At 44.2% G+C, this 57,671-nt stretch carries 57 protein-coding genes and 1 riboswitch (2 of these 58 running past the window's edge); of the genes, 26 read left to right on the top strand and 31 right to left on the bottom strand.

All coding sequences use genetic code 11. The features are described from left to right. The 4 genes in view from E0H88_RS02300 to E0H88_RS02315 are tightly spaced (at most 50 nt apart) and all read right to left on the bottom strand, a layout consistent with a single transcriptional unit that may run on beyond the window. On the bottom strand, window positions 1-907 hold the 5' portion of the coding sequence (locus tag E0H88_RS02300) for an LpoB-related protein (protein WP_131273009.1). The gene continues 77 nt to the left of window position 1, outside the view; 907 of the gene's 984 nt are visible here — the first part of the coding sequence; it begins with the start codon at window positions 905-907; the stop codon falls past the left edge of the window. 50 nt (window positions 908-957) lie between these two features. Then, on the bottom strand, window positions 958-1,557 hold the full coding sequence (gene lpoB / locus E0H88_RS02305) for a penicillin-binding protein activator LpoB (RefSeq protein WP_086174116.1): 600 nt from the start codon (window positions 1,555-1,557) through the stop codon (window positions 958-960). 13 nt (window positions 1,558-1,570) lie between these two features. Continuing rightward, a complete protein-coding gene (locus E0H88_RS02310; RefSeq protein WP_228143249.1) occupies window positions 1,571-1,978 on the bottom strand; it encodes a DUF1425 domain-containing protein in 408 nt (135 codons plus the stop codon). Window positions 1,979-1,993: 15 nt separating this feature from the next. Further along, window positions 1,994-3,349, bottom strand: coding sequence for a COG3014 family protein (locus tag E0H88_RS02315; protein ID WP_131272965.1), 1,356 nt, complete (start codon window positions 3,347-3,349; stop codon window positions 1,994-1,996). 383 nt (window positions 3,350-3,732) lie between these two features. On the opposite strand from E0H88_RS02315, the gene E0H88_RS02320 reads away from it, so the two are divergent. The 3 genes from E0H88_RS02320 to E0H88_RS02330 all read left to right on the top strand — a co-directional run bounded on the left by E0H88_RS02320 (window position 3,733) and on the right by E0H88_RS02330 (window position 5,635). Next, entirely contained in the window at window positions 3,733-4,287 is a 555-nt protein-coding gene (locus E0H88_RS02320; protein ID WP_131272966.1) for a YqgE/AlgH family protein, read from the top strand. Continuing rightward, window positions 4,280-4,723 carry a Holliday junction resolvase RuvX gene (gene ruvX / locus E0H88_RS02325; protein WP_092819185.1) on the top strand — a complete coding sequence of 148 codons (444 nt, stop codon included), beginning with the start codon at window positions 4,280-4,282 and terminating at the stop codon, window positions 4,721-4,723. The genes E0H88_RS02320 and ruvX overlap by 8 nt, the downstream gene beginning before the upstream one ends. Window positions 4,724-4,858: 135 nt before the next feature. Further along, window positions 4,859-5,635: an IclR family transcriptional regulator gene (locus tag E0H88_RS02330; protein WP_131272967.1), complete on the top strand. Its 777-nt coding sequence runs from the start codon at window positions 4,859-4,861 to the stop codon at window positions 5,633-5,635. 183 nt (window positions 5,636-5,818) lie between these two features. On the opposite strand, the gene E0H88_RS02335 is transcribed toward E0H88_RS02330, so the two are convergent. Next, the gene (locus E0H88_RS02335; protein WP_131273010.1) at window positions 5,819-6,451 is read right to left on the bottom strand and encodes an alpha-ketoglutarate-dependent dioxygenase AlkB family protein; all 633 of its coding nucleotides are present in this window, start codon (window positions 6,449-6,451) and stop codon (window positions 5,819-5,821) included. Between the two features lie 147 nt (window positions 6,452-6,598). On the opposite strand from E0H88_RS02335, the gene E0H88_RS02340 reads away from it, so the two are divergent. Then, window positions 6,599-8,401 carry an ABC transporter ATP-binding protein gene (locus E0H88_RS02340; RefSeq protein WP_131272968.1) on the top strand — a complete coding sequence of 601 codons (1,803 nt, stop codon included), beginning with the start codon at window positions 6,599-6,601 and terminating at the stop codon, window positions 8,399-8,401. Window positions 8,402-8,530: 129 nt separating this feature from the next. On the opposite strand, the gene E0H88_RS02345 is transcribed toward E0H88_RS02340, so the two are convergent. The 4 genes from E0H88_RS02345 to abuO form a co-directional block, all read right to left on the bottom strand. Further along, the gene (locus tag E0H88_RS02345) at window positions 8,531-9,487 is read right to left on the bottom strand and encodes a hypothetical protein (RefSeq protein ID WP_171458656.1); all 957 of its coding nucleotides are present in this window, start codon (window positions 9,485-9,487) and stop codon (window positions 8,531-8,533) included. Next, on the bottom strand, window positions 9,484-10,821 hold the full coding sequence (locus tag E0H88_RS02350) for a glycosyltransferase family 2 protein (RefSeq protein ID WP_165493263.1): 1,338 nt from the start codon (window positions 10,819-10,821) through the stop codon (window positions 9,484-9,486). Before E0H88_RS02350 ends, E0H88_RS02345 begins: the two co-directional genes overlap by 4 nt. 388 nt (window positions 10,822-11,209) lie before the next feature. Beyond that, entirely contained in the window at window positions 11,210-11,926 is a 717-nt protein-coding gene (phoU, locus tag E0H88_RS02355) for a phosphate signaling complex protein PhoU (RefSeq protein WP_092819188.1), read from the bottom strand. Window positions 11,927-12,020: 94 nt separating this feature from the next. Beyond that, window positions 12,021-13,373: a multidrug efflux outer membrane protein AbuO gene (gene abuO / locus E0H88_RS02360; RefSeq protein ID WP_131272970.1), complete on the bottom strand. Its 1,353-nt coding sequence runs from the start codon at window positions 13,371-13,373 to the stop codon at window positions 12,021-12,023. Between the two features lie 271 nt (window positions 13,374-13,644). Between abuO and E0H88_RS02365 the strand changes: the two genes are divergently transcribed. From E0H88_RS02365 to E0H88_RS02395, 7 genes are all read left to right on the top strand, one after another. Continuing rightward, window positions 13,645-14,712, top strand: a complete 1,068-nt coding sequence (locus tag E0H88_RS02365) for a hypothetical protein (RefSeq protein WP_213074924.1) — start codon at window positions 13,645-13,647, stop codon at window positions 14,710-14,712. A gap of 88 nt (window positions 14,713-14,800) precedes the next feature. Continuing rightward, window positions 14,801-14,933, top strand: a riboswitch (TPP riboswitch). Between the two features lie 110 nt (window positions 14,934-15,043). After that, window positions 15,044-16,939 carry a phosphomethylpyrimidine synthase ThiC gene (gene thiC / locus E0H88_RS02370; RefSeq protein WP_131272972.1) on the top strand — a complete coding sequence of 632 codons (1,896 nt, stop codon included), beginning with the start codon at window positions 15,044-15,046 and terminating at the stop codon, window positions 16,937-16,939. Window positions 16,940-17,016: 77 nt separating this feature from the next. Then, on the top strand, window positions 17,017-17,637 hold the full coding sequence (locus E0H88_RS02375) for an NUDIX domain-containing protein (protein WP_131272973.1): 621 nt from the start codon (window positions 17,017-17,019) through the stop codon (window positions 17,635-17,637). A 10-nt stretch (window positions 17,638-17,647) separates the two neighbouring features. Continuing rightward, complete coding sequence (gene cpdA, locus E0H88_RS02380) at window positions 17,648-18,457, top strand: 3',5'-cyclic-AMP phosphodiesterase (protein ID WP_131272974.1); 810 nt, start codon at window positions 17,648-17,650, stop codon at window positions 18,455-18,457. 209 nt (window positions 18,458-18,666) lie between these two features. Continuing rightward, window positions 18,667-19,194: an RNA polymerase-binding protein DksA gene (gene dksA / locus E0H88_RS02385; RefSeq protein ID WP_092819193.1), complete on the top strand. Its 528-nt coding sequence runs from the start codon at window positions 18,667-18,669 to the stop codon at window positions 19,192-19,194. Between the two features lie 4 nt (window positions 19,195-19,198). Further along, a complete protein-coding gene (gene gluQRS / locus E0H88_RS02390) occupies window positions 19,199-20,116 on the top strand; it encodes a tRNA glutamyl-Q(34) synthetase GluQRS (RefSeq protein ID WP_131272975.1) in 918 nt (305 codons plus the stop codon). 55 nt (window positions 20,117-20,171) lie between these two features. Continuing rightward, window positions 20,172-20,405, top strand: coding sequence for a zinc-ribbon domain-containing protein (locus tag E0H88_RS02395; RefSeq protein WP_131272976.1), 234 nt, complete (start codon window positions 20,172-20,174; stop codon window positions 20,403-20,405). Between the two features lie 15 nt (window positions 20,406-20,420). Here the strand turns inward: E0H88_RS02395 and ftsW are convergent, their stop codons facing one another. From ftsW to E0H88_RS02420, 5 genes are all read right to left on the bottom strand, one after another. Then, complete coding sequence (gene ftsW, locus E0H88_RS02400) at window positions 20,421-21,617, bottom strand: putative lipid II flippase FtsW (protein WP_131272977.1); 1,197 nt, start codon at window positions 21,615-21,617, stop codon at window positions 20,421-20,423. A 21-nt stretch (window positions 21,618-21,638) separates the two neighbouring features. After that, window positions 21,639-22,985, bottom strand: coding sequence for a UDP-N-acetylmuramoyl-L-alanine--D-glutamate ligase (gene murD, locus E0H88_RS02405; protein WP_131272978.1), 1,347 nt, complete (start codon window positions 22,983-22,985; stop codon window positions 21,639-21,641). Between the two features lie 177 nt (window positions 22,986-23,162). Next, on the bottom strand, window positions 23,163-23,414 hold the full coding sequence (locus E0H88_RS02410; protein ID WP_131272979.1) for a DUF6587 family protein: 252 nt from the start codon (window positions 23,412-23,414) through the stop codon (window positions 23,163-23,165). A 30-nt stretch (window positions 23,415-23,444) separates the two neighbouring features. Continuing rightward, the gene (feoB, locus tag E0H88_RS02415; protein ID WP_131272980.1) at window positions 23,445-25,307 is read right to left on the bottom strand and encodes a ferrous iron transporter B; all 1,863 of its coding nucleotides are present in this window, start codon (window positions 25,305-25,307) and stop codon (window positions 23,445-23,447) included. Then, window positions 25,304-25,564: a FeoA family protein gene (locus E0H88_RS02420; protein WP_092819248.1), complete on the bottom strand. Its 261-nt coding sequence runs from the start codon at window positions 25,562-25,564 to the stop codon at window positions 25,304-25,306. Before E0H88_RS02420 ends, feoB begins: the two co-directional genes overlap by 4 nt. 171 nt (window positions 25,565-25,735) lie before the next feature. Here E0H88_RS02420 and xerD point away from each other — a divergent pair, with 171 nt between their 5' ends. The 4 genes from xerD (at window position 25,736) to thrC (ending at window position 30,195) form a co-directional block, all read left to right on the top strand. Continuing rightward, window positions 25,736-26,653, top strand: a complete 918-nt coding sequence (xerD, locus tag E0H88_RS02425) for a site-specific tyrosine recombinase XerD (protein WP_131272981.1) — start codon at window positions 25,736-25,738, stop codon at window positions 26,651-26,653. Between the two features lie 95 nt (window positions 26,654-26,748). Next, entirely contained in the window at window positions 26,749-27,564 is an 816-nt protein-coding gene (locus E0H88_RS02430) for a DsbC family protein (RefSeq protein WP_092819201.1), read from the top strand. Between the two features lie 124 nt (window positions 27,565-27,688). Continuing rightward, window positions 27,689-28,993: a homoserine dehydrogenase gene (locus E0H88_RS02435; protein ID WP_092819202.1), complete on the top strand. Its 1,305-nt coding sequence runs from the start codon at window positions 27,689-27,691 to the stop codon at window positions 28,991-28,993. 62 nt (window positions 28,994-29,055) lie between these two features. Beyond that, on the top strand, window positions 29,056-30,195 hold the full coding sequence (gene thrC, locus E0H88_RS02440; protein ID WP_131272982.1) for a threonine synthase: 1,140 nt from the start codon (window positions 29,056-29,058) through the stop codon (window positions 30,193-30,195). A gap of 101 nt (window positions 30,196-30,296) precedes the next feature. Here thrC and E0H88_RS02445 read toward each other — a convergent pair whose 3' ends face one another. After that, complete coding sequence (locus E0H88_RS02445; protein WP_131272983.1) at window positions 30,297-31,343, bottom strand: serine hydrolase; 1,047 nt, start codon at window positions 31,341-31,343, stop codon at window positions 30,297-30,299. A 220-nt stretch (window positions 31,344-31,563) separates the two neighbouring features. Here E0H88_RS02445 and gacA point away from each other — a divergent pair, with 220 nt between their 5' ends. From gacA to E0H88_RS02460, 3 genes are read left to right on the top strand one after another with little or no spacing between them, the layout of a single operon-like run. Then, window positions 31,564-32,199 (top strand): response regulator transcription factor GacA, encoded by a 636-nt coding sequence (gene gacA / locus E0H88_RS02450; RefSeq protein ID WP_092819249.1) that lies wholly within the window; start codon window positions 31,564-31,566, stop codon window positions 32,197-32,199. Window positions 32,200-32,226: 27 nt separating this feature from the next. Continuing rightward, the gene (locus E0H88_RS02455; protein WP_092819205.1) at window positions 32,227-33,792 is read left to right on the top strand and encodes a sensor histidine kinase; all 1,566 of its coding nucleotides are present in this window, start codon (window positions 32,227-32,229) and stop codon (window positions 33,790-33,792) included. A 19-nt stretch (window positions 33,793-33,811) separates the two neighbouring features. Next, window positions 33,812-35,224 carry a sigma-54-dependent transcriptional regulator gene (locus tag E0H88_RS02460; protein ID WP_165493266.1) on the top strand — a complete coding sequence of 471 codons (1,413 nt, stop codon included), beginning with the start codon at window positions 33,812-33,814 and terminating at the stop codon, window positions 35,222-35,224. A 24-nt stretch (window positions 35,225-35,248) separates the two neighbouring features. Here E0H88_RS02460 and E0H88_RS02465 read toward each other — a convergent pair whose 3' ends face one another. The 4 genes from E0H88_RS02465 to lptF all read right to left on the bottom strand — a co-directional run bounded on the left by E0H88_RS02465 (window position 35,249) and on the right by lptF (window position 40,298). Beyond that, entirely contained in the window at window positions 35,249-36,430 is a 1,182-nt protein-coding gene (locus E0H88_RS02465; RefSeq protein WP_131272984.1) for a S41 family peptidase, read from the bottom strand. Window positions 36,431-36,456: 26 nt separating this feature from the next. Then, window positions 36,457-38,004 (bottom strand): 2,3-bisphosphoglycerate-independent phosphoglycerate mutase, encoded by a 1,548-nt coding sequence (gpmI, locus tag E0H88_RS02470; RefSeq protein ID WP_131272985.1) that lies wholly within the window; start codon window positions 38,002-38,004, stop codon window positions 36,457-36,459. Between the two features lie 121 nt (window positions 38,005-38,125). Further along, window positions 38,126-39,196, bottom strand: a complete 1,071-nt coding sequence (gene lptG, locus E0H88_RS02475) for an LPS export ABC transporter permease LptG (RefSeq protein ID WP_131272986.1) — start codon at window positions 39,194-39,196, stop codon at window positions 38,126-38,128. Window position 39,197: 1 nt separating this feature from the next. Further along, window positions 39,198-40,298, bottom strand: coding sequence for an LPS export ABC transporter permease LptF (lptF, locus tag E0H88_RS02480; protein ID WP_131272987.1), 1,101 nt, complete (start codon window positions 40,296-40,298; stop codon window positions 39,198-39,200). Window positions 40,299-40,457: 159 nt separating this feature from the next. On the opposite strand from lptF, the gene E0H88_RS02485 reads away from it, so the two are divergent. Genes E0H88_RS02485 through blhA form a run of 3 tightly spaced genes read left to right on the top strand, consistent with a single transcriptional unit; the run spans window position 40,458 to window position 42,967 of the window. Then, a complete protein-coding gene (locus E0H88_RS02485) occupies window positions 40,458-41,906 on the top strand; it encodes a leucyl aminopeptidase (RefSeq protein ID WP_131272988.1) in 1,449 nt (482 codons plus the stop codon). Further along, complete coding sequence (locus E0H88_RS02490; protein ID WP_131272989.1) at window positions 41,899-42,306, top strand: DNA polymerase III subunit chi; 408 nt, start codon at window positions 41,899-41,901, stop codon at window positions 42,304-42,306. Before E0H88_RS02485 ends, E0H88_RS02490 begins: the two co-directional genes overlap by 8 nt. 25 nt (window positions 42,307-42,331) lie before the next feature. Next, window positions 42,332-42,967 carry a cell division protein BlhA gene (gene blhA, locus E0H88_RS02495; RefSeq protein WP_252151969.1) on the top strand — a complete coding sequence of 212 codons (636 nt, stop codon included), beginning with the start codon at window positions 42,332-42,334 and terminating at the stop codon, window positions 42,965-42,967. Between the two features lie 396 nt (window positions 42,968-43,363). Here the strand turns inward: blhA and E0H88_RS02500 are convergent, their stop codons facing one another. The 7 genes from E0H88_RS02500 to glnK form a co-directional block, all read right to left on the bottom strand. Beyond that, window positions 43,364-43,909, bottom strand: a complete 546-nt coding sequence (locus E0H88_RS02500; RefSeq protein WP_131272991.1) for a VTT domain-containing protein — start codon at window positions 43,907-43,909, stop codon at window positions 43,364-43,366. 111 nt (window positions 43,910-44,020) lie between these two features. Continuing rightward, entirely contained in the window at window positions 44,021-44,680 is a 660-nt protein-coding gene (locus E0H88_RS02505) for a riboflavin synthase (protein WP_131272992.1), read from the bottom strand. A 27-nt stretch (window positions 44,681-44,707) separates the two neighbouring features. Next, complete coding sequence (locus E0H88_RS02510) at window positions 44,708-46,000, bottom strand: DNA adenine methylase (protein ID WP_092819216.1); 1,293 nt, start codon at window positions 45,998-46,000, stop codon at window positions 44,708-44,710. Continuing rightward, on the bottom strand, window positions 45,997-47,097 hold the full coding sequence (gene ribD / locus E0H88_RS02515; protein ID WP_131272993.1) for a bifunctional diaminohydroxyphosphoribosylaminopyrimidine deaminase/5-amino-6-(5-phosphoribosylamino)uracil reductase RibD: 1,101 nt from the start codon (window positions 47,095-47,097) through the stop codon (window positions 45,997-45,999). The genes E0H88_RS02510 and ribD overlap by 4 nt, the downstream gene beginning before the upstream one ends. A gap of 24 nt (window positions 47,098-47,121) precedes the next feature. Beyond that, window positions 47,122-47,580: a transcriptional regulator NrdR gene (gene nrdR, locus E0H88_RS02520; RefSeq protein WP_086174158.1), complete on the bottom strand. Its 459-nt coding sequence runs from the start codon at window positions 47,578-47,580 to the stop codon at window positions 47,122-47,124. Between the two features lie 138 nt (window positions 47,581-47,718). Continuing rightward, on the bottom strand, window positions 47,719-49,125 hold the full coding sequence (locus E0H88_RS02525; protein WP_131272994.1) for an ammonium transporter: 1,407 nt from the start codon (window positions 49,123-49,125) through the stop codon (window positions 47,719-47,721). 59 nt (window positions 49,126-49,184) lie between these two features. Then, window positions 49,185-49,523 carry a P-II family nitrogen regulator gene (glnK, locus tag E0H88_RS02530; RefSeq protein ID WP_086174160.1) on the bottom strand — a complete coding sequence of 113 codons (339 nt, stop codon included), beginning with the start codon at window positions 49,521-49,523 and terminating at the stop codon, window positions 49,185-49,187. Window positions 49,524-49,801: 278 nt separating this feature from the next. Here glnK and E0H88_RS02535 point away from each other — a divergent pair, with 278 nt between their 5' ends. From E0H88_RS02535 to E0H88_RS02545, 3 genes are all read left to right on the top strand, one after another. Next, complete coding sequence (locus tag E0H88_RS02535; RefSeq protein ID WP_131272995.1) at window positions 49,802-50,029, top strand: accessory factor UbiK family protein; 228 nt, start codon at window positions 49,802-49,804, stop codon at window positions 50,027-50,029. 68 nt (window positions 50,030-50,097) lie between these two features. Then, entirely contained in the window at window positions 50,098-51,585 is a 1,488-nt protein-coding gene (locus E0H88_RS02540) for a YifB family Mg chelatase-like AAA ATPase (protein ID WP_131272996.1), read from the top strand. A 6-nt stretch (window positions 51,586-51,591) separates the two neighbouring features. Next, a complete protein-coding gene (locus E0H88_RS02545) occupies window positions 51,592-52,098 on the top strand; it encodes a GNAT family N-acetyltransferase (RefSeq protein WP_131272997.1) in 507 nt (168 codons plus the stop codon). 115 nt (window positions 52,099-52,213) lie between these two features. Here E0H88_RS02545 and E0H88_RS02550 read toward each other — a convergent pair whose 3' ends face one another. Next, entirely contained in the window at window positions 52,214-52,951 is a 738-nt protein-coding gene (locus E0H88_RS02550) for a TorF family putative porin (protein ID WP_092819221.1), read from the bottom strand. 394 nt (window positions 52,952-53,345) lie between these two features. After that, complete coding sequence (locus E0H88_RS02555) at window positions 53,346-53,738, bottom strand: hypothetical protein (RefSeq protein WP_252151970.1); 393 nt, start codon at window positions 53,736-53,738, stop codon at window positions 53,346-53,348. 688 nt (window positions 53,739-54,426) lie between these two features. On the opposite strand from E0H88_RS02555, the gene E0H88_RS02560 reads away from it, so the two are divergent. After that, complete coding sequence (locus tag E0H88_RS02560; protein WP_092819222.1) at window positions 54,427-55,725, top strand: OprD family outer membrane porin; 1,299 nt, start codon at window positions 54,427-54,429, stop codon at window positions 55,723-55,725. Between the two features lie 90 nt (window positions 55,726-55,815). Here the strand turns inward: E0H88_RS02560 and ppa are convergent, their stop codons facing one another. After that, window positions 55,816-56,352, bottom strand: coding sequence for an inorganic diphosphatase (gene ppa, locus E0H88_RS02565; RefSeq protein ID WP_005233448.1), 537 nt, complete (start codon window positions 56,350-56,352; stop codon window positions 55,816-55,818). 124 nt (window positions 56,353-56,476) lie between these two features. Further along, entirely contained in the window at window positions 56,477-56,878 is a 402-nt protein-coding gene (locus E0H88_RS02570) for an MAPEG family protein (protein ID WP_092819223.1), read from the bottom strand. A gap of 105 nt (window positions 56,879-56,983) precedes the next feature. On the opposite strand from E0H88_RS02570, the gene E0H88_RS02575 reads away from it, so the two are divergent. Further along, window positions 56,984-57,364 (top strand): hypothetical protein, encoded by a 381-nt coding sequence (locus tag E0H88_RS02575; RefSeq protein WP_131272998.1) that lies wholly within the window; start codon window positions 56,984-56,986, stop codon window positions 57,362-57,364. Window positions 57,365-57,411: 47 nt separating this feature from the next. Here E0H88_RS02575 and E0H88_RS02580 read toward each other — a convergent pair whose 3' ends face one another. Next, window positions 57,412-57,671 carry the 3' end of an AMP-binding protein gene (locus E0H88_RS02580; protein WP_131272999.1) on the bottom strand. The gene runs 1,417 nt beyond the window's last position, so the window shows 260 of its 1,677 coding nt (coding positions 1,418-1,677); its start codon lies off the right edge, out of view; its stop codon occupies window positions 57,412-57,414.

The raw sequence follows: 57,671 nt of genomic DNA on the forward strand, positions 1-57,671 counted from the left end.
AGGAGGCAGGTTGTAGTTTCATCCCGACCAACACCTCTCGGCTCAAGCTTTGTGCAATTTTATCTGTACTTGAATCATTCAATGAATTATTCAGCATGTTTTGAATTGCATTGTCTGCAATGACGCGGTTGAAGGTACCTGCTGCAACAACTTTACTGGTATTCGCCTCAATCACCCGCCAAGTTAAACGCACTTGATCTGCACCTTGATTCAGACCATACATCTGTTGGCCATTGGCAACCGAGACATCATTGATACGCCCCACCAACAAATAGTCTGCACCCACTTTCTGACCTATACGTGCCAATTCTTGCGGTGCACCATCCCAGTATAAAAACTCATTCTCGGACTGCATTTCGCTTAAATAATGACGATCCACCAAGCTCAATTGACCCGTTTGAGCCAAATAGACACCTAATTGATCAGACAATTCTGATGCAAAATCTTCTGCTGAATCCACCTTGGCAGAACGGTTATTTTTTTCATAAAATTGAAATGGCAGCACAGCAATGCGGCGTAAATGCTGATCTTGAACAGATGACTGGTACTGCACAACATGCGCACGCACTTTCGCACGGTAGTTGTTTTTTGATCCAGTCACGCTGAGCACTTGGAATTTAGTGACAGATCCTGAGCCAGTATTATCTACGCTAAAGACTGGAGAAACTTTACCCGAATAACTCCATTTATTATTGGAAACAGACATATTGACAGTTGTTTCATAATCTACACGTGAGGAAACAGTTGCACCATTCACCGATTGAACTGCAACCAACAAGGCTTCTGAAATCGCTTGATGCTGGGTAGCACCACTACCCGATGCTTCCTTAACCACTTCTTTTAATGCTGCAAATGCAGAAGTGGTCGCAGAACCAGCAAGCAATAAAGCTAAAAATATTTTATTCATCATTATTATCTTCTTAAGCAACTGTGCAATCGCACAGTTGCATATTTGAATTATAAACCGAAGGTCGAACGTTTCGACGATTTACGAATTTCTTTCTCGCTGGTCCATTCCACAATGCCGGTTTGTACATTTTGAAGTTTTAAAGTGAACTTGTAATACACATCACTTTTACCCCCTGCATTTTTTACAATGCTCGACAGGTTGCCGTTTAACATGTATTCAGCGCCAATATGACCACCGGCTTTTACCGAAGTTGCCTGGTTCACCAATCCGCTTTGCTTTTGGTATGCCAACTGCTGCGCTAATGCATTGGCAGAAGTCATATCTACAAAACGGAATTTGCCTGAATTGATGAGTTTGTTTTGAATGGTGTCAGTGATTGATTCGGTATCAATATGTTCTTGCGTTTTATTGCGGATGCGGTCTACAAACATCACTGGGCGGCGGTTTTGGGTCAATTGAACAATCACGGGAAAGGTCAACATGTCATCCACCATTTTGTCCGCAATCATCTGCAAATCGGTAGAACCGAAATCTTTAGTCAGGGTTTCAACTGACTGGGCATCTCCATAACTCACGTTATTCGAAGCACAACCGCCCAAGACCAAAGTAGCCAAAACAGTAGTAGCCAAAGTTAATTTTAATTTCATGGAAAACTTATCCTTAATCTTTTCTCAGATAGACAACAACATCAACAGCAGATGGGTTAGGTGCAATGGATTGAACGGTCTTTATTTCGCGGCCTGTTAACTGAATAGGCTTCCAGCGTGAACCTTCTGGATTCACTTCAAAACCATTTGCATCTACCCAAACAATTTTGTATTCAAAATTACGGCTCACAAACCAGCGGTCCTTGATTGCAATCGAAGCTTTTTTCAAATCGCCAGCGTATCCCATACTGATCCGATCAACCGCAATTTGCGTGACCAGTTTTGGGTTATTGCTAACGGTTTTTACGCTATAGGTGCCATCGGCTGCAGTTTGGGTTGAGAGTGAGTTGGGTGCGGTACAACCAATAAGTGCAGCAGCCAAAAGGCTTGCCGCCCCCAGTTTTAAACATATTTTCATCATTACACTCTTTTAAAATTAACGAGTTACAGCACTTACACTGGCTGAAATTTTATTATTTATATCACTGACATAAACAAAAACGGTTTGGTTTGGATTTGCTTCAACATTAAGTGTTGTGCTAGAGGATTGTGGTCCGATAATTTGCAGATTATGTTTTCCTGGACTCACCTCAAAACGTGCCACCTGTGTATTACTTGGTAGCGTCGACCATGCTCTTAAATCGGCACGTTCAGTGGCAACATTCATTAAGTTTCCAGCCAGCTGCCCTAAAGATCCCAATTGCTGGCCCAATTGTTGTTGCATCACGTATTTTGTCGTTGCCCGTACAATCTGGCTGGTAACGGTACTGATGGTTTGTTCTTTCAGGTTTTTTATTGCCAATGCACCAATATCACTAACCAGAGCACTTTGCTGTACTTGGCGATCACCCAGCTTAATTTTTAAGCTTTGCGGTGGCATATAAGTACTCGGTTCATAGGTAGCAAATGCAATATTAACCAGCCCATTTGGCATGGGAAAAGCAAGTTTATTTTCAATCTTTTTCGGTACCGTGCCCTGTTCAATAAACACAATGACAGGTACTGATTTCTGATTGTTACTTGCTACTGTATCAACCCGGGTCACATCTTTGGCAACATTTGAATCACCATGTAATTCATAAGCTTTTTTAAAGTCCACCAAAGCATTGTTATAGTCGCCTGTGGCTTCCCACAAATTAGCTGCCATGTAAAAAGCATAACCATTTTGATAGGTATTTTTAATTCGACCTGCAATCGGATCCAAACCAGCAAAAGCTTCATCTAAAGTTGAATAATCAATTTGTTTATCTGTCTTCTGCTTATCTTTTTTCTTAGCAAACTCTTTCTCGTGCGCCAGTTCAATTTCACGCTGAATTTGTTGTGCAACACGCATTTCTACCCCTGCAGCTTCAGCATTATTCAGCAGAATATAATTTTTTGCCTGAGAAATATGCGCTAAAACCTGTTCATAAGGAGGAACCAAATAAGGTACAACGGACTCATTACTCACCATCGAAAGGGCTTTGAACCCCATCCGGGTTACACTCACTTTACTTCTGTTGTTCTGCTGATCGATCAGCTCAAATGCCTTTTTATAAATATCCAGACTTTCTTGATATTGTTGATTGACCTGTAAAATTCTTGCTTGCTCTAAATAATATAAAACCGCATCTTTAGAATTTTTCTTGCTGTCAAACTTCGCTGCTACAGATGAACTGAGTTCTGCATTTAAAGAACTTCTAAAAAGTGATCCCTCTTCTTCATAAGTTCCAAATACCGCTGCATGTGTTTGTACAGCAAACAATGAAGTAAAGCATAAAGTGAGAACTTTCTTGTTTATTTGAACCGACATAATAATATTCAACTTACTTTTTATTACATACATCATACAAATCAAAACAATATGGATCAAATCAATATTTTTCTATAAAACATATAATTATTTGGATAAATTAAGATATTTTAAATATTGGTCATAAAAATTGTAAAAAATAAATAATAAATCAATATTTTATTAAGTTCTGTTAAATCAAAATAGTTATTTTAATGTGACTTTAATCTCAAAATAAAATCTTAAGCGTGAGAAAAACATAAATTTATATATTCAGCCTATAATTCCTTATAGAAATTTGTAAGGTCAATGTTATAGTCAAGAAAGCTCTAGATAGATTGACAGCTACACCAAATTTCAAACTATTTTTTTCAAATGATAGACTAAAACCCGGAGATGCTTAGATGACTAAACAATATCTGACACATCGCTGTCTCATTGCACCTCCTGATTTAGCCGATGATTTTTTTGCCAATACGGTAATTTATTTGGCACGCCATGATGAAGAGGGTGCACAAGGCATTATCATTAACCGCCCATCCGGTCTTTCAATCAAGGAATTGTTGAATGACCTGGAAATTGAAGCGGACAATGTCAATCCTCATGCAGTCTTGCAAGGTGGGCCTTTGCGTCCTGAAGCCGGATTTGTACTGCATACCGGTCAACCGACCTGGCATTCATCCATTGCTGTGGGTGAAAATGTCTGTATCACCACGTCTAAAGATATCCTCGATGCCATCGCGCATAATGAAGGCGTTGGACGCTACCAAATTGCTTTGGGTTATGCCAGCTGGGGCAAAAACCAGCTGGAACAGGAAATTGCACATGGTGACTGGCTGATCTGTGATGCTGATATGGATTTGATTTTTAACTTACCTTATGACGACCGCTGGGATGCTGCCTATAAAAAAATGGGCCTGGACCGCACCTGGCTGTCATCAGAGATTGGACATGCCTGACTTATCACAACCACACATGATTATGGCATTTGATTTCGGTACCCAGAAAATGGGCATGGCGGTGGGTCAATCCTTGATTGAGAGTGCCAATCCGCTTGCCCTGTTTCCGATGAAAGATGGCATTCCAAACTGGGATGCCTTACTGAAAATTATCAAGCAGTATCAACCGACTCTATTTTTAGTCGGTTTACCGCTGAATATGGATGATACTGAATCTGAACTTTCCGCGCGTTCGCGCAAATTTGCCCGACGCTTACGCCATCAAACCAATATTGAAACCTTGATGGTGGATGAGCGCCTGACCACCCGTGAAGCACGTGATGAACTGGACCAATACCAGTCTCAAGGTCGTGGCAAGAAACTGGCGGCAGACAGCATTGCAGCTGCACTGTTTATAGAAAGCTGGTATCGCAATCCGGTAGGTTTAACCCCTTAAAGATAAAAAAAGCATCTTTCAGGATAGTTAACAAATACCGCATTGCCGCAACAAAAGCCCTGCTCTGCCTGATTTTTTGTTATAAAGTAAGACTTATTCGTTTCTCTTTTATATGCTTTGACCAAGCAGGTACTTATGGCACTTTCTAGTTTTGGTAAGATTCTTACCGTTTTGGATCTCTTTTCAGTGTCTCGCCCGATCATTAATGTCGATATCATTAGTGAAGAATTAGGACTCTCCAAACCTACAAGTTACCGTTATTTAAAAGAATTGGTTTCGGCAGAATTATTACAACGCCTGAGTGGAACTTCAGGTGACTATACGCTCGGTTCTAAAATTGCCGTACTGGATTACATTTCCCGTACCACGGATCCTTTGGTACAGATCAGCATTCCATTTATGCAGCAAATTGTGGAACGTACCGAATTCGGCTGTCTGCTCACGCATTTAAATTACGATTCATGTATCGATATTCATCACGAACTGTATAAAGACCTGACCACGCTTATTTATGGTCGCGGTTGTCCTCGCCCGATCTATAAAGGCTCTTCTGCCAAGGTGATTCTGGCTCATTTACCCAAACAGCGTATTTTGGATTATTACCAGCGTTTTGCGACGGAACTGTCTGAAGTTGGCTTTGCACAGAGCGAAGAAGAATTCCTGCTGCAAATGAAACAGATTAAAAAACAGGGCTATTATTTCTCGAGTGGAGAGGTCGATCCAAACCTGGCCAGTCTTTCTATTCCAGTGAAATTTTCCAGCAAGGAACCGCCTTTGGCCTTGACCCTGTTAGGCTCCAGAAACCGCTTTGAATTTACCAACTTCCAGAAGTTGATCGAAATATTGCGCGACAATGCCGATTTAATTGAAAAGAAATTTACGACCTTGACCCATCAGGAAGATACATTTTAATTTGAGGAACAGTAATATATTTTAATCTAAAAATGTTGAATTAAACATTATATTCTCATAATATGATTATTGTTCTTCAGCATCCCTTTGTTCCATGATAACGTGATGCGATTTTAAAACCTCTCCTCAAGTTAAAAAAGCTCATCACAAGATGGGCTTTTTTATGCGCTTATTTCCAATACCCTACTGCTTCTGATGCGGATAAAAATAACGGAAAGTCAGGTTTATCCGTGGCTCAATAATTTTCACCGATTTCCTTAAAGTATGCTTCCAGTACTGCTGGGTCTTGCCACGCATCACAATCAATTGTCCATGCTGTAACAGCAGATCGACTTTGTCTGGCTTTTGCTTGTGCTTAAAACTGAATTTTCGGGTAGCCCCGAAACTTAAGGAGGCAATTACGGTTTCCCGATCTGCCTCAGAATATAATGCCGGCTCGTCATCGCTATGCCAGCCCACAGCTTGACTACCATTTTCATATAGATTGGCAAGGCAGGAATTAAAAGAATGGCCGACCAACTTTTCAATGTGTTGCTTTAAACGAAATAATCCGGGAGTCCAGACATGGGCCTGCTTGAAGGTGCCTGAATAATGATATTGGTAATTTTCATCGCCATACCAGGCCACTTTACGTGCCGTTTTATAATGTTGCCCATACAGCACCACTTCATCATGCTGCCAGGCCAGATAAGTTAAAAAATACTGTAAATATTGCTCGCTCTGCTCAGCCGTCAAAATCAGGCCAAAGTCTTCTACCACCCCATCACAAGGTAACAGATTGGCTCGCGCTTCTGGCTCAAACAATTCAAAGTTCATCGGCAAAAATGCATCGTCTAAAATAAATGTAAAATTCACTTTATTCTAGCGGATGATTTCTGTTCACAATTCAAAACATTGTATGCGCTTGTGACAGGGAAAGATCGGGCTTAGACTCAAATCAAAATTGAAAATAAAAAATTGCATATGAATATATGGCACTTATTTCAAAAACTTCGTCCTTTTGTCCAGCCTTATCGCTTACTGGTCGTCGCCACCCTAATTTTAACCCTGATTGGCTCCCTCACGGCTCAGGTCAATGCACTTACTTTACGCTATGCAGTCGACAGCATTAACCGGCTGATTGAATCCGGTTTGGGACTGGCTGAGGGCTGGCATATTCTGCTCACCATCTCTGCCATTTTATTGGCTAAGGAAGTCATCAATGCCTTGGTGCAGTTTGGACAAAAATTTTATGGCGAAAAGCTGCGTATTTTTGTTTCACAGGACTTGGCTCAAGGCATTATTGAAAAATTCCTGACTTACCGGCTGGCTTTTTTTAATGCAGACAATAACCAGGCCGGTAAATTGCAAACCCGGATTGACCGCGGGATTGGCTCCCTTACCCGGCTGGTTCAGATCTTTTTTATTGATATTTTACCGTTATTTAGCAGCGCAATTGTGGCATTAGGCCTGATGTTTTATGCCAATGCCTATGTCGGTCTGGTTGCGCTGTGTATTGTGCCGATTTACTTCTGGCTGACCTATAAACAGGCACAAAAACTCGGCGGGTGGCGGCGTAATTTACGCGATGGGCGCGAGAGAAAGAGCCAGGGAATCTTAAGTATTATTAACTCGATTACTGTGATCAAATCCTTTAACCGCGAGTCCATCGAGTCAGACAAACAGCTTAAATTACAAAAAGAACTGACCCAGAATCAGATGCAGACCCGGCAAACCAGTTTTTTGTTTGATGGCTTAAAGACCTTTATTGAACAGATTGGCATCGTGCTGATTATTATCCTGACCGCTTATTTTGTGCTGGATGGGCAAATGAGTATCGGCATGATCATGTATCACGTGCTGTTATTCAACAATGTTTCTGCCCCGATTCGCTCGTTGCATCGCATTTATGATGAAGTGAATGATGCCATGATTTACTCGGAAAGCTTTTTCAGGATTCTGGAAGCCGATCATGAAATTGAGCCAAGCGGCACTCTAAAGCCCGCCATTCATGGACTATTTGAACTGAAAAATGTCGAGTTTTATTACCCCAATGGTCACCATGCTTTAAAAAATATCAACATGCTGATTCAGCCGAATAAAATCACCGCCTTGGTGGGATTGTCCGGCGCAGGAAAATCTACGCTGATCAGTTTACTGGATAAATTTTACCAGCCAGCTTCTGGACAGATCAAACTGGATGGTATCCATCTGGAACAGATCGATACCCAATATCTGCGCGATCACATTGGTTTGGTGCTACAAAAAAACCATATTTTTCAGGGAAGTATTTTTGAAAATATCCGTTATGGCAAGACCGATGCAAGTCTGGAACAAGTGATGGATGCTGCCAAAAAAGCGTCTATCCATGAACAGATTTTACAGCTTCCGCAAGGCTATGATGCAGATGCCTTGCAGCTTTCCGGTGGACAGCAGCAGCGCATTGCGCTTGCCCGCATGTTCCTGAAAAATCCGCCGATTATTTTTCTGGATGAACCCACGGCCAGTCTGGATGCGATTGCCTCGGAGCAAATCAAGCACAGTCTGGACCAAATCAAGCAAGGCCGTACCGTCATTATTATTTCGCATAGTTTATCGCAGATTATTGATGCCGATTACACCTATGTGATGAAAGAAGGTCATATTGCCGAGCACGGCGAACATGAGGCGCTCTACCATCAGGACGGGGTGTATAAGCAAATTTTTGATGCGATGGCCAAAAGCCTGAATATTGAAAAGATTGCCAAGACCTTTGAAGAAGATGCCGAGGAAGAAACCCATAGCTAAATACCTAGGACGAAAAGCCTTTTCATCTCCAGTATGATCCCTATGGAAAGGTCTTCTCCAAAAATAACTTTCCGCTAGTCAAAACAAGGGAAGCTGGTAAATCGATGACATTCATATCCTGGGCCTGGATTAAAAACGCATAATCCATTCCCCTTTGATATAGCGATAATTGTAATCTGGACCGTTGAAAGAAGCACTGCGGTTGTAACCGGCATTCATACGAAGAAACTGTGACCCGTGAACAGGGCTTTGCAGGTTCAGTTCAAATAACCGGGTAGATTGGCTTGATTCCTGATTGATTTTTTCACGCCCAAAGCCTGCCGTTAAACCTGCTGACCATCCGGCAAAACGCTGACGCCAACCGAGGGCCAGCATTGATTCTTCATAATCCTGAGGGTTGAAATATTGCCTGCCCACATCTTCTTCAGTACTCCGGTAGGTGCGATATCGCGCCTGAAGCGTCAGTCCCAAGTCCAGTGAAGGCTGATAGATCAATCGAAGACGGCCATGATCACGGCGGTTATCATCTGAGAAGAATTGTGTCCCTGCAACACCAACCAGGGTGACATGCTCACCGATTCCCTGATCCAGTGCAGCACCCACAAAGGTAAAATTCGTTCCAGCATCGAGAGCGGCTTGGGTTTCAACCCAGTCACGATTGGCAAAAAGCTCTAATGCCGTCTTTTCTGCAAGCGCTGTACGGTAACTGCCATCAAAGGTAAACAAGGTATGATCCCCTTGGTCAAATACCCCTGCTTCCACTGCCCAGCCATTCGCTGTAGCGGATTCAATGTGACGTCCAATAAATGAAATTTTCTGGCCATCTCGCTGCCATTCATCCGCCCTATACTGATAAGCACTTCCCCGGACACCTAAATAATGGTCAGCATCTTCATATCGAGGCAAAAATTCAGCTGATAATTTACGGGTCTGGAAGCCCTCGCTATCATCACTGAAAAAGAATTCCGTTCCGGCCGCACGTTGACTTGGGGCCTGCTCTTGCTCTGATTCACTTGCCAGGCTGGGTGTCGTGATGCTGATAAGCAAAGGAACAAGCATATAGATGTTAATTTTTGTGTTTTTCATTTTGTTCCCCATGTTTTTCGTGTTCTTAATAATTCATCCAGATACCCTAAAATACTGGCAGGCTGTAGCAAGAAACTGTACATGAGTACATACAGCAAAAAGCCACTGAAGTTTTTCCGTACCTTGAGTTCGAGATCCTCAAACATTCTGCGTTCAATCGAGTAATTTAATAAGCCGAGCAAAAATGCCATAGGTAACAATGCCAGGGTCATAATACCCACAATCCAGTAATGTCCAAAACAGGCCAGAATGATTCCGGGTATGAAGCCAAAGGTAAAAGCAATATCTAACCAGGGGAAAACCAGGTTCCAGTAAATAAAAAACGTGGATAATCTCGGCTTGATTAAAATCGTGGGATGTTTGATAAAGGCTTCAATCATGCCACGTGCCCAACGCTGACGCTGTTTAATAAACACTTTAAGTGTTGTGGGCGCATTGGTAAACAGACAGGCATCCTCACAATGCCCCACACGATAGCCGGCCTTCAACAAGGCCCAGGTAAGTACAATATCTTCACCGACGCATTCAGGCCATCCCCCCACCTCAATCAAGGCATTACGGTCATAAATAGAGAAAGCCCCTTGAGCCACCAAGGTCCCCTGATACAGGGACTGCATACGCTTGGTCGCTGCAATCCCCAAAAAATAGTCCCATTCCTGAGTTTTGGTCAGCAAATTCTCACGCGAGTTGCGCACCAGAATCTTGCCCGCGACCGCACGTGTGTTGGGTGGATCTGCCTTATAACGTTCGACAATATTGATTAATGCGACACGATGTAAATAAGAATCGGCATCGACGGTAATCACCAAGTCATGTTCCGCGAGTTTCAGACCTTCATTTAATGCATGCGCCTTACCTGCATTTTTCTTTAAATCAAGTAAAGTCAGCCAGGGATATTTTTGCTGGGCCTTTCGGACAATGGCTGCAGTTTCATCCTGAGAACCGTCATTAATCACAATGACTTGCAGGGGACCCGGGTATTTTTGGAGACCAATACTCACTAAAGTATCTTGTATTGAGGCGGCTTCATTATAAGCGGCGACCAGCATGGTAATCCCCGGATAAGTAGACAATGGCTGTCTTTTGGGTCTTCGATCCATCATCAAGCTTAAAGCCGCAAATGCATTCATGAATCCCGGAATAATGGCAATGCCATAAATCAGGAAAACAGCTGCAAAATGGCCTATATGTCGGCTGAGATCATACATCCAGTTCTGGGCAATCCATATGGAAAAGACTGTCCAAAAACAGGCACCGATGAGAGCGACAATAAACTTTAACTGCACAGAAAAGTAAATTTGAGAAGCTTCTCTTTTACTTTCATCAATGATCATGAATATTCTCTAAATATTTCACCCAATAAAATTTGTGCAGAATTATTTTTAGTAAAGTCCGGAAGTGTTACAACAGATCATGACTTTAGGTGCCTATAGGGAGTTTTAGATACCTATGAAATCATTATTTCGCCAAGAGCAAATTTTGCTTTCTATTAAAAACAACCTGCATTTTGTATAATAATATATCACTTTGTATATTTTTTGATAAATAAGTCACACTTTTTTAAGATAATTTGTATTGCCTATTTCAAGTTATTGTTTTCTATACACTCTATTAATAAAGATTTTTAAGCTAGGGAGTTATTAAGCCCCCCCTGCTGATAAAGAAATTTTTGAAACAAAAAAGCCTGCAAATTGCAGGCTTTTTATTTAATTATTCTAGTAATTAACGCTGAACTTTTTGTTCAATCTCTTCTACGCTGGTATGGCGTACATCTAAACCCTTGACCATATAAATGACCTGTTCAGAAATATTGCGGGCATGGTCGCCAATCCGTTCCAGAGAACGCAGCACCCACATCACATTGATGACCCGGGAAATATGCCGCGGATCTTCAATCATATACGTCATTAAAGTACGGGTCGCAGACTGGTATTCACGGTCAATATCGGCATCGGCCAGCAGCACACGCAAAGCCTGATCGACATCCAGACGGGCAAAGGCATCCAGGGCGTCATGAATCATCACCCGAACCTGATTGCCAATATGACGGGTTTCCATATAACCACGCGGTGAACTGCCCTCTTCACATAAATTTTGTGCAATACGGGCAATTTTTGCCGCTTCATCACCAATACGTTCCAGGTCAGTATTGGCCTTGGACATGGCAATGACCATACGCAAATCAATTGCAGCAGGATGACGGCGTGCCAGAATCAGGGTCAAGGCTTCATCAATCTCGGTTTCCATACGATTGACCACATTGTCCTGAAATTGCACCTCAATCGCTAAAGTGGCATCGGTATCCAACAAGGCATGAATACTGTTGGCCACTTGCTGTTCGACCAGGCCCCCCATGGTCATGAATTTGGTATTTACATCTTGCAAATCTTCATTAAATTGCGAAGAAATATGGTGATTTAACACCGGATTATTTGGCAAGGGACGTACTCCACAACAGCGATTTTAAAATGAATGATTGTGTTCAATATTAAAGCATATCAACTATGAAGTTTTTATGACAAAAACTGCAAGATTAGCCGGCCGGCTTGAACGACTTGTCAACCAGCCAGGCATTCATTTCTTCAAGGTCTTTTTCGGTCAATTTACCGACCGATGCTTTTAAACGCAGCACATTAATCAAATAATCATATTTTGCGTTTAAATAATCCTGTTTGGCAGAAAAAGCATTGCGTTGGGCCAGCAGCACATCGACCATGGTTTTTAAGCCTTCCTGATATTGTGCCTGAGAGGCCCGGGAAACCACTTCCGAGGAATCCATGGCAGCTTTTCGTGCCTGCAATTTGGCTTGATCGGTTTCTACCTGCATATAAGATTTTTTCACATCGGTATTGGCCTTGCGAATCGCAGCATCCAGTTGAGATTCGCTTTTTTTCACGTTCACCGCGGCTTTTTGAATGGATTTCTGTGTTCTGCCCCCGGTATAAACGTTCCAGTTCATCTCTACGCCAATCTGGTCAAACTTGCCATCGCTGGACACCACATTTTGCGGGGACTGCTTGATATAACCATACGTCCCTACCGCCTCAATTTGTGGATATAAGGCGGCTTTTTCTACCCGCTTCTGGTCTTCTGCATAATGCTGCTGTATGCGTGCCTGCTGAACAGAAAGATTCTGGCTGAGTGCCAGCGCTGTCCAGGCATCCAGATCTGCTGGATAAGGCTTCTGAAATTGAAAATCGTCCCGGAGTACGGCTAGACTTTCTTGATAGGGTCCGATTAACTGGGACAGTTGTTCCTGTGCCAAAACCAGTTGCACATGCGTGGCAATTCGGTTGGCCCGGGCACTTTCATATTGTGCATTGGCCTCACTGACATCGCTTTTTGCCACCAGGCCTTCTTTCAGTTTGGCATTCATGACATTCAGCTGTTCGAACAGAGCTTTTTCTTCCTGAAGATTGGCTACGGTTAAACTCTGCTGACGCAATACATTAAAATAACTTTCAGAAACATTTAAAATGTGTTCCTGGCGCTGCAATTGTAAAGTGATTTCACTCAGGCTGACGGACGTTTTGACCTGTTTTAAACCTTCCCAGGCATCCCAGCGGAAGATCGGCTGGCGTGCAGTAATGGCAATTTGTCGAGTATTGGACGATGAAGCCGCAAATGCATCGGAAGGAAAACCCGGAATAGTGCTGTCACTGGTCTGCTGGCTTTTACGCGCCACATTTCCAGAAATAGTCACCGTTGGCAGTAAATTCCCTTTGGCAATGCCCAAATTGAGTTGATCTGCTTCATACTGTAAAAGATTGGCTTGCCAATTGGGATCGCTGTTTTTTGCCCGCTGATAGGCTTCCACCAAATCTAAAGCATGACTCCATGAGCTGAACAACAACGCACATGCACCAATGACTATTTTAATATCCATTTTTTATCGTAAATCCCGACTCGCGACCATCCATAGACACGCATATTTATAATAAAGGCTATGCAATATTAAAATGATCTTCTCAATTTTCCGTATGATTTTTATTAATTTTTACAATATGTACCCGCATTATCCATTAGTCTCCATAATTATTTTCCGATAATCACAGCGCGTAACCAAAACCCTTCATAATACTACACAGACAAAGACTTTTTCAGTTATAAAATATCCATCTCCCCTATAAATCATTGCCGCATGTACCCGATATAGAATGACTGTGCCTTTAAAAACAAAATTTTCTGTTAAGCAATGCTTTCCCTTTTTTATTTTTATGCTTCTGCTCGGGTGTCAAAAACCCGAGCCTCAACCTATCCCGGAACAGGTACAAAAACAATCACAACAAGATGAAACGGTAGATTTATCGCTATTATGTAAAAACCTTGAAAAAAATATGCTGGCTATTAATTCTGAACGTACCACTTTTGCCTTGGAACAGATCAATCAGGATTTAAAATTATGCTTGCCGCTGTCTACATTTGCAGAACAACAGCATTTATTAAAACTCTCCAATCAAATGTATAACAACTTTCTCCGCGTGGACAGAACGGCGCCGCAACAAGTTGCTTTCGAAGCCTATGCTTTTGATTTGTCCCAGCACCCCACCATTCAACAGAATCATTTTGAACAGCTCAATTTACGTGATCAATATTTATTGAAACATAAAGGGCAGGCATATATAGAGATGTATGATACGGGTAAAGACCGGGTCAATTATCGCCGCAGTCCTGAATATTTAGCCAGAATTTTTGCGCCTTATATGCCGCCAGCCGAACAGGTCTTTATCGAAAATTTGGCTAGCCAAAATATGCTACCGGTATTTTCAGATCAAATCCTAATTATTGAACCGCACGAAATTGTGTCCCGAGCTTTATTTTGGGAAGATTATTTAAATCAATATCCAAAGAGCAGCTATCGCAAAGATGCTGAGTATCTTTTACAGATGTATACCCTGTTTTTATTTAAAGGCATGAGTGATTCACCTGTCTCGGATACTTATCTGGATCAATATGCCATCCAAAGTAGTTCGCTGGATGAAATTGAAAAATTAGCCCAGGTCAAAAATTCACATTTAGCCGTTCAAGCGAACAAGTTTCTGCAATTTCTGCAATTATCTGAACAGCAGCGTTTAAAAGAAATTCCAGTCCAGCTCAGCCCTAAAGAACAACAGTCGATGTCTGAAAAGCAGCTTGCACTCAAACAGTTAGATGAATATTTAGGTCTACAAAATCTAAGCCTTTCCAACCCGCGCGACTGTTTTAGTGATGCGGTTTGTCTTTAAGCCTGGGTCGCTCTCCCTGTTCAATACCCCAGGCAAAAGCGATATTTTATGTGAATGTTTTTTTGTGGTTCGGCATGTTAAGATGACGCATAGCTTGACGGAGCGCGAGTAATAACTTGCTGAGATCACCTAAATTCTATATGCAGCTATGGCATTTGATGGTGAGTACCGTTGAACCTGATCAGGTTAAGACCTGCGTAGGAATCAAGCCATCAAAAAACCTAAGCCTTCAATTTATCCATGCTGATTTTTACAATCAATCTATCCGGATAAAACAGCCACGTTTTTGGTCGTGCTTGATTCGTTGATGTCATTCACAAGGATCATTACCATGGACCAATTAACGAATCGCTCTGCAACAGATATTTCCGCTCAACATGAGCAAGATGCCAAAGATCTCACCCGAATTTTACCCGCTTCCAGAAAAGTCTACATTCAAGGTTCACGTAGCGACATTCAGGTTCCCATGCGTGAAATTTCCCTGACCGAGACCCCAACCGGTCTGGGTGGCGAACACAATCCGGCCATTATGGTCTATGACACGTCAGGCGTTTATACCGACCCGAACGTGGCCATTAACCTGAATAAAGGTTTGCCCAATGTGCGTGAAACATGGATTGAGGAACGCCAGGATACGGAACGATTAGCGACCCTGAGTTCTGTTTTTGGACAGGAACGCCTGAAGGATATTCGCACGGCAGACATCCGTTTCGCCCATATTCAAAAGCCGCGCCGTGCCAAAGCGGGCAAAAATGTGACCCAGATGCACTATGCACGTCAGGGTATCATTACCCCGGAAATGGAATATATCGCCATTCGTGAAAACCAGCGCCAGCAGGAAGGTGTCGATGCACGCCAGCATGCCGGTCAAAACTTCGGCGCGAAAAACCTGACTGAAATTACCCCCGAATTTGTGCGTCAGGAAGTGGCGGAAGGTCGCGCCATTATTCCGGCCAATATTAACCATCCTGAAATTGAGCCGATGATTATCGGGCGTAATTTTCTGGTGAAAATCAATGCCAATATCGGCAACTCCGCGCTCGGTTCCAGCATTGATGAAGAAGTGGCGAAAATGACCTGGGCCACCCGCTGGGGCGCAGACACCATTATGGATTTGTCGACTGGCAAGAACATTCATGAAACCCGTGAATGGATTATTCGCAACTCTCCTGTTCCGATTGGTACTGTGCCAATCTATCAAGCTTTGGAAAAAGTCGATGGTGTGGCCGAAGACCTGACTTGGGAAATCTTTAAAGACACCCTGATTGAACAGGCGGAACAAGGCGTGGATTATTTCACCATTCATGCCGGCGTGCTTTTAAGATATGTACCGCTGACTGCCAACCGCTTAACCGGAATTGTTTCACGTGGCGGTTCTATTATGGCGCAGTGGTGTCTGGCGCATCATCAGGAAAATTTCCTGTATACCCATTTCGATGAAATCTGCGAAATTATGAAAGCCTATGATGTGTCGTTCAGTCTGGGCGACGGTTTACGTCCTGGCTGTATTCAGGATGCCAATGACGAAGCACAGTTTAGCGAACTGCGCACTTTAGGCGAGCTGACCCACCGTGCCTGGGAGCATGATGTACAGGTGATGATTGAAGGTCCGGGGCATGTACCGATGCACATGATCAAGGAAAATATGGATCTGCAACTGGAAGTCTGCAAGGAAGCGCCTTTCTATACTCTGGGCCCTTTAACCACCGATATTGCTCCGGGCTATGACCATATTACTTCAGCGATTGGTGCTGCCATGATTGGCTGGTACGGTACGGCCATGCTGTGTTATGTCACACCTAAAGAGCATTTAGGCCTGCCGAACAAGAAAGATGTCAAAGATGGCATCATCACCTATAAAATTGCCGCCCATGCCGCCGATCTGGCCAAGGGACATCCAGGTTCGCAGGTGCGTGATAATGCCCTATCCAAAGCGCGTTTCGAATTCCGCTGGGAAGATCAGTTCAATTTGAGTCTGGACCCGGATACTGCACGTAGCATGCATGATGAAACCATGCCGAAGGAAGCGCACAAGTCTGCACATTTCTGTTCCATGTGTGGTCCTAAATTCTGTTCGATGAAAATCACTCAAAATGTGAGGGATTATGCGAAAAATCAAAGCAACGAGGGACAGCGCCAAGAACAGGATACAGAGATTGAAGCAGGTTTGAATGCCATGAAAACCAGCTACCATGAACATGGTCAAAAATTGTACCACAAGCTGTAATTCTTAAAAAAAAATCTTTTATTTTCATAAAATTCTCAGTTAGGATGAATGTATGCTTTTCATCCTGACTGAGCTATATGAACATTATTAAACAAGCGACATATAACCGCGACCAAGTCAAAATTCAGTCCCGTGAATATCTTTTTCGTGGCTTCATTCAGGTTGAAAAAGTCAATCTCTGCCATCGTTTATTTAACCAGAGCGAATTCACTCCGGTCATGCAGCGTGAACTGATTCACCGCCCTGAAGCGGCAGGTGTACTGATTTATGATGATGCCCAGCAGAAATTTGCCCTGATTGAACAATTCCGTGTCGGTGCAATGGATGATCCAGAATCTCCCTGGCAACTGGAAGTGATTGCCGGTGTACTCGATGGAGATGAATCGCCGGAAAGCTGTATACGTCGTGAGAGCCTGGAAGAATCAGGCTGTGAGATTGATCAGTTGCAGCTTTTATTCAGCTTTTATCCTTCGGCTGGGGCCTGTGCCGAATTGTTCCATTTATACAGTGCTGAAGCGCATCTTCCTGAACACGGTGGCATATTCGGCATGCCGGATGAAGGAGAAAACATTCAGCTGCATATCATTGATTATAGTGAAATAGCCACCTTACTGTGTAATGGTCGCTTAAAGAATGCACCGGTCATAATGGCCTTGCAATGGCTGCAACAACATATTAAAACAACAAGGAATGTCTAAGGAGTCGGACATGACTTTATACCAGCACAACGAAGATCAGCAAGACTGGACCATTATTCAAATTTCAGACACACATTTGATGAATCAGGAAGATTTAGAATTTGTGCACATGAATCCAGAACACAGCTTTCAATCGGTTATGCAGCAAATTCGACAGCAATATCCAAATACCGATGCCATTATCAATACGGGTGACCTGGCTCAAGTCCCGGTTGCAGAAACCTATAGCCGTTATCTGTCTTTCATGCAGCGGCTAGGAATCCCGTTTTATCAAATTCCGGGCAATCATGACAATATTGATCTCTTCCCTTTTTACCAAAATAAGGACGAGGTGCAGGCCATTCATTTTGGCAGATGGAGCTTTGTGCTGTTAAACAGTGCTGTACCCGACAGAATAGACGGCTGGATTGAACAAGAGCAATTGCAACAACTGGATATACTTTTAGCAAAACTGCAACAGCAATCCGTGATCGTGGCATGCCATCATCATCCTTTTGCAATGCAATCCAAATGGATCGATCAGCATATGCTGAAAAACACTGAAAACCTGACCGACATTCTGGCCAAGCACAGCAATGTCAAGGCAGTTATTTTTGGTCACGTACATCAGGATTCCTGTCATGAATGGCAGCACATCCGGTTTTTTTCTACGCCATCCACCTGTGTTCAGTTCAAACCTTTCAGTGAAGATTTTGCCCTGGATAATGAAATGCCGGGTTTTCGTGTCCTGCATTTAAAAGCCAATGGTGAACTTGAAACCCAAATTCACCGAGTCCAAACAGCACGACAACAAATTAATGGTGAAATTTCAGGTTATTAACTTTTCATTTTGCTTTTTTTCTATTACTTTATGGCTTCTGAAGGAAGCATGATCGATAGAATCCAAGCATCAAAGACTATCAAAAAGCACAAAAAGTCTATATGATGACGACCCTCGAAGGAAAATCTCCTTAGGGTTGGATAAAAACACTTGCATATCACCATATTTTTTGCGTATAGATAGTACGCATATGATGAGGAATGCCCTATATGGCGAATGACAACCAAAATCAAGTCTTGGACGAACAAACTGATGTTGTAGATGAAAAATCTACCAAACGCGTGCGTAAAACAAAGCCAAAAGCGTCAGAAAGTGGTTCTACTGCTAGCTTATTTGGTATTGCACCTTATCAGCCTAAAAAAAATGAAGAATACATGTCTGAAGGACAGCTTGAGCATTTCCGCCAGATCTTGATGGCATGGAAAGCAGAGTTGATGTCTGAAGTAGACCGCACCCTAAACACCATGCAAGACGAAAATACCGCATTGCCTGACGTGAATGACCGTGCCACACAAGAAGAAGAGTTTGCCATCGAACTCCGTACCCGTGACCGTGAACGCAAGCTGATCCGCAAGATTGAGCAATCTATCGAAGCGATTAAAAACGACGATTACGGTTTCTGTGAAACATGTGGTATTGAAATTGGCCTGCGTCGTCTTGAAGCACGTCCAACGGCTACCCTTTGTATTGACTGCAAAACCCTGGCAGAAATCAAAGAGAAGCAAAATAACGGTTAATACTGTGTTAAGTAATCCCTCCCTGACCCTCCCTTTAAGAAAGGGAGGGAAAGCAGAAGAGAATTACGTGGGTCGGTTTGCGCCATCGCCAACCGGCCCTTTGCATTTTGGTTCACTCATTACAGCGGTGGCCAGTTATTGCGATGCCCGTGCCCATCAGGGTCAATGGCTGGTCCGGATTGAAGATACCGACATTCCGCGCATTTATCCCGGTAGTGAAGAACATATCCTGCGCTCAATCGATGCGTTCCAGTTTGAGCCCGATGCCGAGATCATTTTCCAGAAAGATCGCCTCGATATTTATGAATCTGTCATAGAACAGCTGCATCAGAAAGGCTGGGTCTATGCCTGCCAGTGCACCCGTAAAATGCTCGGCTCCAATCATATCTACGTCGGAACCTGCCGCGATTTAAACCTGCCTTTCGAGCAGCAGGCCATTCGTCTGAAAGTATCAGATCAGACCATTTGTTTCACCGATCGCCTGCAAGGAACCCATTGTTCCAATCTGCAACACGACCTGGGTGATTTTGTGTTGAAGCGCCGTGATGGCATTATCAATTACCAGCTGGCAGTGGTGGTCGATGATTATCTGCAAGGCATGACCCATGTGGTTCGCGGTGCCGACCTGCTGGATAATACCGAAAGGCAAATCTGGCTCGGTTCGCTGCTGGGTTATCCGCAACTTGAATATATGCATCTGCCTTTAGCAATGAACGCTCAGGGACAGAAACTCTCTAAACAGAATCTGGCCCAAGCACTCGATCTCAAGCGTGCTCCCGAATTATTGCAACAAGCCATTCGCGCCTTGCACCAGCCGGAAGTCGATTTAGACCTACCGGAACATATGCTGAAACAGGCCATTGCCCAGTGGAATACAGACTTCATTCCACATACAACTGAGCTACACGGCAGCTATTTATAAAATTCAGATTATCGTTAAGCTAAAAACACCTACAGCAGACAATGGCAGACTCAAAATGTTTTTTATATTTGGCATTGGTCCTAAAACCAAAGTGGTCGAGAAAAATCAGTTTTTATGTCCGGTATGCAGAACCCGAAGTGCTTATGAATTGAAACAGCAACGCAATTATTTTTCTTTATTTTTTATCCCGCTGATTCCCCTTTCCAAGGCAAAAGGAGAATTTGTGAAATGCTTACATTGTGGAACGGAAATGCCGAGCACAGTGTTAAACCATGCTCAGCCAGACTGATCGTCCGAATCAACGCTAGAAGCTTGACTCTTCTTTGCTTGGATTGGCTTTTTGTGTAGTGGCATCAATTTTCAAAATCAGGCTGATCATCACTGCACACATAATTAACGATGAACCGCCATAACTGATAAACGGCAAGGTCAAACCTTTGGTCGGCAACATGCCCATATTCATTCCGGCATTCACCAGAATTTGCAGCAGGAAGATGATACTGATGCCATAGGCCAGATAACCTGCACGCAAGTATTGATACTGCAAGGCACGATGTCCGATCTTGATACAGCACACCACCATCATGAAGGACAGGATCAATACGGTGCTGATGCCGAAAAAGCCGAATTCCTCACCCAGAATCGCCAGCATAAAGTCCGTATGCGCTTCAGGTAGATAAGACATTTTCTGGATACTATGACCCAGCCCTACCCCAGTCCATTCACCCCGGCCAAAGGCCATCAATGCATTGGAAAGCTGATAGCCAGTGCCCAAGGGATCCGCCCATGGATTGGTAAAAGACAAGGCACGCTGTAAACGGTAAGGCTCGAAAATAATCGCCGCAGCCAAAGCGCATACAATCGCGATCAGGAAGAAAATAAACTGGATCGGCGGTGCCCCCGCCAGGAAGAACACACCTAAAATCATCAGGACGATCACCGCAGTCGCACCCAGATCTGGTTCCAGCAGGATCAAGCCTACCGTGATGATCATCACGCCGACCAGTCGATACAGGCCGGAAGCACTGCTTCTCACCTCTTTTGCCCGTCGTACCACATAATCTGCAGTAAAGATGGCCATCATGACCTTGGCCACTTCGGAGGCCTGCAAGGTAAAGCCAGCAATACGAATCCAGCGGGTGGAACCATTGACCTCTGTACCGACGACCAATACCACAGCCAGCAACAAAATGGTCATGATCCACAGCGGGAAGGTATTATTAAACCAGACATTCAGCGACACTTTATACGCCAGAAATGCAGCTAAGCCTGCCGCAAAAATGGAAATGCCGTGTCGAATCACAAAATGAAATGGATTTTCATGTAAACGGTCTGCATAGGGCATCGATGCCGATGCCACCATGATGGAGCCAATACATAGCAAGGCAATTACACAGAAAATCAGTACATTACGTGGCGTTACTTCCGCGGGAATTTTCGATCCCCACTCATTGTAGACCTGATTAATTTTATTTATGGTCGTCTGAGCTAACCCAGCCATACAACTTTCCTTATCGTTCTTCTAAGCAAGTGTGTTCACACATTCAACAAACTGGTGTCCACGTTCACTATAACCCTTAAACATATCAAAACTTGCACATGCAGGTGACAATAACACCACATCATGCGCTTGGGTATGTTGCTGGCATAATTCCACCGCTTCTTTTAAAGATTCGGCATGAAGCAATGTCGTGGTGCCTTGAATGGCTGCTTCAATAATTGGACGATCTTCACCAATTAAAACCGCGACTTTGGCATATTTGCTTAAAGACTCGCGTAATGCAGTGAAATCCTGACCTTTACCCTGCCCACCCAGAATGATCGCGACTTTACCCTGTTGCGGCTCAATCGCTGCACCTAAACCATCAATGGCCGCCAGTGTTGCGCCAATATTGGTCCCTTTGGAGTCATTATAATAACGGACGCCATGTACTTCTTTGACAAATTCACAGCGGTGTTCCAGGCCTTTAAAGGTTTTCAGCGTTTCCAGCATGCTGTCCAGCGGTAAACCAATGGCTTCACCCAAAGCCAGGCAAGCCAAGGCATTGGCTACGTTATGCGTCCCTTGAATGTACATGTCTGCACTTTTCAACAGGCGCTCACGGCCACGTGCCAGCCAGATCGTGCCATTATCTTCTTTCAAGATGCCGTACTGATTTAAATCCGGTGCATTCAGGCCAAAGCTCTGCATGGGTGTCGTATCGGGAACCAGTGGACGAGTAAGTGAATCATCACGGTTAAACACGACTTTTTTCACGCCCTGGAAAATACGATGTTTTGCAGTGTGATAACCAAACATATCGCCATGACGATCAAGATGATCTTCACTCATGTTGAGTACCACGGCCACTTCTGCATTCAAATTCGAGGTGGTTTCCAACTGGAAGCTGGACAATTCCAGAATATACAGTTCAGGATCGTCTTTGGTTAAATCCAGTGCCGGACGACCTAAATTACCGCCTACCGCCACTTTCTTGCCGGCATCTTTGGCCATTAGGCCAATCAGGGTCGTTACGGTACTTTTGGCATTTGAACCGGTAATCGCCACAATCGGTTTATCGGTGGCACGGCGCAAAATCTGAATTTCACTGACCACTGGAATGCCTTGGGCAATCGCCGCCTGAATTTCTGGAATCTTTGGATCAAGCCCCGGACTGATCACAATTTCTTCTGCTTGCATTAAGAGCTCTTGATCAAGCTGACCAAAACTGGTCTGAACATCGGCAGGAATCTGGTCATATCCGGGAGGTGTCTTTCGAGAATCTGTTGCTGCAACGCGGTAGCCATGTTCATGTAAGAAATTGACTGCTGCAACACCTGAAATTCCGAGTCCTGCAACAACTTTTAATCCACCACGCTGTATTAACATTTTTGCCCCATTTTATGGTCTGTTTCTAAAACTGACAAAATGTTAGCACTTTGCTGTTTTGAATGCTTTTTCTGTTTTGACTTTATCTCGGCTTTTTTGTGTCAGCGCGTAAAAAAACCGTCATAAAAATGACGGTTTTGCAAAATTCTTATTGAAGAGGGAAATATAACTTGAAAGTTATTTCCATTTTACTGCCTGGACTTCAGGTTTTTTCGGAACCTGTTCTTCATTTGCAGCACAGCCACAGCTCCCTCCGCAACCTGAAACCATCGCCGGCTTTAACCACTTCGCCAACGCTGTCCAGCCTTGCTTTGCACAGTACTGAGACAGTGCCGTGAAGACCGAGTTTGATGTTCGGGGAAAAACTTTCTTGAACACCACGACAGCACTCCAAAGGACCAAAGCAGCCACTATCAGAATTTCAATCATTTCAGTCTCCTTTCACAGCCTTAAATAAGCTTATCCAAAGTAATGTGAAGCAATTTGATAGGTCAGGAATGACATCAGATATGCCAGACCAAACAGGTAAAGAGTCATAAAAGACATGGTTTTCCACGACCCTGTTTCACGGCGTACCGTGGCCAGCGTCGCCAAACAATGCGGCGCATAGATAAACCAGACCAGCAGGGACAAACCGGTCGCCAATGACCAGCCCAGTTCACCTGTACTACCAATAATAGAGGCCAGACCCTGTGACATGGCATCCTCATCTACCGCAGAAAGTGCATATACGGTACCCAGTGCAGCCACCACCACTTCACGAGCCGCCATCGCCGGAATTAAAGCAATGCAGATTTGCCAGTTAAAGCCCAGTGGGGCAAAAATTGGCTGCATCAAATGTCCCAGCATCCCTGCAAAGGAATAGTCAATTGCCGGGGCAGTCGCACCTTCCGGAGCTTGCGGGAAGGTACACAGAAACCACAGTAAAATAGACAGGGCAAAGATGATGCCACCGACACGTTTCAGGAAGATTTTGGCGCGATCCAGGAGACCAATCCAAACGCTTTTGACATCAGGAAAACGGTAGCTTGGCAACTCCATTAACAACATATGCTGTGACTTGTCTTTCTGGAAAAATTTCAGCACGGTCGCCACAATCAAGGCACTAACAATCCCGGCCATATATAAGCCAAACAGCACCAAACCCTGTAAATTGAATATACCCCAAACCATTTTTTCCGGAATGAAAGCGGCAATCAGCAAGGCATACACCGGCAAACGGGCCGAGCAGGTCATCAACGGTGCCACAAAAATCGTGGTTAAACGGTCACGCGGATCACTGATGCTGCGGGTTGCCATAATGCCCGGCACCGCACAGGCAAAGCTGGACAGTAGTGGAATAAAAGCACGACCTGAAAGACCGGCTTTAAACATCAGCTTATCCAGCAAAAATGCCGCACGCGGTAGGTAACCCGATTCTTCCAGCACCAAAATGAAAAAGAACAGGATTAAAATCTGGGGCAGAAAGACCACCACACCACCAGCACCGGCGATAATTCCATCCACCACCAGACTGTTCAATAGCGGATGGGAAATCTGTGCACTGACCACTTCACCCAGCCAGCCAAAAAAGCGTTCGATGCCATCCATGAATGGCGCAGCCCAGGCAAATACCGCCTGGAACACGATGAACATCATCACGGCCAGACTGACCAGCCCCCCCACCGGATGTAAAAATATCTTGTCTAGAAAATCGGAGCGTTTGTCTTCATGGTCAACAAAAACCACCACATCTTTTAGCAGCTGAGCAATTTTTTCATGATTTGAACCCGAAATTTTGACATCACTCAGTTCAGCATTGGGCGTTCTAAACGTTTCCGCATCCAGTGTACCCATCAGGTTTTCAATCCCTGCATTACGTACTGCAACGGTTTCTACCACAGGAATGCCTAAACGTTGCGATAGTTTTTGCGTGTTGATCTGCATGCCACGGCGGCGTGCTTCGTCCATCATATTTAAGACCAGTAAAATCGGACGGCCCAGCTCAATCATTTCCAGAACCAAACCGAGATGCAATTTTAGGTTAGTTGCATCGACTACACATAGAAAGGCATCTTGCTGACCTTCTTCTGCAATTTTGCCTTGCACCACATCGCGGGTAATGGCTTCGTCCGGACTAGTGGCATTCAGACTATAGGTCCCAGGTAAATCCAGTACACGAACCGCACGAGCCGAAGGTAAAATAAACTGCCCTACTTTACGTTCAACCGTGACCCCAGCATAGTTACCAACCTTCTGCCGTGTTCCGGTTAAATGGTTGAATAATGATGTTTTACCACAGTTAGGGTTACCTACAAGGGCAATACGTAGCGCATCACTCATGCAGTGATCCCCTCTTCAATTTCAATCTTTTCAGCTTCAACTTTGCGCAGTGCGAAACGGGTAAATCCCACCTGAATCAGGATAGGATCACCCCCAAAAATACCTTTGGTAATGACCTGAACTTTTGTTCCCGGTACAAAACCTAAAGTTTCTAAACGACTCGCCACCAGATCAGTCTGAGCTGTATCATCATCCAAAGTACGATTCACTTTGCGAATGATGGCCGTTTGTTTCACTTTCAAATCAGATAATCGCACCGCATCTAATCCTAAAATATTTGCTACAGTATACAAACAAATGAGAATAATTACCAAGTAAGGTTTATTCCAATTCTCATCTTGTGTGCCGTGTTCGACATTGCAAAAAAATTGGTCTACATTGATGCAGGCCAAGAAAAACTTGGATTTTTCATTCAATGTAGAAGTGACATGCTCAATAAAAAGCCGCGTATTCCTGCACCCGTCAACATTCCGGAACATTTAAGTTTTTTACAGGGCTTTCGAGATTACTTAATTGCCCAAACTGTCAGTCCGCATACTCGCAATGCTTATCTGTCTGATTTAATTCAATGTAGTGAATGCAAGGTAATCTCGATGCAGGACTGGAACAGTGATGACATCGCCGATGTGTTACTGAGCCTGACCAAACAGGGCAAAAGCCCGCGCTCGATTGCCCGCTCGCTGTCTGCACTGCGCTCCTTTTATAAATTTTTGCGTGAACAGAAATTACGTAGCGATAATCCGGTCGCGACCCATAAAACCCCTAAAATTGGTCGGGCCTTGCCTAAAGATTTATCTGAAGCCGATGTTGAAGCCCTGATTAACGCACCCGACATTAATACGGCACTGGGCTTACGTGACCGGGCGATGTTTGAAGTGCTGTATGCCTGCGGGCTGCGGGTATCTGAATTACTCAATTTAAGACTGGAACTGATTAATTTAAAACAGGGTTATTTGCGTATTGTCGGCAAAGGCAATAAGGAACGTCTGGTGCCTTTGGGACAGGTCGCTTGCGAATGGATTGAAAAGTATCTGCATGAAGCACGTGCCAGCCTTTATAAGTCCGCCACCGACTATGTGTTTTTAACCCAGCATGGCGGCATCATGAGCCGGCAAAATTTCTGGTACGCCATTAAGCGCTATGCACTGCAAGCCGGAATTCAGGCCGAACTTTCGCCGCATACCTTGCGTCATGCTTTTGCCACCCATTTGCTCAATCATGGTGCCGACTTGCGTGTGGTCCAGATGCTGCTTGGGCATAGTGATCTGTCCACCACGCAAATTTATACCCACGTGGCTCAGGTTCGCATGCAACAGTTACATGCCACTTATCACCCACGCGCTTAACGGCAGCAAATATCAGACCAAGAAATTTTATCGCAGGCATTTTTTTTTGTTATGCTTACTCACCTGTTTTTTATACCTACAAGAAAGGGTTGTTTATGTTATTTACCCGTTCAAAAATTTTTCTCGCATGTACACTTGCTGCAGGCTTGGGATTAACGGCCTGCTCCAATTCGAATAATGATGAAAAAAAACAAAGTACTTTAACCGCTAGTGCACCTGCAACCGGGGAAGCATCCAACCTTTCAGAACGCAATGCGCAGCAGAGGCTGATCAATACGCTGCAGCAGCACTTCAAGAAAGCCAATATCAATGCCAAAATTTTAAACATTAAGGCGACCGAGGTTCCCAATCTGTATTGGGTCAACCTGGAAGGCATGTCCTCTGTCTATGCCACTGCCGATGGCAAATACATTATTCAGGGTGACGTGCTGCGTCTAGGCGACAGTAAAATTCACAATGTCAGTGAAAGCCTGCAATCCGAAGCCAATAAAAAGCTGCTGGCCAACTTAAAAGCCGAAGACTTGCTGATTTATAAAGCGCAAGGTAAAACCAAACATGTCGTGTATGTGTTTACCGATGTCAGCTGTCCGTATTGCCATAAACTGCATGAGCATATGAGCGAAATTAATGCCAAGGGCATCGAAGTACGCTATATCGCCTGGCCACGTGGTGAGCAGTTCATGCCAGCCATGGAAAGCGTGTGGTGTAGTGAAGACCGTCAGGCGGCTTTTGACCAGGCCATTGCCGGTACACCGCTTGCTCCAGCGACCTGTAAGAATCCGGTCAGAGATCAATATCAGCTGGGGCTGAATATGGGCGTCAATGGCACTCCTGCGATTTATAATAGCGAGGGTGTTTATCTGGGTGGATATCTATCGCCTGAAGAATTGGTAGAGCGTTTAAATAACTAATTTTTATAAGTTCGTTTACTAAATTTAATAGGTAGAGATAAAGTGATTTCTACCCTAGAGTCTGGCCGTTTTTTTAGCTATGATCTAGATTCGCTTAAAGTTGAATACATATTTGGAGTGTGACGTGAAACCAGTTCGTCTGGCAATCCTCGGTCTAGGTACTGTGGGTGGTGGTGCCCTTAAACTACTAAAAGAAAATGCTGCTGAGATTAAACGTCGCACCGGTCGTGAAATTGAGATTACCCATGTCGGTACTCGTCGCCCTCGTCCTGATCTGGATTTGCCTGCTTCAGCGAAGCAAAGTGCTGATCTGCTCGATATCGTTCGTCAACCGGATGTCGATGTTGTGGTAGAAGTCATGGGCGGCATTCACCCTGCTTATGAAGTCATCATGGAAGCGATGAAACACGGCAAGCACATTGTGACGGCCAACAAGGCCCTGCTTGCTGAACATGGCAATGAGCTGTTTAAAGCAGCCGAAGACCATGCCGTGCAAATTGCCTATGAAGCAGCCGTTGCCGGCGGTATTCCAATTATTAAAGTGATTCGTGAAGGCTTGGCGGCCAACAAGATTGACTGGCTGGCTGGCATTATTAATGGTACAGGCAACTTCATTTTAAGTGAAATGCGTGAAAAAGGTCGTGCTTTTGCAGACGTGCTGAAAGAAGCACAGGAACTGGGTTATGCTGAAGCCGATCCAACCTTTGACGTGGAAGGCATTGATGCCGCACATAAACTGACCATTCTGGCTTCATGTGCTTTTGGTATTCCGCTACAGTTCGACAAAGTCTTCACTGAAGGCATCAGCAAAGTGACTGCTCAAGATGTAAAATATGCAGAAGACTTGGGCTTCCGTATCAAACATTTGGGTATTGCAAGACGCACCGATACCGGGATTGAATTACGTGTCCACCCGACCCTGATTCCGGAAGACCAATTGATTGCTAATGTTAATGGCGTGAAAAATGCTGTGCTGGTTCAAGCCAATGCAGTCGGTCCAACACTGTATTACGGTGCGGGTGCAGGTGCAGGACCAACAGCTTCTGCTGTGGTCGCTGATGTGGTCGATATTGTCCGTGACATCATCTATACAGAAGATGGTGCCGGCACCATTCCACAGCTTGCGTTTGAAGCTCTGACCGATTTACCCATTCTGCCACGTGAAGAAATGACCACGGGCTATTACATCCGCATTAATGCCGAAGATCAAACCGGCGTTCTGGCCGATGTCACCACCATTTTAAGCCGTGCCGGCATTAGCATTGACGCGATCATGCAGCAGCCGCGCTTAAAAGACCTTATTCCTATCGTGATTCTGACTGATCCAGTCAAGGAATCAAAAATGGATGAAGCCCTTCAGCAAATTCAAGCATTGCCCGTCATTCATGGCGAAATTGTACGAATTCGTTTAGAATCGCTTGATAATTAATCGGGTCGAGGGGAGTATTTCAACTCCTCTCGCCAAGCTCTACACACAATTGGAACATCATCATGTCTAATGCCAATCGTTATACTGGTTTAGTTGACCGCTATCGCGACCGTTTACCAGTGTCTGCAACAACTCGCGCAATCTCTTTAGGCGAAGGCAACACGCCACTGATCAAGCTTGAGAATATTCCTCGCATTATTGGCAAAAATGTTGAAATTTATGTGAAGTACGAGGGCTTAAACCCGACTGGTTCATTTAAAGACCGTGGTATGACCATGGCGGTAACGAAAGCGGTTGAAGAAGGCTCTAAAGCCATTATCTGTGCGTCTACGGGTAACACTTCTGCGGCTGCAGCTGCTTATGCTGCACGTGCCGGCATCAAGGCGTTCGTACTTATTCCTGAAGGCAAAATTGCCATGGGTAAAATGGCACAAGCGATGATGTACGGTGCAGTCACCATGCAAATCCGCGGTAACTTCGATGACGGTATGCGTCTGGTAAAAGAAGTTGCTGACCAAGCGCCTGTGACCATCGTGAACTCAATCAACCCTTACCGTTTGCAAGGTCAAAAAACCATTGCTTATGAAATCGTGGATGAGTTAGGCCGTGCGCCTGATTATCACTGCTTGCCTGTGGGTAACGCAGGTAACATCACTGCACACTGGATGGGTTATACCGAAGCGGTTGCCAACCAGCCTAAAGAGCAGTTTGAGCAAGTGGTTTATGATGCTGAAACTGATCAGTTCACCGGTCCTAAACCTGAAGGCTTGCCAACCATGGTCGGTTACCAGGCATCTGGCGCTGCGCCGTTCCTGCGTGGTGCACCGGTTGAAAACCCTGAAACAGTGGCAACTGCTATTCGTATTGGTAACCCGCAAAGCTGGAACCATGCCAAAGCAGTGGTACGTGATTCAAATGGCTGGTTCGATGAACTTCAAGATGCTGAAATTCTGGAAGCGCAGCGCCTACTTTCGATGTACGAAGGTGTATTCGTAGAACCTGCTTCTGCAGCGTCTATCGGTGGTGCGATTCGTGACATTAAAGCAGGTAAAATTGCTGAAGGTTCTGTCATTGTATGTACAGTAACCGGTAATGGTTTGAAAGACCCTGACACTGCCATCAAACAGTGCCAAGATGCTGTGATGCTGTCAATTGATGCCACCATGGATCAAGTTAAAGACTCTATTCTTTCTAATATGTAATGCATATTTAGACAGAATAAAAAAACCCTGCAATTGCAGGGTTTTTTTATTTAGAAGCATTCAAACGTTGAGTAGATTTGAAAACTTCCCCAAATTCAGCTTTAAATACGCTTGGGTAACTGGCTGACCCAGGTCATTAAACGGGTTGCATCATTGGTACGTGCCGCAGAAGAATCTGCTCCAAGAAGTACAACCACCGCTGGACGGTTATTTAAAGTGGTATGCATTGCGACACAACGTCCTGCTTCATTGATATAACCGGTTTTTGAAATATTGATATTCCAGCCACCATTACGCACTAAGGCATTGGTATTATTCGATTTCAATACCCGGTAACCGAGGTTAAAGTCATAGCTTGGAGTGGTCGAGAACTGACGAATTAGACCGTATTGCGATGCCGTATTGACCAGAATACCGAGGTCACGCGCTGAAGATACATTACCTGGATGTAAACCAGTTGACTCTAGATAATGAGTGGAATGCATACCTAAGGCTTTAGCTTTGGCATTCATTGCAGAAATAAAAGCTGCACGGCCACCCGGGAAAGTGCGTGCCAATGCAGAAGCAGCAGGATTCTCAGACTTCATCAATGCAAATAACAGCGCCTCGGCTCGATTCATGCTGTCACCAGCACGCAGCGTCGAGCTTGAACTCTTGCAACCTGAACAAGAAAAGTCCGTCTGTTGTAAAGTAATTTTCTCGGACATGTTTAAACGGGCATCTGCAATCACAACAGCAGTCATGAGCTTGGTCAGGGAAGCAATCGGAAAGGCAGTATTACTGTTTTTACTGTATAAAACCTCGCCTGTCTGGCCATCCATTACCAAAGCAGCACGGGCATTTATAGAAGGCTGATTGCCATAATTGGAATTGTTTAAAACCTGTACCGTTTTAGGTGCAGAATGAGTGACCCCAGCATTGGAACTACGGACAGAAGTCGTGACTTTTGTTGAACCTTGCGGAGAGACTTCTTCAGCCGAAGCATCACCGTTTAATAATTGACTCACATCTTCAGAGGACCAGTTCAACGTCGCTTGTCCCGTCCCTTTAGAAGTGTCCATCACCAGCTCTGCAAAACTGGTTGAACTCATGCTTAGCAGCATTGACATGCCTAGCACATGCATTAAAAACTTTTTCGAATTTTTCACGGTGATTTACTCAACTCAAGGAGGCAATATACGTTTGTATATTTCCTCAAAAATGCTTACATTTAGACACAAAGACCAACACTTTTAGTTGCTCACAACATTGTGTATAACATTTAATTGAAACATATAGAATAGGATTGCTAATTTTGTCATTTCATTGCAAGCTTATTTTGCTTTATGTAACAAAAAAATGCTTTTTTTGGATATGAGGGAGAACCCGGTGATCACAGTTTTAGTGGTAGATGACCATGAATTGGTACGTACTGGAATTTGCCGTATGCTCGAAGATCATGCGGATGTTCAAGTGATTGGTCAGGCTGAATCTGGTGAAGAAGCGATTAACTTGGTTCGTCATCATCATCCTAATGTCGTTTTGCTTGATGTCAACATGCCGGGAATTGGCGGGGTGGAAACAACCCGACGGCTATTGCAAACAGCACCTGAAACCAAAGTACTGGCCGTCAGTGGCCTGGCGGAAGAACCCTATCCTTCATTATTACTGAAAGCCGGGGCTAAAGGCTATATCACCAAAGGAGCGCCAGTCTCTGAAATGGTTCGTGCCATCAACAAGGTCATGCAGGGTGGAAAATATTTTAGTGCCGACATTGCTGAACAACTGGCCAGCTCCTATCTGTCCGACACCCAGCAGTCTCCTTTCGATGCCTTGTCGGAACGTGAAATGCAGGTCGCGATGATGGTGGTGAATTGTATTAGTGCCCAGGAAATTGCCGATAAACTTTTTGTCAGTGTCAAAACGGTAAACACTTACCGTTACCGCATCTTCGAAAAGCTGAATCTGGATAGTGATGTTAAATTGACACATCTGGCTATCCGTTATGGACTGATTAAACCTTGATGCCCTTGGGCTTGCTAGAAGACCTGCATGACGCAACCGACCCAGACCTTTGAGTTTAACCAATATCATTTGGGCATTTGGTATAGTACTTATAGACTCATTATTGCGACCAGTCTTCTGCTGATTTTTTTGTTAACTTATCAGCGTTTAAATACCGATTATCACTATCCACAGCTTTATCTTTACGCCCTGATAGGTTACGTATCAATCAGCTGTATCCAGTTAATCACGCTGAAAAGCATACGTTTAAAAATTACTCAGCAACTCCCCCTGTTATTTGTTGTCGATGTTATTGCTTTAAGCTTGCTCACCCTGGCGGTAGACGGCCCGAACCTGCAATTGAGTTTGCTGTTTGTGATTACTATCTTCGCAGCCTCGTTATTACTCAACGCCAAAAAGGCCTTGATTATTACCTTGATTGCCGTGATCAGCGTGATTTATCAGCTTTTTATAGGTAGTATTTTTGATTTTTCTTCACTGAATAATATTGGCAATAGTGCAGTATTGGCCTTTCTGTTTTTAGTGGTGTATGGCAGTGGGCAAATTGCAGTAAAACGCTTTCAAATCCTTGAAAATTTAAATTTTTCCCAATCGCTAGAATTAAATCGACTGCAAAACCTGAATCGCTATATTCTGGAACAGATCGAACTCGGCTATCTGGTTTTAGATGAAAACTGCCATATTGTGCTGAGCAACCCTGCTGCCTGTCTGCTTTTAGGCATTCCTCCACTGTATGCCTATGACAAATATCCCTTATATAAGGCACAGCCCGATTTATTTGAATTACTTAAATTTGATCAATTGCAGGACGGAGAAAAATTTCAGTTTGAATCGCAGCTCAGCCATTATCATATGCATATTGAAGTGCAAAAGCTTATGGTGCCACAACAAACCCTGACGCTACTGGTATTGCAGGATGCCACCAAGCTCAATCAACGTGTCCAACAATTAAAACTTGCGGCACTCGGGCAACTGTCCGCCAGTATTGCTCATGAAATTCGCAATCCTCTAGCTGCCATTGTACAAGCCAATGAACTTTTGAGTGATAGCGACCCGCATCAGCAGGCAACCTTAAGCCGGATGATTTCGAAACAGACACAGCGGATTGACCGGATTATACAAGACACCCTGAATATGGTGCGCAATAAAGAAACCCATCCCTCAACCATTGAGCTGAAACAGTTTATTCCCTTACTCATTCAGGAAGATTTGGCTGATATTGCGACCCAAATTAAATATACTGTTCACAGTAATATTTTTGTTCATTTTGACGAGGCACAACTTCGTCAAGTGCTGATTAACCTGATTCGCAATGCCATTCGACACAATTCCCCAGAACATTCACATATCGAATTGAATGTTAACTTACATGAAGCCAATGTGCGCATTGATGTTCGTGATTTTGGGGCGGGCGTTGCTTCCAAGGACTTGGCTAATTTGTTTCAACCTTTTTTTAGTACCGAAATCACGGGAACTGGTTTAGGATTATACTTATCACATAGTTTTTGCGAAGCCAACCAGGCAAAACTGAACTATGTAAAACAAGAACAGGGAGCATGCTTTCGAATAGAATGCCTGCGAGTCGCTTTATAAATGAAAATTGCTGGGGTGTATTGTGGAACAACAACCACTTGTTTTATTGGTGGATGATGAGGAAGACTTGTGTACCCTCATGCAAATGTCTTTATCCCGGATCGGGATTAAAACCCATATCGCCTATCGTCTTGAACAGGCCAAAAAATTCTTGTCTGAATACCGCTATGATGCCTGTTTAACCGATTTAAATTTACCGGACGGCAATGGCCTGCAACTGGTGGAATGGATTAACCAACATTATCCATCCATACCCGTGGCGGTACTGACCGCATATGGCAATATGGAAATTGCCATCGCAGCACTTAAAGCGGGTGCCTTCGATTTTGTTAGCAAACCCGTGAATCAGAAGCATCTGGAACAGCTCCTGCAAAAGGCTTTCAACAAACCACAAGAACTGTTACAGATCAAGGAAGATAGTCTGGAGCAAAAATTGCTGGTCGGACAATCCCTGCCGATTCAACAGTTACGGGTGACCCTAAATAAAATTGCCCGCTCTCAGGCACCCGTCTTTATTACTGGTGAATCCGGAACGGGAAAAGAAGTCATTGCTAATCTGGTGCATCGCCTCAGTAACCGCAATGAAGGCCCTTTTATTGCCATTAACTGCGGAGCCATCCCGACTGAATTAATGGAAAGCGAACTGTTTGGGCATAAAAAAGGCAGCTTTACCGGCGCCACTCAGGACAAACAGGGTCTGATTCAATCTGCCCACGGCGGCAGTTTGTTTCTGGATGAAATTGCTGAACTGCCTTTAAGTATGCAGGTTAAACTGCTGCGTGCCGTACAGGAAAAACGGATTCGTCCAGTCGGTTCAGACTGTGAAATTGATGTCGATTTCCGCGTGATTAGTGCCAGCCATCAGGATCTGGAAGCCCTGGTTCAGCAAGGTCGCTTTAGACAGGACTTGTTCTTCCGCATTCATGTCATGGATCTGGTGTTGCCTCCACTGCGTGAACGCGGTGACGATATCATTTTATTGGCCCATCACTTTATTCAGAAAATTTCTCAGGAATGGGCTATTCCGCAAAAACAGCTGACTGATCGTGCGAAAAGCTTTTTACTGAGTCAATATTATCCCGGCAATGTGCGTGAACTGCGCAATATCATTGAACGCGCGATTACCTTAAGCGATGATGAAATCATCGACTTGCAACACTTGCAAAGCGCACCTTTACGCTATCCTACTGCGGCAGCATCAGAGGTAACGGAAGACCAGCACAGCTTGCGTAGTGACATCCTGATATCTTCCAAGAAATTGCCTGATGAAGGTCTGGAGCTTTATCTGGAAAATATTGAAAAAGATATTTTACTCAATGCACTGAATTTAACCCATTGGAACAGGACCCTGGCGGCCAAGAAGCTGGGCATGTCTTTCCGTTCCTTGCGTTATCGTCTGAAGAAATTTGGTTTAGATACCGACGAGGACTAGGCCATTTTTAAGGATTAGGCCGTTTTATTTATGGTTTAAAATGATCTCTGCAACATGTTCCAGATAGTTTTCTTCTTTCATGTCATGTTGCAGCAGATAAGGTTGATTGGGCTGAATTCCCACCCCTTCAATCATTTGCCCTTTAGGGGTGTAGTAATGCGATACCGTCATCTGTAAAGCTGCACCATTGGAAAGGGGAAACAGTTTTTGCACTACGCCCTTTCCATAGCTTTTATCACCCACCACCCAGGCACGCCCATGATCTTTCATCGCTGCAGTAAACACTTCAGCAGCAGAGGCAGAACGGTTATTGATTAAAATACCCAACTTTAAATTCTGAAATTCAAAACTGGGTAAGGCCTGAAACTGCTGGTCGCCTTCAGAACGGCTTTTGGTCGAAACGATGATGCCCTGATTCAAAAAAAGATCGGCCGATTCAACCGCAGCAGACAACAATCCGCCCGGGTTATTTCTTAAATCCAGCAATACCGCTTTCAAGCGTGAAGAAGAATGCTCTTCAATCAGGCGTTTAATTTCATTGGCTGTATCTTGCTGAAATACCTTGACTTTGATCACCAGCACCTGATTATGCAGCAGGGTTGCCTGAATATCGGTTTCTATTTTTTTATTACGGACTAAAATCAGCGGCTTGCTACTTGGTGCCAGCTGTAAACTTAAGGTAGAGCCAATCGAACCATTCAGCAAGCTGTTCACCTGATCATGATTGAATTTTTTCAGTTCCTGATCATCAATCTTAAAAACACTGACCCCATTGCGCAAACCTTGCTTGGCTGAATCCGCATTTTCCTTTAATCCTCGAATGACCCATTGATGCAACTGTGAGTCATAAGCCAGTTCAAAATCGACAGAGGCGATATCACCTTCGGTATATTGTAACAGCTGCTTATAATCTTCTGGACTTAAGTAACGGGAATAACGATCCAGCCCACTGACCAGACCTTTAATGGCCTGTTGAAATAAGGCTTCGTCATTTTTTTCATCAACATAATTTTCTTTGACAATGCTGTAAATCTGCACGAACTGCTGAATTGATTCCACCGGAACTTCAGCATAATTCTGTTCCACTTCATCATCAAAATCTAGAACTGGCTGAACCTTGCCTTTTACGGCGGCAAGGGCGGAATGGCTCACACACATGAATAACGTTGTTAAAATGACAACCTTGTTCCAGCGCTGTAAAGCCATCCATTCACCTGTTTATACGAAAATTTTTATGATTTTAAAGTAATCAAATTACGACCTTGCATTTCTGCAGGTACAGGAATTTGCATGAGATTCAACAATGTCGGTGCGACATCTGCAAGCACCCCCCCTTCAGCAATCGTGGCAGAAGTCGGGCCTACATAGATAAACGGAACCAGTTCAGTAGTATGTTGGGTATGTACCTGACCGCTTTGGTAGTCCTGCATTTGCTCTACATTACCATGATCGGCAGTAATCAGCATATGGCCTTTTTGTGCCATCACCGCTTCATAGACACGACCCAGGCACGTATCTACCGCTTCCACTGCTTTCACTGCGGCATCAAATACACCGGTATGCCCAACCATATCACCATTGGCATAGTTCACCACCAAGAGGTCGTATTTACCTGAATTAATTGCAGCAACCAGTTCATCAGTCACCTCATAAGCACTCATTTCCGGTTTCAGGTCATAAGTCGCCACGCTTGGAGATGGAATCAGAATGCGTTTTTCACCCGGGTATTCATCTTCACGACCACCACTGAAGAAGAAGGTCACATGGGCATATTTTTCTGTTTCGGCAATACGCAGCTGGGTTTTACCCAGACTGGATAAATACTCGCCAATCGAGTTTTTCAGCCCTTCCGGCATGTAGGCAACCGGCGCATCAATGGTCGCCTGGTAACGGGTCAGCATCACAAATTTAGACAGGTTCGGAACCACTTTACGCTCAAAACCGGCAAAGTCTTTTTCTACAAAGGCTTTGGTAATTTCACGCGCACGGTCGGCACGGAAATTCATGAACACTACACTGTCGCCATCCTGAATTTTCGCCACATCACCAATACGGGTCGCTTTGACAAATTCATCGGACTCATTTGCTGCGTACGCCTGTTCCAGACCTTCAACAGCTGTTGCAGCGGTACGTACAGCTTCACCTTCAGTCAGCAGACGGTAGGCCTGTTCGACACGATCCCAACGGTTATCACGATCCATGGCAAAATAACGGCCGATCAGGGTCGCAATACGACCTTGACCCGGATATTGGGCAAATAACGCATCTAATTTTTCAAGCGAAGGCTGCGCACTTTTAGGCGGTGTATCGCGACCATCCAGGAAAGCATGCAGATAAACTTTGGCACCGCGTTTCAGTGCCAGTTCAGCCATGGCCACAATATGGTCTTCATGCGAATGCACGCCACCTTGCGACAGCAAGCCCATAATATGTACTGCGCCATTTGCAGCTTTGGCTTTTTCAACGGCATCGACCAGCACTTCATGCTCAAAAAAAGCACCGGTACGGATGTCTTTGGTAATACGCGTGAAATCCTGATACAGCACACGGCCTGCACCCAGGTTCATATGACCGACTTCAGAGTTGCCCATTTGACCATCAGGCAGGCCGACATCTTCACCTGAACCTGAAATCAAACCATGCGGATGCTTTTGTTGCATAGCAGTTAAATTAGGTCGTTTTGCTGCCAGGAAAGCATTGTCTTCGACCGCTTCGCGATGACCCACACCATCCATGATTACTAATACGTGAGGGATTTTGCCAGCAGTTGCATCCGTCATAATGAACACTCTTTTGTTTACAATTTCATCGTCATATCTTACCGAATTTTCGGTCAAGACTCTATGTGCAGATCATGACTAAAGCTGATCATGCACATTGTTTTTATCACTGTCGGGTCTGTTAACGTGCGCGGCGCAGTAAATAACCGCCGACCAGCATCATCAGCACAATCGGTACAAACACAAACCACGCCGGCGAAGGTGAATAGACCAGACTTGCATAGCCCATAAAATCTTGCAGGTAGAAGAATCCCAGACCGATAAACAAGGCAATGACCAGACGGAAACCCATCGACTGTTGGCGTAGAGGGCCAAAAATAAAGGAACAGGCAATCAGTACCAAGGCAATCAGCGCAAAGGGCGAAGCGACTTTTTGCCAGAATGCCAGCTGATAGGTTTTCGGCACCTGGCTATATTCATGCATATAGCTCATGAAACTCACCAGCTGACTTGGAGATAACTCTTCCGGGTCCAAGGTGACCATATGCACATATTTCGGTTGTAAAGCCAGAGCCAGCGGCAGCTGTTCTGCTTTCACTAGCGCTGCATTACCTTGCGGCAAAATATCCATCTGTGAAGTTGTTTGCAGATCCCAATTACCCTCTTTCACAAACTGGCCTTTTTCTGCAACCAGAACGCCTTTTAATTGATAGTCATCATTAAAATCTACTAGCTGAATATAATTAAGCTGTCCTTTAGCATTGGCATAATCAATATAAATAAAACGCTGGCCTTCACGGGTCCAGTAGCCCCTCACCTCACCCAATGCACTGGCGCTACGGTGATCCTTGACACTTTTGGCCTGTTCATTGGTATACGGAATCACCCATTCACTTAAGACAAAGGATAACACCACCAGAATCAGCGCTGAACGAATCACCCAGCCCACAATACGCCACAGGCTGATGCCCACCGAGCGCATCACCACCAGCTCACTATTGGAAGCCAGAGTACCTAAACCCAGCACCGCCCCAATCAGGGCAGAGATCGGCAAAATCTCATAGAGATAACGCGGTGCACCCCATAATACATAGAGAAATGCCTGCCAAGCCCCATAGTTTTCGTTCAGCGAACCCAATTCACCCAAATAGGTGAACAGCACCTGTAAAACAGAGAGCACTGCGGTTGCACCCAGCATGGCAAGTGCCGTGGTTTTGGTCACATGTTTGGCGACTATTCGACGTGCTAACATTTTAAGACCTCACCTGCTGAATTCGTTTCTTGATTTTGGGTGCCAGTTTCTGTTTCCGGGAAAACAGTGCTGCGGCAACAGCATAGGCCAGCAACACCAAAGGATAGGCCCAGATGCCCATTTCATCTTTACTGATGCGCGTTTTGACCGCCATCAGAGCCACAATCAGACTGGCAAAAATCAGTAAGGCCGGGAACAGTTTTAAATAACGTCCCTGACGTGGGCTTACTTCACACAGTGCAATCGCCAGCATTAAGGCAACCACAATGGAAAAGGGTACGAAGAGACGCCAGCCCAATTCACTCGCAACGACAGGATCGTTGCGGTTGGTCCAGAGTTTTGAAATAGGTAAAGCTTCCACTTCGGCGCTTTCAAATTTGGCTTCTTGATCATTTTCTAGACGTAAACGGTAAGATTGAAATTCCGCCAGCGTATATTTCGGTGTTCGAGGGAAAATTTCATAACGACGGCCCTGAACCAAATCGACAATACTGGCCGTTTCGTCAGGAGCCTCCACACGGGTGGCTTCTTTGGCCAAAATCATAATGTCAGGTTTGCCCGGTTTTTCGGCACGCTGGTAGAAAAACACATCTTTCAGATTTCGACGGTCTTCGGACAGATCTCCGGCATAAATGGTATAGGGACCCGAGGAAATAAACTCTTTGGGACGGACCAAATCAAAACCGGTTCTCACTGCCTGCTTGGTGGTCAGCTCTTCAAACTGACGTAGCCCCCAAGGAGACATCCACACCATTAACACCGTTTGCACGGCAAGAAAAACTACCGTCAACGGAATCAGCAAACGTCCCAACTGGTTACGGCTGATGCCACTGCCATTCATGACCGCCATCTCATGATCGACATACAATCGGCCAAATACCAGCATCAAACCGATAAAGAAACCCAGTGGAAGAATTAAGGTTAAAAATTCTGGTAGCCGATAACCAATAATACTAAACAAAATACTGGCATCCAGACGGCCTTGTGCCGCAACACCAAAGTACTTGATCAGTCGACCACCCATCATAATTAAGGTCAATAAGGCAATTACCACCAAGGATGTAGACAGCACTTGCTTGACCAGATAACGCCGAATAATCAAATTAATTCTTCCAGAAAAAGGGCAAATAAAAACTAGCGCTAGTTTACCCGAATGGTGAAAATATAAAACCTATACTGTTGTTGCGCATTGAAACTCTATTCATAGAAATGTTTCAATGGTTTAATGGTTTGCAATCTTTCCAAGGCATGAATACAGCACATGAAACTGACAATTAATACGTCATTCCAAGAGAATGCATCTAGCCCATGTTTATTGATATTAGTAGATTCCGAACAGCTTCAAAAGGCCTCTACCACTTATCAAATCAATGATTTAAATAGTTTAGTCGAAGCAGCACAATTCAAGGCGAGCCTAAGCGAATCTTTAGCCCTGATTGGGAAAGTGGCGGCCTGTAGCAATACCACGCTGATTGGCTTAGATAAAGCCGCTGAAATTCAGCCGGCTAAATTAGCAAAAATCGCACAAACAATTATCAAAGCATCACAAAAAAAATTCAAACAGATCAGCATTGATATTTCTGCCCTAGCCCCTGAACAGCATTATTTGTTTGCACTGGCGCTGACTCAGGCCAGTTACGCATTTGACGAATACAAATCAAAGAAAAATGAATTTGTGCTTGAAGAAATTCATCTGATTGCCGACAACAGCACCTTAAACCTGCAACAGTTATCTTTGATTCATGCGGTACAATCCGGCCAAAATTTGGCCCGCGATTTAGGTAACCGTCCAGGCAATATCTGTTTTCCTGAATATCTGGCTGAACAGGCTCAAGCCTTGGCAGCACAATATCCGGACTTGCTGAAAGTGACCGTGATTAATGAACAGCAAATGGCAGACTTGGGCATGAATGCCTTCCTGGCCGTGAGCAAAGGTTCAGACCGTCCGGGGCGTGTCATTACCCTGGAATATAAGGCCCATACCGAACAGGCACCTGTGGTACTGGTCGGTAAAGGTGTAACCTTTGATACCGGCGGTATTTCCCTGAAACCGGGGCTGGGCATGGATGAAATGAAATTTGACATGTGCGGCGCAGCATCCGTTCTCGGCACCATACGTGCATTATGTGAGGCAAAACTGCCGATTCATGTGGTCGGTGCCATTGCCGCTGCGGAGAACATGCCTTCAGGTCATGCGACCCGTCCGGGTGATATCGTGACCAGCATGAGCGGACAAACGATCGAAATTTTAAATACCGATGCGGAAGGCCGTTTGGTGCTATGTGATACCTTAACTTACATCCAACGCTTTAATCCGGCGCTGGTGATTGATATTGCCACCTTGACCGGTGCCTGTGTGGTGGCCCTGGGTTCAGTGTTGTCAGGTTTATTTACGCCAGATGATGAATTGGCTGCCGAAATTAGCGCTGCAGGCCAGGCTTCATTTGACCGGGTATGGCGCATGCCGGTGATTGAGGATTATCAGGAGCAGCTGGATTCTCCATTTGCCGATATTGCCAATATCGGTGGACCGAAAGCCGGTTCCGTGACGGCTGCATGTTTCTTGCAACGTTTTACCCGTGAATATCGCTGGGCACATTTAGACGTTGCCGGTACGGCATGGAACTCAGGTACGGCCAAAGGTGCAACCGGCCGTCCTGTACCGTTATTGGTTCAATTCCTGGCAAACCGTGCGCAGTCGAATGGCTAAAGTCAGCTTTTACCTGTTTGAAAAAAGCAATGAACGGCAAGTGCAAAGCACTTGTCGTTTGTGCCGCAAGATTCTGAAACAGCCGGCACAGATCTGGTTGTATTGCGACAATACCGACTTGCAGCAGCAGCTCGATGAACAGTTGTGGACTTTTGATCCCGGCAGTTTCATTCCACATGGCATTGACCAGGAACAGGCCACTATTTGCATTTCATCCCGGCTGCCGCAACAGCCTGACTGGATTGTGTTTAATTTTAACAATCAAGCCCTTGAACAGATTGATAAATTTAGTCACATTATAGAAATTATCGAAAATAATGAATCGGCAAAACAACTGGGTCGTGAAAAATTTAAACAATATCGACGCTTAGGTATTGAGCCGCGAACGTTCAAGCTTTAGCCGATCAATTGAAATAAGGAGAGATGTGGTGGCATTAAATGTCGGTCAAGATTTTAAACAGCGCTGGTTAAATGTACCTGAGGCTGTTCGTCAGGCATTTATTGATGACCTACACCGCGTCTGCAATGTCCTCAAACCTGAAACCAATATTCATAAGTGGCTGGAAAAAGATAAAGAAGCCCAGCAGCAGTCTTATGAAAAAATTGAACGTGCCTATGTCGAACGTAAGGCCCAGCTGATTGAAGAAGCGCGTTTGCGCAAGCAACGTGCCCTGGAACAGTCACTGGAAAATAAGCGCGCCGAGCAGGCGGCTTATGCACGCGCATTACAGTTAGATGAAGAAAGACAATTTGCCGAACAAACCCATACCCTGGCTTTGATTCGTCAAAATATAGAGTACGAAACGCAAACCTATACTGCACGTTACCACAAGAACCCAGCCGGCCCGGCCTTGAATTTTGCCAAGGGCATGTTCCCGATGACTGACCATGAAATATTATCGGAGCTGGAAAGCCTGCGTTTACGTCTGGAACTGGAAGCGGAAACGCTGATTGAGCAAGCGGTGACCGTGTTTCGTGCCAAGCTGCATCAGGCCAGGCAGGAAGAAATTGAATATATTTTAAAAAATTCGAATTTATCTTCGGAAAAACCTGCATCTTGAGGTTTCATCCTCGGTATTTCGGGCGTTCTTTAAACAGTCCCTTTCGGTCACTGCTGTTCCATAGTTGAATTCCAGGTTTAGATTTGTGAGTGTGGCAAGGATGCCACACATTCCCCATCACGACAGGACGTCGTGTATGGGGAATAAAGACTTTTGCCTACTTTTGGTCTCTCAAAAGTAGGGTTAAGCCTACACAAAGCAACTTAAACTCTTAAAGAAAAGACAAGGCTGTGAAAAAAATAAATATAAATAAATATCAAATATTTAAATATAAAATACCATCATATTGATTCCATGCTGAAATAAAATTCAAATTATGGAATAGCCCTGCCATTTCAGTGGGCTTTTTCTTGACCCCATAATGTGAAATGATGCTGAAATCCAAAGCATTCAAAATTAAAACAGGTCTACAGCAAGGCCGACCATATTCCCTGTGCCGTAACCTATCCCCAATAATACGGCAATCCAGATGAAACCGCCGGCCACGTTATACAGCATAAAACTCCAGAGATTCATATGCCCTGCCCCTGCAGCAAAGGGCGCAAATGAACGTACGAACGGCACAAATCGGGCTACCAGAATAGTTTTACCGCCATGCTTGGTAAAATAATGGTTGGTTTTTACGATATAGGCCGGTTTTAAGTAGCGTGAATGTTCATGGAAAAACTTAAACCCCAAGATTTGCCCGGTATAATAATTGACGATATATCCCAGTACCGCAGCACTAAACAGCAACAGCCCCATGGTATTTAAATGGATCACATCTGTGGTTGAGCAGAGAGCCCCTATCGCAATCAGCAGGCTGTCTCCCGGCAAGAAGAACATAAATACCGAACCGGTTTCAGCAAAGATAATCAGAAATAAAATGGCATAGATCCACAGACCATACTGATCCAGCAAAGTAGGTAACCATTGTTCTATATGCATTAGAAAATCAAGCATCTTCACCTACTCACTTTAACCACATTATTTTCATAACTTATTAAAAATAAAAACTAAAAATAAAAAAACAGCCTGACTTTTCAATCAGACTGTTTTCTATTTTAGGATGTTTTACTTCAAGAAGCCATTTTCTGCCAGAAAAGCCATGCTTATTTTTGACTGTTCTGTGGTGTCTGCAGCCTTGTCACCCAGCATTAAACGCTCGATATAACGCGCTAACACATCGACTTCCAGATTCACTTTCGCTCCGGTTTTCCAGGTACCAATATTGGTACGTTCTGCCGTATGCGGAATCAGGTTCAGGCTGATGATATTGCCGCGCAGATGGTTAATGGTCAGACTGATTCCATCCACGGTCACCGAGCCCTTTTCTGCCAGATATTTGGCAATTTCCGCCGGAGCCGTCACCTCATAATAAATGGAACGGGCATCTTCACGTACCAGCGTGATTTCACCGACCGCATCGACATGTCCACTGACGATATGTCCGCCAAAACGGGTTGTCGGCAACATTGCTTTTTCCACATTGACCGGCTGCCCCACTTTCCAGGTACCTAAAGTGGTTCGATTCAGACTTTCACGTGAAACGTCAGCAGCATACCAGTTTTCGCCCCATTCAATCACGGTCAGGCAAATGCCGTTGGTGGCAATCGAATCACCCAAATGAACATCAGACATGTCGAGGTCGGTGCCAATACGCAAACGCACATCACCACCCACACTTTGCAAGCTTTCCACTTTACCTAAACTTTCAATAATGCCTGTAAACATAACTTTTTCTCTAATTCTGTCCCTGTTTTACCACAATGCCAGTTGGGTGCTTACCCCGGTCGTATCCACACCGCCCAGTTCAGCAAAATGATACAGCTGACCTAGTAATTGACGTAGTGGCGGACCGGATTTGGCATGGGTATCGGTGATGACAATAAATTCAAGTACACGTGCACGTTCTGACTGGCGCTGCTTGCTGACCCGGTAACGTGGCACATCCTGGGTCAACAAGGTGACGCGGCCACGCTTCAAGTTGGCCTGCAGCAAATCGCCCGCTTCAATATTACCATCGGTCGAATAGCTGGTCAGAATATAACGTGCATTAATGGTTGCCAATAATTTTTCATAGGCTTCTTTGGCATGCTTGGAAGAATTGTACTGGCTCGGACGCTCTTTACGCCACGCCCGGTCAATCCCGCTTTTGAAGCCTTTGGTGTCGGGACTCGGCAAATCGACCTGATCCCATAGCGTCAGGGCATTCAGCACATGATAGTTACTGCTATAGGCATGCTGGTTATACGGCGGATCCAGATAAGCGATATCGACTTCAAAATTACTCATCTGGTTGGCCAGATGCTGCGCATCGACACACCACATTTCCGCGGCCGGCTTTTTCGGGTCGCCAATTTCACAGAAGCGGCTTGGTGTCAGCCATAATAGCGATTCAATCCGTTCCAGAGCCGTTTGGGTTTTACCGCCCCAGCCATGATGGAAGCTTTTAAATACCCCGGAGGTATTGCTGACAAAACTGGCCGAATACAGCAAGGGCGCCAGCAATGCCGACATTTCTACATCATCAATGGCACCTTGTGCCTGCCAGGTCGCAATCTGCTGACGGATGGCATCGATGCGCATACCGTTACGACGTTTAAAGAACAGTCGGTCACGGGTCGGATCATAGATTTCATCATTGCGCGGACAAAGATTATGCGTCACCCAACCCTTCACTTCAGGCAAACGGTTCAGATAATCAATGGCTTTTTGATAACCGCCCAACTCTTTAAATGCGGGGGCTTCGACACAGGATAAAATCGCATTGTTCAAAGCATGACTGTAGGGTTCCCAGTCATTGGCAATGACCCGATAGCCATTTTGTCGCGCCAGACGCGAAACCACACCGGAACCGGCAAAAAAGTCGGCAAAAATCGGGGCCCGGCCATTGTGGCTATTCAAGGTTCCCGTACTCTCAAGGGCTTCCAAAATCAGATGCAATAAACGGCGTTTATTCCCCAAATATGGAACAAGCTGATTGAAAAGGTATTCATCTGTAGTACGCGCTGAATGACGACGTTTATGATAAACCGAAGACTCTGAATTCATACTGTCTCTTGAGAAGGGATTAACCTTAAGCGCACATCATTCCCGACTTGGGTCAGGTCTATGAGCTTAAATCGAAGTTGCTCTGCCATGCGGTCAAATTCCGCATTAAACATCGCACGAGCGGTTTGACCTAAAAAGGTCGGTGCAACATAGCTGATCATTTCATCCACCAGCCGTTCCTGCAAAAAGGCCGTGGATAATGTTGCTCCTGCTTCCACCAGCACATCATAAATTTGATGCTGGGTAGATAAGGTCTGTAGCACGTCTTTTAAAGGCTGTACTGCAAATTGTAGCACGCCTAAATCGGCCAGTTCCTGACGGAAAGGCCCCATCACCATGACTGTTTCAGGTTGCTGGAGTATTTTTGCATTCAGCGGTAAACGTCCCTGACGATCCAGCACCAGACGTTTGGGCTGAACCACCGTGTTGATATCTGCAACACCATTCAGCTGACGTACATTTAATTGGCAGTCATCGGCAAGAACCGTTTCTATGCCCGTAATGACGACACCGGAAATGGCACGCCAGTGCTGTACATCCTGACGGGCCTCGCTTCCAGTAATCCATTTAGATTCACCAGAAGCCATCGCTGTGCGGCCATCCAGACTGGAAGCCACTTTTAGACGTACATAAGGCATGCCGTTTGCCATGGCTTTTAAAAAACCGCGATTGAGCTGTGCTGCATCCTGTTCACAGATACCCATTTCAACTGCAATGCCGGCATCTTTTAGAATTTGTACACCCTTGCCAGCGACCAAAGGATTCGGATCAGGACAGGCAACAATAACTTTTGCAATTCCAGCTTCGACCAGGCCTTTGGCACACGGCGGTGTACGGCCATAATGCGCACACGGCTCCAAAGTCACATACGCCGTTGCACCGCGTGCCTGTTCACCAGCCTGGCGCATGGCAAACACTTCCGCATGCGGTTGCCCGGCCTTCGGATGAAAGCCCTCCCCAACCAGTTGACCATCTTTCACGATGACACAGCCGACATTAGGATTGGGTTTAGTTGAATATTGTCCGAGTCGTGCCAATTCAATTGCACGTTGCATCCAGGCTTGATCTTGTTGGGAGTTTTGATTTAACTCAGACATTAAATTGCTCTTGGAAAATAAATCTTAGTGTTCGCGCTGTTGCATCTGTTCAATTTGACGACGGAAGGCTTCAACATCCTGAAAATCCTGGTAAACCGAGGCAAAACGGACGTAAGCGACATGGTCTAAGGCAAATAAAGCCTGCATGACAATTTCACCAATGGTACGTGATTTGACATCCCGCTCACCTAAACGGCGAATCTGTAACTGGATATCACTGAGGACGGTTTCGATCTGTTCCTGGGTCACCGGACGTTTTTGCAAGGCATGCATCAGGGAACGGCGCATTTTTGCTTCGTCGAACGGTTCACTCTTGCCATCGGATTTGATCACCCGGGGCATGACCACTTCATAAGTTTCAAAGGTGGTAAAACGTTCTCCGCAGCTGATACATTCACGACGTCGACGAATCTGGCAACCTTCGGCAGCCAAACGCGAATCAATCACTTTACTATCTGCGGCGTTGCAAAATGGACAATGCATAGCGGTTTAATTGAACAAATCAAATCGGATTTAGAGTGTAGCAAAAATTCTGCCCTTTGTAGAGGCTTACGCAAGATATGGAAAAAAAACAGCCCTGACGGGCTGTTTTACACAATATATTGATTATGAGTTTTTATCTTATTCTACACGTTCGCCATGTTGACTCAGGTCAAGACCCATACGTTCGTCATCATTCGCCACACGGATACCCATCACCAGATCAATCACTTTCAGAATGATGAAGGTCAATACTGCAGAGTAAGCAATAGTTGCCAATACACCTTCAAGTTGTACCCATAATTGATGCATCATATCTGTCGGTACTTTATCGCCCATAATGAATTCACTGGCAAATACCGCAGTCAGGATTGCACCGACAATACCACCTACACCATGCAGACCAAAGGCATCCAGAGAGTCATCCGCTTTCAGTGCACGTTTAAGCGCTGTAATACCCCAGAAGCACACCACACCACCGATCAAACCCATCGCCAATGCACCGCCTACAGTCACGAAACCTGCTGCCGGCGTAATGACCACCAAACCTGCAACTGCGCCAGATGCGCCACCCAATACAGAAGCTTTACCACGAATCACTTTTTCAGTGATCAACCAGGCAATGGCTGCTGCCGCTGCTGCAACTTGGGTTACGATCAATGCATAACCTGCTGAACCGTTTGCGCCGAGTGCAGAACCGCCATTGAAACCAAACCAGCCGACCCATACCAGGCTTGCACCAATTACGGTTAAAGTCAGGTTATGCGGAGCCATCGATTCACGGCCCAGGCCCATACGTTTACCCAGCATGTAAGCAGCAACCAGACCTGCAACACCCGAGTTGATATGAACCACCGTACCACCAGCAAAGTCGAGTGCGCCATCATTCGCTAACCAGCCGCCGCCCCATACCCAGTGGGTAATTGGCGCGTAAACCACGATGCTCCAAATGGTAATGAAGGCAACGAAAGCTCCAAATTTCATACGTTCTGCAATCGAACCTGTAATAATGGCTACAGTAATGATGGCAAATGTCATTTGGAAAATGACAAACAGAATTTCTGGAATCGTTCCGGTTAAGGCATCTGTGGTAATGCCGGATAGCATGATTTTATCCAGGTTACCAATAAAAGCATTGCCACTGCCAAAGGCCAGGGTATAACCAATCACCACCCAGGTAATACTGACAACGGCTGCCGCAACAAAGCTATGTGCCATGGTGCCCAGTACGTTTTTCTTACGAACCATACCGCCGTAAAATAATGCGAGTCCCGGAATGGTCATCAATAAAACCAGAGCTGTAGACACTAAAATCCATGACGTGTCACCTGTATCTAATTTTGGTTCTTCTTCGGCAGGTGCTGCTGGTTCAGCTGGAGCAGGGGCTGCAGCTAATTCGGAATTTGTTGTTAAAGATGGATCAGTAGTTTCAGTGACTACTACATTTTCAGAAGGAGTGGATGCTGCTGTTAGCGCTTCTTCAGCCCATGCAACAGAACCACCTAAAAGTGCGCCAGATAAACTCAGCGCAATGAGCATTTTTTTCATTCGTATCCCCCAACCTAGTTTTTTTGAGTTATTAGCTACTCAGCAAACTTCATGCCAAATTAAACAGCATCTGCACCTGTTTCACCGGTACGGATACGGATGACTTGTTCTAAATTAGTAACGAAAATTTTACCGTCACCAATTTTACCTGTGCTTGCCACACGCGTAATCGATTCAATGACTGAATCCACCATTTCATCGCTAATCGCAATTTCAATTTTTACTTTAGGCAAAAAATCAACAACATATTCTGCACCACGGTAAAGTTCAGTGTGACCTTTTTGACGACCAAAGCCTTTGACTTCAGTTACGGTGATCCCTTGAACACCAATGTCAGAGAGTGCTTCACGCACGTCATCCAATTTAAAGGGTTTTACAATTGCAGTTACGAGCTTCATGTTTGTTTTCCTTCGGCTTCTTTCACCAGTAAGGTTTTATGTTCAAATTTCGTGCCAAAAATTCTAAGGTTGGGGGAATAGAAACTTTGACACGAGTTTTCTTTATAACCTATTTTATACTTTTAGATGTAGTCCGAGTTTTAAAAACTAGACATTTTTACTATAAAATTAACGATTTTACACATCGGATAAAGCTATATCCGGTCGAGTGGGGCTATGGTCGGGGTAGGAGCGATGTTACACTAGCGCCACTTCTCCAGCCTTATATGGACACTGCAATGATTGAAACCTTATTACAAGCCATAATGGAACAACTTGATCAACCGAAAAAAGATGTCGAACATAATTTACGGGCCTTACTGAATGAAGCCGTCAGCAAGATGGATCTGGTTTCCAAAGATGAAATTGAACGTCAACGTACTGCACTCAATAATGCCAATTTACGTTTGAATGAACTGCTTAAACAAGTTGAAACTTTAGAAATTAAAATCAAGAACAATAAATAAGCACTTTTCTAGTGCACAAAAAGACCAAAAACGATTAAAAATAACGCACTACAATGGAACAATAATAAATGTCTTTTGCGAAAATCTATACACGAGGTCTGCTTGGACTTCATGCGCCTTTAATTGAGGTGGAAGTTCATGTCAGTCAGGGTTTACCCTCTTTAACCATTGTCGGGCTACCTGAAGCAGCAGTTCGTGAAAGTAAAGACCGGGTACGTTCTGCCATTATTAATAGTGGTTTCCAGTTTCCCACCAAACGTCTCACCATCAATCTGGCGCCTGCAGATTTACCCAAAGATGGCTCACGACTGGATTTGCCGATTGCTTTGGGAATTCTTATTGCGTCAGGGCAACTCCCTGAAAATGTGACAGATCAGCTGGAATTTATTGGTGAGTTGGCCCTGGATGGTCAACTTCGTCCCATCAGCGGTATTTTAAGCATTGCCATTGCCTGCCAGCAGTCTGGACATCAACTGATTTTGCCACAGCAGAATGCCCAAGATGCCTCGCAACTGCCCGGTTTTGAAGTGTTTGCTGCCCATCATCTGAAAGATGTCTGTGAACATTTATCCAGCCAGCATCCGCTTCCACAATATCAGGCCAATACCACCAGCCCTATTGACCAATACAAATTTGATTTAGCCGATGTCAAAGGTCAGCTCCGTCCACGGCGAGCCTTGGAAATTGCTGCAGCGGGCGGCCATTCTTTATTGTTTAAGGGACCTCCAGGAACCGGAAAAACCCTGCTGGCTTCACGGCTGGCCAGTATTTTACCGCCTCTGGACATGCAGGAGAATCTGGAAGTTGCCAGTATTTACTCGGTTGCCAACAGTTCACATCCCTTTGGGCAGCGCCCTTTTCGTGCACCGCATCATACCGCTTCCGCAATTGCCTTGGTCGGTGGCGGTTCACATCCCAAACCCGGTGAAATTACCCTGGCGCATTTGGGCGTATTGTTTTTAGATGAGCTGCCTGAATTTGATCGCAAGGTTCTGGAAGTATTAAGACAACCGCTGGAATCTAAAGAAATTGTGATCTCACGTGCCTCCAGGCAAATTACCTTTCCGGCAAACTTTCAACTGATTGCTGCAATGAATCCCTGCCCTTGTGGTTATGCCTTTAATCAGGACATACGCTGTCAGTGTTCCAGCGATGCGATTAAGCGTTATCAAAATCGCATTTCAGGTCCACTCCTGGACCGGATTGACCTGCATATTGATGTGCCTCCTTTGCAAGCACATGAATTGCAAGATACATCACCGGTCGAAAATTCACAGACAGTGCGGCAACGGGTGATTCAGGCCTATGAACAGCAGATGCAACGGCAACAATGCCTGAATCATGCTTTAACGCCCCAACAGCTGGAGCAGTTTGCCTGTCTCGATGCACAGGCACAGAAAATTATGGAAACAGCACAGCAACGCCTCAACCTGTCTGCCCGGGCTTATCATCGGGTATTACGCGTTGCGAGAAGCATTGCCGATTTATCGCAACATGCCGCGATTCAAAGCCAGCATTTAACCGAAGCGTTGTCCTATCGGGCACAACAGGGCTAATCCCAAATGCATAATTTACTGATTCGTAGTGAACATCCTGCTGATCATGCGGCAATTGCCCAGGTGATTGAACAGGCCTTTAAAAAGCAGCCCTATTCCAGTCATAACGAACAACTCATTGTCGCCGCACTGCGCAAGGCCAATGCTCTGACCATTTCTTTGGTGGCTGTTTTAAATCAGCAGATTGTCGGACATGTGGCTATTTCACCGGTACAGATTTCTTCCGGGGTGCAAGGCTGGTATGGCTTGGGGCCTGTCGCTGTTTTGCCGGAATGGCAACTGCAAGGAATCGGTTCAGCACTCATCCAGTCGGCTTTGGTTCAATTAAAAACTCATGCAGCCAAAGGCTGTGTAGTTTTAGGTGATCCGGATTTTTATTCTGAATTTGGCTTTAAAGTTGTACCTGATCTGATTTTAGACAATGTTCCGGCCGAATACTTTCAGGCTTTGTCTTTTGATGAGGATATCCCTCAAGGTCATGTGAGCTATCATGCTGCATTTTCTGCCCCATGAGCAAAATAAAGCATGGCCTTGGGGTTAGTGTAAGCAATGAAATGTCAGCCCCCTCAATCATCTCCATAAAAAAACCTCCAAAGTACAGCTTTGGAGGTTTTTTAATCATTTTAAATTAAAATGCTTTGGTTAAGGTAAAGACCGCCCCTGTCTCTACGCCACGATTTTCAGGATCAATATCCGTACCAATCGCAGCCAATTCGGCAGTTAGTCCCTCAACGGAAGCGAATGAATAGGTTACCCCAGCTTTCCAGTCAAAATAGCTGTCCTCACTGCCAAAATAATTTTCATCCGCCAGCGTATAACCCAGTGCAGCAACACCGCCAAAGCCAGCAGCAAAAGGTACAGAATACGTTGCATTCAGGTACCATGCATCCGTGTCTAAGCCCAGGAAATCATTGGTATAGTTCACTGCTGTTAATAGACTTGCACCTTCTGTCAACACGTCATTGAAGGTCAATTTACCGTATAATTCCAACCAGTTTAAGTCACTTTCACTTGGATAGGCGTAATACCACAAACCTACATCCAGTAACGGTTTATTGGCAAAGCTATCTAAAGTCGTTGCAAAACCGATGTAAGGGTCTAGCTCAATGTGTGCTGTACCGCCAAAATCAACATTTGAACCCCACACACCCGCATATACACCTGAGTCATGTGACAATACAAAACCTGCTTGTACGGCTGGATCATTAAAGGTTTGCGTCATACCACGATAACGGTAGTCCGAGGTTATTGCTGCAGTGCCACTTACAGATAAGCCGAATGGTGATGCTGGTGTTTCATCTGCAAAAGTGAAGCTAGACGCTGTTGCAACTACAGCTAAAGATAATGCTTTAAAAGTAAATTTCATTCTTGGATTCCCCCTACATCGTAGCACGATGCTATGTTTGGTTATTTCGTTAGACTCATATCAGTGTTAGCAATAGCTGTGCCAAAAACAGATTCCAGCCTTTAAAAAGACAGTCGTAAAAAAATATATAATTATAAATAATTGTTTTTATTATTTTTTTATTTATAAAGATAAATTTCCAATATCTGCGGAACAGCCAAGAATGCTAACCACATAGGACTGATATGAGCTTGACTCGACCATCCTATAAAATTCATATTTGCTTACATCACGCCTCTTTTTAAGGCTATTTTTTCACCTGTTTTTTTAATTATGCATAAAAAAAGTGCACAATTTTAAGGCAAACTGTACACTTTCAATTATTTCAACCTGTCAGGAAGTTATAAATTGAAAATTAAAGCCCAAACCCCTGATGGTCAAAATCTGTATCAAAATGGTCCTTGCCTCCCATCCCATAATCTACAGAAGCAGTCGCTCCAGTATTGGCTATTTCTTTACTTAAACCGATACGCACTTCCTTGAAAGCCCCATCACTTTTCGTTTCAATCCTGCTGTCATCATGGCTGCTCTTATCAATAGACGCACCAACCGAAGTGTTTAACATAAAATTTTGCGGTAAAGCATAACGATAAGCTGCTGTTAAATACCTATCTGCAGCATGACCTAAAGAAGCCTCCATCAGCATCACTGCCGTGCTTAACGTTAAATCCTTATAAGCCAGTTTGCCCAGTACATCAAATGCGGTGGTTTTAGGTTTATCGTCATTTTCATCATACCGTACCGCCATTTTGATCGTTATAAACGGCAGCTTGAACTTTATAGCTCCAATCCTGGTTCAGTGTCGTGCTATACACGACATAAAAATAACGCAATTTTGTGTGAAATTTTCAGCATTACATCTTCTTATAAAACCTGCTTGAGATTCTTGTTTAATGATAAATTCAGCTGTGAATTCTAAAAACTTTTATACTTTTTGGTTAATTTCTTTAAATCATTATCTTCTTACTTCTCTGCTACTAAAAACCAATAAAACCACCTAATATTGAATTAAAATCGAGTGTATTTTCAAAAAAATGAGATGACTTTTACACAAATATGAAACTTTTTAAAGTTTAAGGCTTTTCCTCTCGCCTTCTACCGAAAATCAATCATTCAGCCTCTCGAATCAATATTAGACTAAAGTTTAAAGCAGAAAAATTTCATAAATTTACCCTTAAATAGGGAATTTCGACTCGCTATTAGTGATCAGAATTACACGACAAATTATTTATACTTTAAATATATTATTGTTTTATAAAATAATTTTTAAAAATAGCAAACCTTTAATATTTTTATTGACTAAAAGGTATAAAATCACATTAAAAAATATTTAACTTTAGTTAAATAAAATGTATTAAAAAATGATTTTTTTGCGATACATTATGTATACAATTCCTTTCATTTCCTTCTCCCATTTTGTATAAGGCTCTCTCCCAATGCAAAAATCACAAAAACTTACTTTAGCAGTTTTAATTCAGGCTGCATTAATCTCAACAGCATATGCAAGCGAGCAAAGCGAGTCTAAAGGCTTTGTTGAGGATGCTGAAGGCTCTGTACTTTTCCGTACCGGTTATATCAATCGTGACAAGAAAGCACCTGGTGTTAAAGATCAAAGTTCTGCTGCACAATCTGCTATCGTCAAACTCGAGTCTGGTTTTACCCAAGGTGTGGTAGGTTTTGGTGTAAATGTGGTTGGTGATGCTTCATTTAAACTGGGCGAAAACAAAAATGCGAATAATGGCATGATTCCTAAGCATGCACCGACTGCAGAAAATCCAAATGGTGATGCTTATGATCATTGGGCTCGTGGTGGTGCAAGTGTCAAAGCACGTATTTCAAATACAACTGTTGAGTACGGTACTCAAGTATTAGATATCCCTGTTCTTGCAAGTAATACAGGCCGTATGGTTCCTGAATATTTCACCGGTGTGCTTGCAACAAGCCACGAAATTGAAAATTTGGAAGTTATTGCGGGTAAATTCACTAAAAACCAGTATTCAGATCAAATCAACACTGATGGTGAAAACTTAGACCGTGCAGTAGTTTGGGGCGCAAAATACAAATTTAATGATGCTTTAAATGCATCGTACTATGGCTTAGATAGCAAAAATAAATTAGAGCGTCATTACGTAAATGCCAACTATAAACAAGCCTTGGCTAACGACAGCTCACTCACTTATGACTTCAGCGGTTATCACACTGAGTTTGATGAACAAGCCGCTACTTATTCTTCAACAATTGGCAATAAAGATGTTTCCGGTCGAAGCAACAATATTTGGGCAATTTCAGGCACTTATAATACTGGTCCACACAATGTCATGTTGGCTTACCAACAAAATACTGGCAACACTGGTTATGATTACGGCCAAAATGCTGACGGCTACCAAAGTATTTACTTGCCAAACTCTTACTTGTCTGACTTCGTCGGCAACCATGAGAAATCAGCACAAGTTCAATATACCTATGACTTTGGCGCAATGAAGGTTCCGGGCTTAACCTGGACTACTGCTTATGTCTATGGTTGGGACATCAATGTTGCTGGTAAAACAGGCGAAGGTAAAGAAAATGAATTCTTTAACCAAGTGAAATACACTGTTCAAAGCGGTTTTGCCAAAGATGCCAGCTTGCGTGTACGTAACTCAATCTATCGTGCCAACGATGTGTATGACAGTGCTTACATTGGTGACACCAATGAATGGCGTATTTTCCTGGATATTCCTGTGAAATTATTCTAATTCCACAGCTTTATTTAAGGGAAATAAAAAACCTGCACAATGTGCAGGTTTTTTTGTGTAAGCCTTTCAGGCTAAATTCGAAACAAACAATTATTTGTTTGCTTCTGCATAAGCTGCAATTGAGCTAAGCACTTCTTGTTTTGCAACGTCAGCACCTTCCCAACCACTTAACTTCACCCATTTTCCTGGCTCTAAGTCTTTGTAGTGTTGGAAGAAGTGTTCGATTTGGCTGATCAAAAGCGGAGGAAGATCGGTATATTCCTGAACGTCTTTATAGATTGGCGTTAATTTGTCGTGTGGAACTGCAACCAGTTTCGCATCAACACCACCGTCATCTTCCATGTTCAATTTGCCCACAGGACGGCAACGAATCACTGAACCTGGTTCAACCGGGTGTGGAGTCACAACCAATACGTCTAATGGATCGCCATCAAGAGACAAGGTGTTTGGCACATAACCGTAGTTTGCCGGGTAGAACATTGCAGTACCCATAAAGCGGTCTACAAATAATGCATCAGAATCTTTGTCGATTTCGTATTTGATTGGTGCTGCATTTGCAGGAATTTCAATAATTACATAGATGTCGTTTGGTGCATCTTTACCCGCTGGGATATTGCTGTAGCTCATAGCATCACTCTTTAACAAGTTAAATCTTTTTTAAACCGCAACGATTATAACGGTTTTTGCGTATTAAATAACTTTTCGATTATACATCTGCTGGATGAAAATATGTATTTGCACATTTTCAGGCTCAGGTGGTTAATTTAATCACCAGCAGCAGCAGGAAAATCGGACAAAGCAAGGACAAGGTCCAGATAATGGAACGCAAAGTGGCCCAATTGGCTAAATAGCAGATGCCGTAGAAAATACGGAGTAAAATATAGGCCATACCAAAGGTCATGATCAGGTTTTGAGAAACCACCATATATTCTGCCATTAAAATCGAGGCAATAAATAAGGGTAAACTTTCAAAACTGTTTTGTTGTACCGCATTGGCACGTGCGGCCAAACCTGTGGTTCTAGCCAGAAATTCACGCGGGTTCTGGTTATCTCGTGCTTTAAAACCTGCTGCTTTTTTTGCAATTGCGGTAAAAACGTAAGGCAATAAACATGCGATTAAGATGAGATAAATTATTCCGCTAATGCTTTGCATCTCATTTTTCTCATTAAGATTTTATGCTGCCTATCATAGCATGGTGTTTTCGCAATATTTTTTGTAAATTATAGTGTTTTTATAAATGAGCAATAAGGATCCATGATGGTTAATCCTGATCAAGAGAAAATGTTTGATGTACTTGAAAAGCAGCGCCAGCATCAACCTAAAGTGGATCGGATACTCAAAGTCGTATTGCCGATTGTCGGATTTTTACTTTCGGTCATGTGCGCCAATTTCAATCGGCTTTCCCTTATTTTCACCATTGTTATTTCAATTCTCGCGCTTTGGATGGTGGGAATTAAACGTCAGGCCCTGTGGATATGGACTACCGTCGTTGCGTTCTACTGCTTGCTTGATAATTTATATAGTTTTGGTGCATTTGATTTAAAGCGATACGTTTATCAATTCGGTAGCATCACGACCTTTCTATGGATTACGGGTATAGCACGTCCCTATATTGATCGATGGATGTTGAAAGATTAAAGCCCAAATAAAAAAGCGCCGATCACGGCGCTTTTTTATTGCAGTATTTATGCAGTTTTACGCAAGTCTTTACGCAAGATTTTACCCACGTTGGACTTTGGCAATTCATCTATAAACTCAACATAACGTGGGCGTTTGTAGCCGGTTAAGTTTTCTTTAGCGAAAGCAAGTACTTCTTCTGTGGTGAGTGACGGCTCTTTTTTCACTACAAACAGTTTAGGCACTTCACCTGATTTTTCGTCAGGTACACCAATCGCAGCAACTTCCAGCACTTTAGGGTGCTTAGAAATTACTTCTTCAATTTCTG

The organism is Acinetobacter sp. ANC 4216 (assembly GCF_004331195.1).
Taxonomy (GTDB): Bacteria; Pseudomonadota; Gammaproteobacteria; order Pseudomonadales; family Moraxellaceae; genus Acinetobacter; species Acinetobacter kookii.

Coding starts and splice junctions, on each gene's coding strand:
- lpoB (WP_086174116.1), bottom strand. CDS start 1,557: ATGAAATTAAAATTAACTTTGGCTACTACTGTTTTGGCTACTTTGGTC.
- E0H88_RS02310 (WP_228143249.1), bottom strand. CDS start 1,978: ATGATGAAAATATGTTTAAAACTGGGGGCGGCAAGCCTTTTGGCTGCT.
- E0H88_RS02315 (WP_131272965.1), bottom strand. CDS start 3,349: ATGTCGGTTCAAATAAACAAGAAAGTTCTCACTTTATGCTTTACTTCA.
- E0H88_RS02320 (WP_131272966.1), top strand. CDS start 3,733: ATGACTAAACAATATCTGACACATCGCTGTCTCATTGCACCTCCTGAT.
- ruvX (WP_092819185.1), top strand. CDS start 4,280: ATGCCTGACTTATCACAACCACACATGATTATGGCATTTGATTTCGGT.
- E0H88_RS02330 (WP_131272967.1), top strand. CDS start 4,859: ATGGCACTTTCTAGTTTTGGTAAGATTCTTACCGTTTTGGATCTCTTT.
- E0H88_RS02335 (WP_131273010.1), bottom strand. CDS start 6,451: ATGAACTTTGAATTGTTTGAGCCAGAAGCGCGAGCCAATCTGTTACCT.
- E0H88_RS02340 (WP_131272968.1), top strand. CDS start 6,599: ATGAATATATGGCACTTATTTCAAAAACTTCGTCCTTTTGTCCAGCCT.
- E0H88_RS02345 (WP_171458656.1), bottom strand. CDS start 9,487: ATGAAAAACACAAAAATTAACATCTATATGCTTGTTCCTTTGCTTATC.
- E0H88_RS02350 (WP_165493263.1), bottom strand. CDS start 10,821: ATGATCATTGATGAAAGTAAAAGAGAAGCTTCTCAAATTTACTTTTCT.
- abuO (WP_131272970.1), bottom strand. CDS start 13,373: ATGGATATTAAAATAGTCATTGGTGCATGTGCGTTGTTGTTCAGCTCA.
- E0H88_RS02365 (WP_213074924.1), top strand. CDS start 13,645: ATGACTGTGCCTTTAAAAACAAAATTTTCTGTTAAGCAATGCTTTCCC.
- thiC (WP_131272972.1), top strand. CDS start 15,044: ATGGACCAATTAACGAATCGCTCTGCAACAGATATTTCCGCTCAACAT.
- E0H88_RS02375 (WP_131272973.1), top strand. CDS start 17,017: ATGAACATTATTAAACAAGCGACATATAACCGCGACCAAGTCAAAATT.
- cpdA (WP_131272974.1), top strand. CDS start 17,648: ATGACTTTATACCAGCACAACGAAGATCAGCAAGACTGGACCATTATT.
- dksA (WP_092819193.1), top strand. CDS start 18,667: ATGGCGAATGACAACCAAAATCAAGTCTTGGACGAACAAACTGATGTT.
- E0H88_RS02395 (WP_131272976.1), top strand. CDS start 20,172: ATGTTTTTTATATTTGGCATTGGTCCTAAAACCAAAGTGGTCGAGAAA.
- ftsW (WP_131272977.1), bottom strand. CDS start 21,617: ATGGCTGGGTTAGCTCAGACGACCATAAATAAAATTAATCAGGTCTAC.
- murD (WP_131272978.1), bottom strand. CDS start 22,985: ATGTTAATACAGCGTGGTGGATTAAAAGTTGTTGCAGGACTCGGAATT.
- E0H88_RS02410 (WP_131272979.1), bottom strand. CDS start 23,414: ATGATTGAAATTCTGATAGTGGCTGCTTTGGTCCTTTGGAGTGCTGTC.
- feoB (WP_131272980.1), bottom strand. CDS start 25,307: ATGAGTGATGCGCTACGTATTGCCCTTGTAGGTAACCCTAACTGTGGT.
- xerD (WP_131272981.1), top strand. CDS start 25,736: ATGCTCAATAAAAAGCCGCGTATTCCTGCACCCGTCAACATTCCGGAA.
- E0H88_RS02430 (WP_092819201.1), top strand. CDS start 26,749: ATGTTATTTACCCGTTCAAAAATTTTTCTCGCATGTACACTTGCTGCA.
- thrC (WP_131272982.1), top strand. CDS start 29,056: ATGTCTAATGCCAATCGTTATACTGGTTTAGTTGACCGCTATCGCGAC.
- E0H88_RS02455 (WP_092819205.1), top strand. CDS start 32,227: ATGACGCAACCGACCCAGACCTTTGAGTTTAACCAATATCATTTGGGC.
- E0H88_RS02465 (WP_131272984.1), bottom strand. CDS start 36,430: ATGGCTTTACAGCGCTGGAACAAGGTTGTCATTTTAACAACGTTATTC.
- gpmI (WP_131272985.1), bottom strand. CDS start 38,004: ATGACGGATGCAACTGCTGGCAAAATCCCTCACGTATTAGTAATCATG.
- lptG (WP_131272986.1), bottom strand. CDS start 39,196: ATGTTAGCACGTCGAATAGTCGCCAAACATGTGACCAAAACCACGGCA.
- E0H88_RS02485 (WP_131272988.1), top strand. CDS start 40,458: ATGAAACTGACAATTAATACGTCATTCCAAGAGAATGCATCTAGCCCA.
- E0H88_RS02490 (WP_131272989.1), top strand. CDS start 41,899: ATGGCTAAAGTCAGCTTTTACCTGTTTGAAAAAAGCAATGAACGGCAA.
- E0H88_RS02500 (WP_131272991.1), bottom strand. CDS start 43,909: ATGCTTGATTTTCTAATGCATATAGAACAATGGTTACCTACTTTGCTG.
- E0H88_RS02505 (WP_131272992.1), bottom strand. CDS start 44,680: ATGTTTACAGGCATTATTGAAAGTTTAGGTAAAGTGGAAAGCTTGCAA.
- E0H88_RS02510 (WP_092819216.1), bottom strand. CDS start 46,000: ATGAATTCAGAGTCTTCGGTTTATCATAAACGTCGTCATTCAGCGCGT.
- ribD (WP_131272993.1), bottom strand. CDS start 47,097: ATGTCTGAGTTAAATCAAAACTCCCAACAAGATCAAGCCTGGATGCAA.
- nrdR (WP_086174158.1), bottom strand. CDS start 47,580: ATGCATTGTCCATTTTGCAACGCCGCAGATAGTAAAGTGATTGATTCG.
- E0H88_RS02525 (WP_131272994.1), bottom strand. CDS start 49,125: ATGAAAAAAATGCTCATTGCGCTGAGTTTATCTGGCGCACTTTTAGGT.
- glnK (WP_086174160.1), bottom strand. CDS start 49,523: ATGAAGCTCGTAACTGCAATTGTAAAACCCTTTAAATTGGATGACGTG.
- E0H88_RS02535 (WP_131272995.1), top strand. CDS start 49,802: ATGATTGAAACCTTATTACAAGCCATAATGGAACAACTTGATCAACCG.
- E0H88_RS02540 (WP_131272996.1), top strand. CDS start 50,098: ATGTCTTTTGCGAAAATCTATACACGAGGTCTGCTTGGACTTCATGCG.
- E0H88_RS02545 (WP_131272997.1), top strand. CDS start 51,592: ATGCATAATTTACTGATTCGTAGTGAACATCCTGCTGATCATGCGGCA.
- E0H88_RS02550 (WP_092819221.1), bottom strand. CDS start 52,951: ATGAAATTTACTTTTAAAGCATTATCTTTAGCTGTAGTTGCAACAGCG.
- E0H88_RS02555 (WP_252151970.1), bottom strand. CDS start 53,738: ATGGCGGTACGGTATGATGAAAATGACGATAAACCTAAAACCACCGCA.
- E0H88_RS02560 (WP_092819222.1), top strand. CDS start 54,427: ATGCAAAAATCACAAAAACTTACTTTAGCAGTTTTAATTCAGGCTGCA.
- ppa (WP_005233448.1), bottom strand. CDS start 56,352: ATGAGCTACAGCAATATCCCAGCGGGTAAAGATGCACCAAACGACATC.
- E0H88_RS02570 (WP_092819223.1), bottom strand. CDS start 56,878: ATGCAAAGCATTAGCGGAATAATTTATCTCATCTTAATCGCATGTTTA.
- E0H88_RS02575 (WP_131272998.1), top strand. CDS start 56,984: ATGGTTAATCCTGATCAAGAGAAAATGTTTGATGTACTTGAAAAGCAG.